Origin of the sequence: Burkholderia sp. BCC1644 (assembly GCF_902833225.1) — a bacterium.
In the GTDB taxonomy this organism is placed as follows: Bacteria; Pseudomonadota; Gammaproteobacteria; order Burkholderiales; family Burkholderiaceae; genus Burkholderia.
The window spans coordinates 57,672-112,072 of record NZ_CADFEI010000008.1; the positions used below are offsets into that span (position 1 = coordinate 57,672).

Below are 54,401 nucleotides of genomic sequence, written 5' to 3' on the forward strand. Positions count from 1 at the left end.
CTCGGCACGACCTTCGACGCACCCGATTCGCTGACGCTGCTCGAAGCCGCCGCGTTCGCGCGCGTGTCGCTGCCGCGCTCGTGCCGCAACGGCACGTGCCGAAGCTGCCTTTGCCGGATCGTCAGCGGCAGCGTACGCTACACGATCGAATGGCCGGGCCTGAGCCGCGAGGAAAAGGCCGACGGCTATACGCTGCCGTGCGTGGCCGTCGCGACGTCGGACCTCGTGCTCGACGTGCCCGACGCAGTCATGCTCGACTAGACGCGGCGTGCGGTCGCGCGCGCCGTCCTGCAACGCCCGATCCTGCATGGAGAACGTGATGACCCAGCAAACCGATCGCATCGAGAAACACGCCCAGCTCGCGGCATCGCCCGACCGCGTCTGGGAAGCCGTCAGCAATTCCGGCGAATTCGGCCAGTGGTTCGGCGTCACGTTCGACGGCCCGTTCGCAGCCGACCAGCCGCTGTTCGGCCGCATCACGCCGACACGCGTCGACGACGACGTCGCCAAGGCGCAGGAGCCCTATGCGGGCACTGTGTTCGAAATCGTCGTCGATCGCATCGAACCGAAGCAACTGTTCTCGTTTCGCTGGCATCCGTTCGCGATCGACCCGAATTTCGATTACACGTCCGAGCCGATGACGCTCGTCACGTTCGCGCTCGCCGCGCAGGCCGGCGGCACGCTGCTCACGGTCACCGAAACGGGTTTCGACCAGTTGATCGAAGCGCGTCGCGCGAAGGCTCGCGAGATGAACGACCAAGGCTGGGCCGCGCAGATGACGCTGATCACGAAATACCTGGCGAAGCACGCGTAGCGTGCCGCTTCGCCGCATGCCGCTGCCGACCTGCGGATCGACGCGCGTGGCATAATCCGCTCCATCGTCGTCCATACGCCGCCGCGCATCGCATGCTGAGTCGTCGCCTCCGGAAGATCGGCAGTCTGATCGGGATGCTCGCCATCCTGATGACGGCGCTCGCGCCGACGATCTCGCAGGCGCTGACCACGCAAGGGCGTGTCGACGCGCTGCTGGCCGGCTACTGCACGGCCGCACCGGCCGCCGGCGACCGCGCCGCCGATGCGTCGACGAAGCGCCTTCAAGCCCATCTCCAGGCATGCGGCTATTGCAGCCTGCTTGCCAACACACCCGCCCTGCCCGCGCCCGAACTGACGTTCGCGGCCAACGTGCGCGTAATCCAGCACCGCGCGGCTACCCGCTTCGAAAGCCTGCACCGCGCGCTGCCGCTCACGGCCGCGCAGCCGCGCGCCCCGCCGTTCGCGTCCTGATCCGTCGTCGTCACGCGTGATGCCGTAGCGCATCGCGCGGCCCGCGCACGCCGCCGGCGTGCGCGACATGTCACGTTTCGAAGGACGCTCACCGTCATGAACACCGCCTCATTCTTTCGCGGCGCACTCGCCGCGCTCGGCTTCGTCGTCATCCAGGCTGCCCACGCGCATGCCATTCCGAAGACGCAGGACCCGGCCGCCGACGCCACGCTGTCGGCCGCACCGCACGCAGTCACGATCAATTTCAGCGAAGCGCTCGAACCGGCCTTCAGCTCGATCGCCGTCACCGACAGCCACGGGCAATCCGTTGCCGACGGGAAGTCGGCCGTCGACGCCGGCAACCGGAAACGGATGCACGTCGCACTGGCCAACCTGACGGCCGGCACGTACACCGTCGCATGGGTCGCCGTTGCGAGCGACGGCCATCGCACGCAAGGCCGTTACACGTTCACGCTGAAGTAATGCACGCGCCGCCCCCTGCAACCACCGATAAGGAGAACAAACGATGAAACGCTCGATTCCGACCGCCCTGCTGTTTGCACTGCTGGCGCTGCAAGCCCCTGCCACGTTCGCTGCGCCGGCCGTGCAGGCCGATGCGTGCTGGATCCGCGCGATGCCGGCGACGGTGCCGTCGTCCGGCTACTTCACGCTGAAGAACGACGGCGACGCACCCGCCACGCTGACGGGCGTCGACAGCCCCGCATACGGCATGGCGATGGTGCATGAAACGCAGACAAACGGCAGCACCGCGAAGATGGTTCATGTCGACTCGGTCGTCGTCCCCGCGCACGGCTCGGTAACCTTCAAGCCGAAGAGCTATCACGTGATGCTCGAGGAACCGCGCAAGCCCGTCGCACCCGGCGCGAAGGTGCCGTTCCGGCTGCATTTCGCCGACGGCTCGACGGTGTCGGTCACCTGCGACGCGAAGCCGCCGACCTACGCCGGCCAGTAACGCGCCCCCGTACCCCGATCGAAGGAGACGCACATGAAAGACCGCCTGCCGCTGGCCGACCTGATCGTCCGTTACCGGACGCCGCTGAATCTTGCCGTGCTGATCGTCTGCGGGTTATGGGCCGCGTGGATCGCGTGGATGACGCGGCCCGCCGCGATCGACACGCCGCCGTCGATCCCCGCGTACTGCATGCGCGACGCGCGCTGACGCGCCGCGGCGGCACGATTCCGGCGGCCGCACGCGCCATTATTGGCGTGGCATCCTCGATGCATCCCGACCGCCGGAACCGCCACTCGGAGCGACGCATGTCCATTCAGACCTGGATGCTGTTTGCCGCAGCCTATCTCGCCACGACGCTGTCGCCGGGGCCGAACGTGCTGCTCGTGATCCGCAACACGGTGCGCTACGGCACGCACGGCACCGCCGCGACGATCGCGGGCAACCTCGTCGCGCAGGGTGTGGTCGTGCTGCTCGTCGCGCTCGGCGTCGGCGCGGTGCTGGCCGCGATGCCGCCGCTGTTCGTCGCGATGAAAGTTGCGGGCGCCGCGTACCTGATGGTTCTGGGCGTCCGGCAATTGCGCGGCGACCGCAAGGCCGCCGCGTCGGCCGGTGCCGCGGCAATCGCCGTGCCCGACCGCAGGAAGCTGTTCCGCGAAGCGCTGTTCGTATCGGGCAGCAATCCGAAGACGATGATCTTCCTGTCGGCGTTCATGCCGCAGTTCATCGTGCACGATCGCCCGCTCGCGCTGCAGTTCGTCGTGATGTACGCGACGATCGCCTGCACCGTCGTGGTCGTTCACAGCGTCTATTCGGCCGGCGCGCGCCGGTTCCATCGCGGTTTCGGCGCGAGCCGCGCGGTGCGCGCACTCAAGCGCGCCAGCGGGCTGCTGTTCGTCGGGCTCGGGATCAAGCTGCTGACCGCGCGGCAAGCGTAAGCGGGCGTTCGCGTCAGCGCATGTGGGAGGCGAGCGCCGCCGTGATCTCGTCGAACGACGGACGCGCGTCGACATCCTCGTTCACGCACGCCGCCGCAAGCACATCGAGGGCCGTCGTGCGCGGCTCGCATCGCTCGAGCAGTTCGCCGAGCAGATAGCCGAACGCGCGTACTTCGAGCCGTTCGAACCTGCCGCCACGCATGCGGTCGTTCACGTCGTAGAGCGACGCCGCACCGAAATCCCCGAGCAACGCGCCGCCTGCCCCGTCATGCAGGATGTTGTGCGCATACAGGTCGCCATGCATGATGCCGCGCGCATGCAGATGGCCGGCGACCGATGCGATGCCGTGCGCGATCCGCACCGCTTCGGCCGGCGCGAATCGCACGTCGGCCGCATACACGTCGCGCGTGCAGGATGCGAAGCTCGGCGGCCCGGCGAGATTCTTCAGCGCGGGATCGACCAGCTCCATCACGAGGCCGTGCGTGCCATCCGGATGCCCGCGCACCTTGCCGATCACCGGGATCAGGTCCGGGTGGCGGCCGGCGTGCAGGCACGCGGCCATTTCGCAATCGGGCAAGCCGTCGCTCGTCACCGCGCCCTTGAACAGCTTGACGGCGACCGCCCGCGACGGCTGCCCTTCCGCTTGCCATTGCGCGCGGTAGATGACGCCCGATGCGCCCTCGCCCAGCTTCTGTTCACACGAAAGCGCCGCCCAATCGATCTCGGTGACGTCCGGCCCCGCAGAAGCCGCGGCCTCCGGCGCCGCGCCGAACGGATTGCCGGCGGCGGCGAGCCACGCGAGGCGCGGCTGGCGCAGCAGCCAGTCGGGCAGCGCATCCAGCCGGTTCGCCGACAGGCGCACCAGTTCGAGCGCCCGGCATGCGGCCATTTCGGCCGGCAGCGCGCGCAGCTGATTGCCCGCGAGCATGAGCTTCTGCAAGCGCGAGCAGTCGCCGATGTCGGCAGGCAGCGCATCGATTGCGTTGTCGGTAAGGATCAGCCAGCGCAGCGCGCGCGGCAGCGCGCCGTGCGGCACCGTGCGAATCCGGTTCGCCTTGAAGCCGATCATGTCGAGTTGCCCGCACGCGCCGAGCACGTCGGGGAACGCGGTGAAGCGATTGCCGGACGCAAACAGGATGCGCAGGCGATGCAGCCGCGGCAGGTCGTCCGGCAGCGCGGACAGCGCATTGCCGGTCAGGTCGAGCACTTCGAGCGTGTCGGCAAGATCGAAGATCTCGCGCGGAAATTCGGTCAACCCGCATGCGAGCTTGAGTTGCCGTGCGCCCGACAGTTGTCCGGCCTGCAGTTGTTCGAGGGTGTGGGTCACGGGAGAAAACAGGTTGCGGTTGCGATGATCATCAGGCCGATCCGACGAATTCTACCGGGATCGCCTTCGTGCAAAACCACAACCTTGTCACGGCCCCTTCACAAACGCGCAATGTGACGTTAGAATTGCGCCCCTTGCAGTGCCGACGTGGTGAAATTGGTAGACACGCTATCTTGAGGGGGTAGTGGCGAAAGCTGTGCGAGTTCGAGTCTCGCCGTCGGCACCAGGTTAATGCAATGCGCTGCCAGCCAGCGCAGTTGCCCATCGGGCAGCAACCGGCGAAGCGCATCGCCGTCGAGCCGGCCACCGCGCCGTCCACGATATCGCCTGCCGATGTCGACTTCCGGATCACCTCGCCGCGACCGCACACGCCCAGGCACTACGACGACAACGACCTGCTCACGCACGTCATCGCCCCGTCTTGCGTCACATCTCCGTTCCCCAAGTCACGTTCCGCTCTTGAGCGGATACAGTTGCGCGTCGAAGTCGTCGAGACTCGGGAACACCAGCGGCTGCTCCGCCGCCAGCGACGGCAACCGGTTTCGCCACGCATCCAGATAGCCGCCCCGTACTTCGTTCGACACATACGGCACATGCCACGCGATGAACGGTTCGAGTACGTCGAGACCGGTGTACGCAAGCGTCCCCTGCAACAGGTGCCGCAGCATGCCGTGCAGCGAACCATGCACGCCGTCGTTGCCGAACATGTGCGCCTGCCCGCCCAGCGTCAGGCTCACGATCGCGCGCTTGCCCTTGAGACCGCCCCGATCGTAGAAGCGCATGCCGCCGTAGACGGCGCCGGACACGAGCACGCGGTCGATCCACCCTTTCAGGATCGCGGGCGTCGAGAACCAGAACAACGGGAAATTCAGCACGAGCAGGTCGCATCGCATCAGCTTGTCGAGTTCTCCCCGGATATCCGCGCTGATGGTGCCGCTGGCGACGCCATGACGCTGCTCCAGCGCATACACGCAGTAGTCGTCGTTGGCGCGCGCGCCGAAGTCGTTCGCCGATGCGACGGGGTTGAAGCCCATCGCATAGAGATCCGACACCTCGACTTCATGCCCTTCCGCGCGCAACACGTCTTCGGCGGTCGTTTTCAAAGCAGTGCAGAACGATTGAGGCTCGGGATGAGCGTGAACGATCAGGACTTTCATGGCAAGGGCTCTCGATTGAACGAATGGATCGTGATCCGGCCGGCTCGGCACGCGATCACCCGGTAGCGAAAGTGTCGCCGGTCGCCGGGTTGCTGTACATTGTCGAAATTGACTAATGTTGTGCCGAAACCGCCATGCACCGCGCCGCCATCCTTGCCTATGACGATTGCTACGCCTTCAGCCTGGGCGGGTTCGCCGACATCCTCCAGGTCGCGAATTCGCACCTGAAGAAGCAGCACGGGGAAACCGGCACGCGCTACGAGTGGCATTTCGTGTCGCAGTCGGGCGGCCCGATCCGCACCAGCAACGGTCTCGAGGTGAACACGCAACCGATCCGGCCGCGGCAGCGGTTCGACCTGGTGTTCATTCCGAGCGCGCATTACGCGGGGCACAAGGCGTTCGACAGGTTGCTGGCGAGCCAGTCGGGCGCATGCGATTGGCTGATCACGCAGTGGAATGCCGGCGCGTGCGTCGCGGCCAATTGCACGGGCACGTTTCTGCTCGCGCAAACCGGCTTGCTGGACGGACGCGCGGCGACGACGACGTGGTGGCTCGCCGATCAGTTTCGCGCCCGGTTTCCGCGCGTGAACCTTCAGGTCGAACCTGTCATCACCGAAGTCGATCGCCTGATCTGCGCCGGTGCATCGGCGTCGTATCTCCTGCAGACGATTCACATCGTCGAGCGCCTCTCCGGCCCGACGGTCGCGTCGCTTTGCGCGAAAACCATGCTCATCGACGTCAGCCAGACGCGCCAGACGCCTTACCTGCCGCTGCTCGCGGACAAGGCCCACGGCGATTCGCTGGTTCATCGCGCGCAGCACTGGCTGCAGAAGAACATGGCAAAAGAGGTGCGGATGTCGGCGCTCGCGAACGAACTCGACGTCAGCGAGCGCACGCTGATTCGCCGCTTTCAGGCCGCGCTGAACCAGACCCCGCTGCGCTATTTGCAAAGCCTGCGGATCGAGGCGGCCCGCGGGCTGTTCGAGGCCGCCGACCTCACGATCGAGGAAGTGGCCGTCAAGGTCGGCTATAGCGACGTGAGTTCGTTCTGCCGGTTGTTCAAGGAACGGGTGGGACTGAGCCCGGGTGCTTATCGCGGACGCTTTCGCACGTCGTGACGTGACCGGCGCATCGCCCCCGCCGCGCATCCGTCACGACGCCAGCACTTGCTGCATACGCGCCGCAGGCAAGCGAGTGGCGGCACGGCCCATGCAGTCGATGCACCGCTTCCCCAGCTGCCCGATCGCATGTAACGGATTGCGCACCACCGAAACACAATTCGACGCGACCTCGCGATAATTTCAATCGGCAAGCTTCAATTACATTTGCATTCCTGATCAACTTGACGATTACGCAAGAAAATGCAGCGTATTTCCCGTTCGCAGCGACTATGCTGCTGTAACGGGAATACGCGTCTGTGCCGGGCGCGCTGATACTCCCCGCTGCCGTGCGCAGCGATCTGGGTGAACGCCTATGCAGTCGCGAGACCGGATTGCCTCGGAGCAGGTCAGGATCGTCTACGACGCCGTGATGCCCTACGCGGTCGGCAGCATGTTGCTTGCCGTTTTCGCGACCCTGTCGATCGGCTGGCTCGGCCGCCCGTCCCCTGCCTCGGGCCTTGCGTGGACCCTCTACATTGCCGCGTGCTCGGTCGGCCAGATCGCGCTGTCGCGCCTGTATCGCCGATCGCCGTCGTCCGCGAGCCACTGGCGGCGCTGGGCGCTGTGGTCCTCCACCTTCAGCACGGCCACCGGCATGGGCTGGGGATGGGCCTCGATTCATCTCGCGACGCACGCGGATTTCGAAATCGCGAGCCTGGTGGTCGTCGCGACGACCGGCGTCGTTGCCGGCGCCATCCCGGTACTCGGCACGTACTTTCCGGCGTTCATCGCCTTTCTGTTGCCGGCCACCATCCCGTATATCGGCGCCGCGATCCTGTCGACGAACGCGCTCCAGCGGGCGACCGCGCCGATGATGCTGCTGATCGCGTGCGTGGTCGGCTATCTCGGGCTGCGGGCGAACCGCGCGGCCACGCAGAACATCCGCCTGCGCTTCAAGGCCGAAGGGTACGCCGTCGATCTGCGGACGCAGAACGAACGGATCGAGCGACTCGCCGTCGACCTCGACTGCCAGCGACGCATCGCCGACCAGGCCAATCTCGCCAAATCGCAATTCCTCGCGGCGGCCAGCCACGATCTGCGCCAGTCCGCGCACGCGTTGAATCTGCTGATCGGCGCGCTGCACGGCATCCCGATGCCGCCGGACGGGCGGCGGCTCGTCGAGCGCATCGAGCGCTCGTCCGACGCGCTCAGCCGGCTCTTCGGCGCGCTGCTCGATCTTTCCCGGCTCGATGCCGGCAGCGTGGACGTGCAATGCCGGCCGTTTGCCATCGACACCGTGCTCGAATACGTCTGCAACGACTGCCTGATCGATGCGCGAGCGAAAGGCGTCGCGCTGTCGCGCGTTCCGTGCCGCGCGGTGGTTCAGTCGGATCCGCTGCTGGTCGAACGCATCGTGCGCAACCTCGTCTCCAACGCGGTGCGCTATACCGAGCGCGGCAAGATCGTCGTCGGCTGCCGGCGCCGCGGCACCCGCCTTGCGATCCAGGTCTGGGATACGGGCTGCGGCATTCCCGATCACCTGCAGAAGCTCGTGTTCCACGAGTACTACCAGGTCGGCAACGCCGAACGCGATCACGAGAAAGGCTTCGGGCTCGGGCTCGCGATCGTGCGACGGCTCGCCGGCCTGCTCGACGGCCGGCTGGCCGTGCGCTCGACGCCCGGCCGCGGCTCGTGCTTCGAAGTCGCGATCGCGCTTGCCGCATGCATGCCCGACCCGCTCGACATGCCCGTCGCCGGTCACGACGACGTGCCCGGCTCGACGGGGCTGGTGGTCGTGGTCGACGGCAATCGCGCGACCCGCACCGGGTTGTCCGGGCTGCTGGCGACGTGGGGCTACGAGACGATCGCGGTTCGCTCGGGCAAGGAGGCGCTGGACCGGCTGTCGGCCGGCGAGCGGCAGCCCGATCTGCTGATCTGCGATTACCTGCCGCCTCGCGGCGAAAACGGCCTCGCGGTGATCGAGCGGCTGCGCCGGGACGTCGACGCCGCCCTGCCCGCCTTGCTGATCAGCGGCGATACGACCGACGAACAATTGGCCGCGGCGCACACACGCGGGCTGGTTCTGCTGCACCGGCCGTTGCCGAACGGCAAACTGCGCGCGGCGGTCGGTCATCTCGTCGCCGCCGGTGCGCGCCGGCGCGCGACGGCCGACGCGGACGCCCGCGGCGTCGCGATCTAGCAGCACCGCGCGTGCTCGCCGGCCGTTGCCGGGTCGAGCACGACGCATGCATTCGCGCCGGATGCGCTCCCGGCAGACGACGCCTGGTTTGCGCGGCCGGTGCGCTTGCCCGCTCGCGCGGGCGGCCGGCAGGCGACGCAGACGCGATTGGGCCGCAGGTCGTGACGATGGATCACGAATGCGGCGTGGCATCGGACACAGCGGGCCGTCGACAGCACGCCACCGTCGACGAAACGCACCAGCATCCACGCGCGCGTCAGGTCGAGCAACGGATCGCAGCGCGCCGCACCGCATCGCCCCGCATACAACCCGTAAGCCTTCACCAGCGCGTCGAGTCGCGAACACCGCGCGTCGATCCGCAGGAAGCTGTAGATGTTGTGGAACAGCGACGCGTGGATGTTGGCCATCCACGTCATGTACCAGTCGCTGGAAAACGGCAGCAGGCCTTTCGGCGGCGGCACGCCGCGCACCTCGCGATACAGGCGGACCAGACGCTCATGCGGCAGCGCCAGTTCGATCTCGAGCATCTGCGGACGCGCACCGAGCCGGATCAGCGTCACGGCATCGAGGACGAGCCGTGCGTTATCGGCAAGACTCGTCGCATGCGCGTGCTCGGCGCCGCCGTTCACGGCGTATCCTGCTCGAACGCCCCGATACTGGAGAACGCCAGCGCGACATGCAGCGGCGCGACCTCGTCCGGCGGCCCATGCCTCGCGAGCGCCTCGACCGTACCGCAGCGGCTCAGCCGCAGCACGCAGATCAATTGCCCCGACGACGCCAGGTTCAGCATCGATCGCATCGACAGGCCTTCCAGTGCGCCCGCCATTTCCGGCGTCGTGCCGAGGCGAAACATGCCGGTCGCGCGATCCGTCCGCAGCAACCGCTGCGCCAGCCACAGATAAGACATGTTCAGGTCACGAATTAAATCCTCTTCATTGATAGTTTCCATATTGCACCTTGATTGATATCGAATCAGGCTGATGGAGACACTCGTCAAATCCGTGCGAAGGAACATGTCTCGTTTTACGGCGTGAATCACCTGTTTCAGCATCAATTGCCCGATTTCCAGAAGGCAATCAATTGAAATAAACAGTGCACTCCGTATTGGCACGTTCGGTTCTTTTTATCGTATAGTCTGCACCCGGGATCGATCGCTCCCCGAAAAATCTCGGCTTCCGCAGCTTGCCCGGCCCTTGCCATCTCGATCTTCGTTACGCTCGTTGTGCGTCCCAGCGCACCGAAAACCGCGACGATTCAGTGTCAACCACGCTTTACCGGATGTAAATCCGACGTTAGCCCATGGAAAGACGGCGTCGAATACGACCAAAGTATTAAGACTTTTCGAAAACCCGGATTCCACATTAGCGAAAGATATCTGCCTCCGGCTTTATTTTTATTTTCATGAAAATACTCATTGTCGATGATCATCCGGTTCTGCGAGACGGCGTGGCGACATTGTTGCGTCAGGATGATGGCGGGATGGTCGACATTCAGGCGAGCAACGCCGACGACGCGATGCGGCTGCTCGAGCTGCACGCGGACCTCGACGTCATCGTCCTGGATCTGAAAATGAGCGGCATGGACGGGTTCGCCGCGATTGCCGGAATCACGCAGCTTCGGCCCGAACTGCCGATCATCGTGCTGTCTTCGTCCGAGGACCCGCATGACGTACGCGCCGCCTTCACGCATGGCGCGCTCGGCTACATCCCCAAGTCCGCCACCGCGCACACGCTGCTGTCGGCCATCAAGATGGTGATGAACGGCGAGCGGTACGTGCCGCCGCTGCTGCTCGACGTGCAATCGACGCATCGCGACCCGCCGCCCGCGCACGAATCCGACAGCCCGCGCCTGACATTGCGCCAGCTGGACGTGCTGCGCCTGATCGCGCAAGGCGTGCCGAACAAGCTGATCGCCGACCGGCTCGGCCTGTCCGAGAAAACCGTGAAAGCCCATATCACCGCCATCTTCAAGGCATTGCACGTGCGCAATCGCACCCAGGCGGCGGCCGCGGGCCAGCGCCTGGGGCTCCTCTGATCGCCGTCGCGGCATCATCGCGCCGCGCCGGTCGCCGGCGCCGCACTGCCCGACGACTGCATCAGGCCGGTACGCACCTGCGGCATCGCCGTCGTCGCCGCACCGGCAGCCGCGATCGTGCCTGACGACGATGCGCCGACCGGCTGGACCAGTGCGATGCCGTCCAGCGTGTTGCCGCTGGCGACGATCTGGCTGGCCGTGCAGCCGCTCGACAGCAACGACACCGCGGTACCCGCAATCGACGCGAACGTGTTGCCCTCGACCGCGAACTCGCATACGTTGCCCAGGGCCCGGAAACCCGAATAGCCCGATCCCGTCACGCGATTGCGCGTGACCTTCACGGTCGACACCGTGCCCGACCACGTGTCCAGTTCGAGCGCGCCCTGCTGTGTCGGCTGCAGCCCGTTGTTCACGTTCGAATTCTGGATGTTGGTCACCACGTTGCTGTCGATCACGACGTTCGATGCGCCGTAGGTACGCCAGCTGTCCTCCTGGGCAACGAGGATTCCCGCCGCCTTCTGCACGCCGGCGACCGTGTTGTTCGAGATCGTCACGGCCTGGCCGCCGACCACCGAAATGCCGCGCCCCCAATAATTTCCCGACACGGCATTGCGATCGATCAACACGTTGTGGCTGATGCGGCCGTCCGCCAGATAGCTGACGACGGAGATCAGGTCGTCGCCGGTGCCCGTCACCGTATTGCCCTGCACGAGCACGTTGGTCGAACCGTAGGTCGTATGGATGCCGTCAGCCAGCGTGGCGTTCACCGTATTGCCGACGATCGCGACGTTGCTGCCGCCGTACACGAAGATGCCGGCGCTGGCGCCGCCCTGGATCGTCACGCCGAGCACCTGGACGCCCGTGCCCGTCACCTCGACCTTGGTCGATGCCGGCGTCGTGAGCCGCGTCGTGCCGGTGCCGGCCAACGTCACGCCCACCAGCGTCGAGCCGGTGCCGCTCATCACGATCGTCTGGTCGGATGGATTGGTCGCGACGAGCGTGGCGCCGTAGCCCGATACCACGACGCCCGAGATCGCCACCGACAACGAGCGGCTGACCGTGTAGCGCCCCGGCGCGAGTATCAGCGTCTGCCCGGCCTGCAACGCATTGAGCGCAGCCTGCAACGCATCGGTCTGGTCGCTGCCGTCGCTTGCCGGCCGGATTGTCGCGGCCGCCGGTACGGTTGGCGCCGGTGCCGCCGGTCGCATCCGCGTGCCATGTCGCGGTGCGTTGTACTCCGTGAGCGTCGCTGCGCAAACCTGGACCGGGAAGCTGGCAACGGCGCACGCCCATGCGACAACCCCGGCGCCGACGATACGAAATGACCTGGTCATGATGACCCCCTCGATAGGCATTCGCCCGACGCAGCGCACGATGCGACGGCATCCGGTCGCATGGCGTCGACGGTCGGCCGGCGTACCGGCGCGACACGTGTCGAACATCAGGGCGTAACGATTTCGTCCGGAAACAGTCGGGCAACGCCCGTGCCAGGCCATTGCCCGCTCGCCTGCCGATACCTGGCGGGCCGCTCCCCCAAGAGCGGTCGATGTCGACGGTGCCGGCAGCGTGCGACCGTCGGGCGACATGCCGAAGCGCTTGCGCGAGCGACGTGGGGCGGCCGGCTTCGGGTCCCGTCCCGTACGATCATTTCGCTCGATTGGAAGTCTATTTCGCCATCCGCGCGCGTAAATCGGACAGAAGCCGCGCGACCGTCGTAGGACGGGTCCCGAGCCTGTATGGCGGCGCAGAACGAGACGGCGTACGACTCGTCAGGCCGGCACGCGTGTGTTGCGAAGCAACGGAGGGAACCTCAGGAGAGAGACAGCAGGCCGCAACCGGGATCGATTCCCGATCGGGTAGACGAAGTCATCGGACGGACAAGATTCCGGTAATACTCAGGAGTACGTTCGAATGTGGATGTGTCGGTCGTTCACGAGAACGGAGACATGCGAATCGCGCAGACGCACGATTCGGCGTCTGCGCGGGAGGAAGGTGGCGCGGCCGGTCAGGCGCCGGCGGTCTGCTTGACCGATGCGGCCAGTTCCGCGTCCATGAGTGCGGCGTTCGCCTCCGCGTCGCTCTCCGACAGCAGCTCGCCCTCCCATTTCGCCACCACCGCACTGGCGATCGAGTTGCCGACCGCATTGGTGGCCGAGCGCCCCATGTCGAGGAACGTGTCGACGCCGAGGATCAGCAGCAGGCCGGCTTCCGGGATGTTGAACTGGTGCAGCGTCGCCGCGATGACGACGAGCGAGGCGCGCGGCACGCCGGCCATGCCCTTCGACGTCAGCATCAGCACGAGCAGCATCGACACCTGCGTGCCGAGCGACAGATGAATGCCGTAGGCCTGCGCGATGAACAGCGACGCGAACGTGCAGTACATCATCGAGCCGTCGAGATTGAACGAGTAGCCCAGCGGCATCACGAAGCTCGAGATCTTGCGCTTCACGCCGAAGCGGTCGAGCGCATCGAGGATCTTCGGGTACGCCGCCTCGGAACTCGCCGTCGCGAACGACAGCATGAACGCTTCCTTGATCAGCACCAGCAGCTTGAATACGCGCGGGCCGATGAACAGCAGCCCGGCCAGCACGAGCAAGGTCCAGAGCAATGTCAGGCTCAGGTAGAAGTCGGCCATGAACACGGCGAACTTGTACAGGATCGACAGCCCGTTGACCGCGACCGTCGCCGCCATGGCGGCCATCACGGCCAGCGGCGCGAGCTTCATCACGTAGCCGGTGATCTTCAGCATCATGTGCGACGTCTGTTCGATCACGGCCACGAGCGTCGCGGCCCGTTCGCCGAGCGAAGCCAGCGCCACCCCGCAGAACATCGAGAACACGACGATCTGCAGGATCTCGTTGTTGGCCATCGATTCCGCGAAGGATTTCGGCACCATGTGCCCGATGAAATCCTTCAGCGTGAACTTCGACGTCGCGAGATTGGCCGTCGCGCCGATATCGGGCAGCGGCAGGCCGAGGTTCTCGCCGGGCCGCAGGATGTTGGACATCAGCAACCCGAGCAGCAGCGACAGCAGCGAAGCCGTCACGAACCAGCCGAGCGCCTTTGTAAACACGCGCCCGACCGACGCCGCGTCGCCCATGTGCGCGATGCCGACCACCAGCGTCGAGAACACCAGCGGGCCGATCACCATCTTGATCAGCCGCAGGAACACGTCGGATACCAGCGAGATATAGCCGGCGATCTCCGTCGCGGCCTGCTTCTCCGGAAAATTGGTGTAAATCATGTAGCCGATGATGATCCCCATCACCATCGCGGCCAGGATCCATACGGCCGCGCCTCCCCTTCTCTTCATGATAAGGATTCCTTTTAATTATGAACGAGTGAGCCTCGTCGAAATCGATTGACCGGCCATCCGGGATCAATCGCCACGTGGTCGCTTCGATCCGCCTCCACCGGATCGATCCGGTCGCGCCGACGCCTTACAGATCGCTTCCTTGCTTGCCTGTAAGGCGCCACGCGCTTCGCCGGAAACCCGATCCTCCCGTTTCATATTCCGGCGCACAAGGCGCGCTGACATTCATTGACAATCCATCGGCAGACCTGACGATGCGATCCGGAAATCCATTGTCGAAAACCCGATGGCAGCGCCCAACGTCACGCGTCACAACAACGGCAACGCATTCCGGATGTGCTCGGCAAATGCCGCCGTCAGATGCGACGGCCGTTTCCGGTCGAATTTCAGCGTAATGCCGACAGCCGGCAACGGCGGCAGCCGCGGATCGCCGGTGACGATCGCGAGGTCGGCCGGCACGGCCGTCTGCGTCATTACCGCGAACGCCTGCCCCGAGCGCACCAGCGCGATCAGCCCCGCGAGGCTGCTGCTTGCATACGCGACGCGGTAATCGCGGCCGACGCGATCCAGTGCTTCACAGGCGGCGATGTGATCGAGCGTGTCGCGATCGGACAGCGCGAGCGGCAGCGGATCGAAATGTTCGGGCTCCAGCCCTGGATAACCGATCCACACGAGCTGCTCGCGGCGAATGATGTCGTCGTTCGCGCCGTCGTCCGGCAATGAAATCATGGCGAGATCGACCGCACGTTTGTCCAGCTGTTCGATCAGCCGCGGTGTCGGCCCGCACACGACCTCGACGATCGCCTGCGGATGCTGGCTCGAGAACTGCCGCAGCAGCGACGGCAACCAGACCTCCGCGTAATCGTCCGGGCACCCGAACCGGATCGTCCCCGACAACCCCGTGCCGCACAGGTCGGCCATCGCCTCGTCGTGCAGCCGCAGGATGCGTTGCGCATGCACGAGCAGCCGCTCACCCGGATGCGTCAGCACCACGCCGCGGCCGGTGCGCTGGAACAGCGGCTGGTCGACAATTTCCTCGAGCCGCTTCATCTGCTGGCTGAGCGCCGATTGCGTCCGGCCGACGCGCGCAGCCGCGCGGCTGAGCGCGCGCACCTCGGCGATCACGACGAACGAACGCAGCAGGTCGATTTCAAGCGGGCGTCCCAAGGTATTAGCTCCTTTTCTACCTTGCATTAGAACTATTCGTTTCCATCAAACCAGACGCGCGCCTAGACTGCAAGCGATCCCTGCCCCCTTTGCCCGGAGACGCGCGATGTCCCTGAACGACGATGCAACCTTCTGGCGCAACGCCAGGCAGCACCTGGTCCGCTACGGCGGCACGTTCGAGCCGATGATCATCGAGCGCGCGAAAGGCAGCTTCGTCTACGACGCCGACGGCCGTGCGATCCTCGATTTCACGTCGGGCCAGATGAGTGCGGTGCTCGGCCACAGCCATCCGGAGATCGTGTCCGTGATCGGCGAATACGCGGGCAAGCTCGACCATCTGTTCAGCGGCATGCTGTCGCGGCCGGTCGTCGATCTCGCGACGCGCCTCGCCGACGTCACGCCGCCCGGGCTCGATCGCGCGCTGTTGCTCAGCACCGGCGCGGAATCGAACGAGGCGGCGATCCGGATGGCGAAGCTCGTCACCGGCAAGTACGAAATCGTCGGCTTCGCGCAGTCGTGGCACGGCATGACGGGCGCGGCCGCGTCGGCCACGTACAGCGCGGGACGCAAGGGTGTCGGCCCGGCCGCCGTCGGCTCGTTCGCGATTCCGGCACCGTTCACGTACCGGCCGCGCTTCGAGCGCAACGGCGCCTACGACCCTTTCGCCGAACTCGACTACGCGTTCGACCTGATCGACCGCCAGTCGAGCGGCAACCTCGCCGCGTTCATCGCGGAGCCGATCCTCAGTTCGGGCGGGATCATCGAGCTGCCGGAAGGCTATATGGCGGCGCTCAAGCGCAAGTGCGAGGAACGCGGGATGCTGTTGATCCTCGACGAAGCGCAGACGGGCGTCGGCCGTACCGGCACGCTGTTTGCATGCCAGCGCGACGGCGTGACGCCCGACATCCTGACGCTGTCGAAAACGCTCGGCGCCGGGCTGCCGCTCGCGGCCATCGTCACGTCCGCGGCCATCGAGGAACGGGCGCACGAACTCGGCTACCTGTTCTACACGACGCACGTCTCCGACCCGCTGCCGGCCGCGGTTGGCCTGCGCGTGCTCGACGTGGTGCAGCGCGACGGGCTCGTCGCACGCGCCAACGTGATGGGCGACCGGCTCCGGCGCGGCCTGCTCGGCCTGATGGAGCGGTTCGACTGCATCGGCGACGTGCGCGGGCGCGGGCTGCTGCTCGGTGTCGAGATCGTCAAGGATCGCCGGACGAAGGAGCCGGCGGACGGGCTCGGCGCGAAGATCACGCGCGAGTGCATGAAGCTCGGGCTCAGCATGAACATCGTGCAGTTGCCCGGCATGGGCGGCGTGTTCCGGATCGCGCCGCCGCTGACCGTCAGCGAGGAAGAGATCGACCTCGGGCTGTTGCTGCTGGAGCAGGCGATCGCACGCGCGCTGTAACGCCCGTCTCCGCGTCACGCGATCCGTCGCGACGGTTCGACCGGCCGGCGCGACGGATCGCGCAGCAATCAGCCGGCTTCCGCCGCCCACGCTTGCGCATCGGCACCGGCCGGCATGCGCATCGGGCTCGACGGATCGGTCGCCGCACGCCATACGGCCTCGGCGACATCCTCCGCATGGGTAATCGGCGCGGACGCATCGAGCATCCGCGCAATCGCCTTCCCGACGAAGTCCGCATACGCTTCGTGCTCGAAGCCGTGCATGTTCGCGCGCGCGTTGTCGCCGAAACGCGTATCGGGCGCGCGGCCCGGCAGCACGAGATGCGTACGCACGCCGAACGGTGCGAGTTCGACCGCCATCGATTCGGTGAACGCGTTGACCGCCGCCTTGCTCGCGCGGTACGCGCTGACCAGCGGCAGCACCTTCAGCGTGACGCTCGACGTGACGTTCACGACCACGCCGGCGCCGCGCTCGCGAAACTGCGGCAACACGGCCTGCGTGAGCGCGATCGTGCCGATCGTGTTGGTCTCGAACAACGCGCGTACCGTGTCGAGCGGCGTCAGCTCGGCCGGTGCGGCCGCGCCGAAGCCTGCGTTGTTGACGAGCACGTCGATCGGGCCGGCCGCCTCGATCGCGGCGCGGATGCTGTCCGCGTTCGTCACGTCGAGCGGCAGCACGCGCAGGTTCGCAGACGGCGGCAGCACGTCCTCGCGCGGCGTGCGCATCGTCGCGACGACCCGCCAGTCGCGGGCCAGGAAATGGCGGGCGATCTCGAGGCCGAAGCCGGAAGAACAGCCGGTGATCAGTACGGTCTTCATGCGAACTCCTGTGAGGTGTGTGGGGCAGGTGTTCGTACGATAGATGGCGGGATCCGTATTCGCTACAATCGAAAATCCGCTTTTCTTTTGCGAGAGTCCGGCGATGATCGACCCGCTGACCGAAGTCGTGACGCTGTTGCAACCGGGCGCGCGGTACTCGAAGTACGTGCGCGGCGCGAGTCCGTGGGCGATCAACCGCACGGTCGCCGGCGAGCCGTTCTACTGCGCGATCCTCGACGGCGGGTGCCGGATCGCGATCGACGGGCACGCACCGATCGAACTGCTGCCCGGCGACTTCATGCTGATTCCGGCCGCGTACGGCGTCGCGATGTCCAGCCTCGAACCGCCCGCGCCGGGCGTCGAAACCGCGCCGCCAGTCGCACTCGACCACGGCGAATACCGGATCGGCGACGCCGCCAACCCGGTCGACACGCGGATGATGGCCGGCAACTGCACATTCGGTTCGCCCGACGCGTCGCTGCTGGTGTCACTGCTGCCGCGATTCGTGCACGTGCGCGGCGAACCGCGGCTGACCACCCTCGTGCAACTGGTACGCGACGAATCGCGTGCGCAGCGGCCTGCCCGCGAGATCGTGCTCGCGCGCCTGCTGGAAGTGCTGCTGATCGAGGCGCTGCGCTTCACGTCCGGCACGAACGCGTCGCCCGGCCTCGTGCGCGGGCTTGCCGACAGCCGCCTCGCGGCCGCGATCCGGCGGATGCACGAACGTCCCGCGCATCCCTGGACGATCGTCGAACTGGCGAAGGAAACCGCGTTGTCGCGCTCGACGTTCTTCGAACGCTTCAGCCGCGCGGTCGGCGTCGCACCGATGGAGTATCTGCTGACGTGGCGCATGGCGCTCGCGAAGGACCTGCTCCGCCGCAACGAGGGCCGCATCGCGGAGATCGCGGGGCGTGTCGGCTATAGCTCGGCCAGCACGTTCAGCGTCGCGTTCACGCGGCACGTCGGCCGGCCGCCCGCGCAATATGCGCGCGACCAACAGGCGACGGCGAACGACGCGTGAATGGCCGGGCCCGGCCGGCCCTGCGCCGGCTCACGCATCGCGCGGCCGGTCGACCAGCGCGCGCTCGACGTCGGTTGCCCATTTCCTGTCGCCGGTCGCACGAGCCAGCAGGTTCGCGCCGACCATCGCGGCGAACGCGACACGCAGTTCGTCGTCGGACATCGCGCACGATGGATCGTCGCGCGCCGCAGCCACGAAAGTCGCATACAACTCGCGGACGCCATCCCGATACGCGTCGTTGAACGCATCGCTCGCATGATGGGGGGCGGCATCCTGCCCGAGCGCCACCATCGGGCAGCTCCGCTCCGGCGCCTTCTTGCCCAGGTAATACGCGACCAGCCGCCGCCAGCCGCCCGCGACCGGCCGGCCGGCGGCTTGCACCTTCGCCTTCCAGTTCTGCGCGGCACGTGCGAACCCGGCCGCGCAGGCTTCCGTGACGAGCGCGTCCTTCGACGCGAAGTGGTTGTAGAACCCGCCTTGCGTCAAGCCGACGCGCGCCATGATCTCGGCGATGCTGACGGCAGCCACGCCGCCGCTACGCACCACCGCATCGGCTTCCTCGACGATGCGCTCCCGGTTCCGGTCCGCCTGCTCGCGATTCGAACGTCCCACGAAATATCCGCTCCTGCCTGAAAAAACACCTTCGATTCCCGGCGCGACACCGACGCCCGTGGCCGTCGCCGCGCGCGCCGGATCGGCCGCCACCCGCGAGTCTAGCGCGTCGTGGCGTCGCGCCGGAACACGACCAGCCGCGCGATGGAGCGCTGGCAGCACTCGCCGTCCTGGTTCAGCGTGTCGCTCTGCACCGTCACCACGCCGCGCTCCGGCCGCGAGCGCGACGGCGCGATCGCCATCACTTCGCTGACGACATGCAGGACGTCGCCGGGCCGCGTCGGCCGTGGCCACGTGACGTCGCTGCCCGCACCGATGATCCCGTTCGCGATCGGCACGCTCTCGACGATCAGCTTCATCGTGATCGCGGCCGTCTGCCACCCGCTGGCGGCCAGCCCGCCGAAGAACGTGTGCCGCGCCGCATCGTCGTCCAGATGGAAGACCTGCGGGTCGTACGCGCGCGCGAATGCGTGGATCTGGTCCGCATCGATCCGATATTCGGCGCTCGTATACCGATCGCCCACTTTCATGTCTTCCAGATAGATCTTCGTCATGCTCATCGGATTCCTCAGTCGATTGGGTTCCAGCGGGCCGGAGATCGCGCACGATGTCGCGCCGCTTGCGTGCGACTCGCGCCCGAACGTAGAATAAATTACGACCAACCTTTATTATTTGCAAGCGGTCAATCGCGGCGACCGGTGCGAACCTTCAAGGAGCATTTCGATGACGACGTATGAACCGGCAGTCACGGCCCTGCTGTGCGTGGATCTGTACAACGATTTCCTCAGCGAAGGCGGCAAGCTGTTCCCGTGGATCAAGGACATCGCGCGCGAGAACAACATGATGGACAACCTGCGCACCGTCGTGCAAACGGCGCGCGACGCGGGCATCACGGTCTGTCACGTGCCGCATCACCGCTGGGAGCCGGGCGACTACGTTCGCTGGAAGTATCCGACGCCGTACCAGCTCGGCGGCGCGCAGCATCAGGTGTTCGCGAAAGGCACATGGGGCGGCACGTTCCACGACGACTTCCAGGTGCAGCCCGGCGATATCGTCGCGACCGAGCACTGGGCGTCCAGCGGCTTCCCGAATACCGATCTGGAACATCAGCTGAAACGCCATGGCAAGGAGAAGATCATCCTCGTCGGGCTACTCGCGAATACCTGCATCGAGGCGACGGCGCGCATCGGGATGGAACTCGGCTTCCACGTCACGCTCGTGCGCGATGCGACGTCGGCCCGCTCGCACGACGCACTGCGTGCCGCGCACGACATCAACGGGCCGACCTTCGCGCACGAGATCCTGTCGACCGATGCGCTCGTCGCGGCAATCCGGGCCGGGGCCGGGGCATCCGGCAGCGCGTGAGCAGGCGGCATCGGCGTACACTGCCGGACACGTCACGACGCGGCACGCAACGAGCAATGGAGATGGACACGGCGACGAACGGCAGCAACGCGCGCGACCACTGGCTCGTCGCGCGGCGCGATGCGGAAACCGGCATCGAAAGCCTGCATGCGCATTTCAGCGGCCATGCATACGATGCGCACGATCACGACGACATGCTGGTCGGCTTCACCGAGCAGGGTGTGCAGCAATTCCAGTGCCACCGGTCGGTGCATACGAGCGTGCCGGGACGTGCGATCCTGATCGAGCCGGGCGCGCTGCACGACGGCCATGCGCCCGAAGCGGGCGGTTTCACGTACGGCATGCTGTACCTGCCGCAGGCATGGGTCGAACGCGCGGCGCGCCGGCTGGATCTGCCGGGCCTCGGCGGCGTCGAAGCCGCGTTCGGCCATACGCTGGTCGACGATCGCGGCCTCGTCGACACGATCCGGCAGGCGTTCATCGCGCTCCACGGCGACGAGGGCAAGCTCGCACGCGACCAGGCGCTCGACCGCCTGCTGACGCGGCTTGGCGGCGAGTTGCGCGCGCCGCTCGCAACCACCGGCGGCAATGCCGTCGCGCCCGCGATTGCCCGCGCGCGCGATCTGCTGCATGCGCGCATGAGCGACGATATCGGCCTCGACGCACTCGTCGATCTCACCGGGATCGACCGGTTCCGGCTGACGCGGCTGTTCCAGCGCGCGTACGGCACGTCGCCGCACGCGTACCTGGTGCGCTTGCGGCTGCGCGCCGCGCGCCGCCTGCTGGCCGCCGGCCGCACGCCGGCACAGGTCGCGGCCGACGTCGGCTTCGCCGACCAGAGCCACCTCGGCCGCTGGTTTCGCCGCGCATACCGGATCACGCCGGCCGCGTACCGGCAAATGTGCACAAACGTTCCAGACTGATTGCACGCGGCATTCGATCATGTGCGCTTCAACGAGGAGCAATCATGTTCGATACCAAGGTGGCGCTGATCGTGCGAGACGATCTCGCGGCGTGGCAGAAACTCAATGTCGTCGCGTTTCTCGCGACGGGCGTCGCGGCTGAAGCGCCCGAAGCGCTCGGCGAGCCTTACGAGGATGCGGCGGGACGCCGCTACGGCCGCATGCTGGGCCAGCCGATGCTGGTGTTCGCGGCCGATTTGCATGGATTGCAGGCGGCGCACCGGCAGGCGCTGTCGCGCGAACTCACGATCGTGCCCTACGTGCACGCGATGTTTTCGACCGGGCACGACGCGGCCAACCGTGAGGTGTTTCGCGCCGGCGATGCGGCGCATCCCGACCTCGTCGGGCTCGCGTTGCGCGGGCCGAAGAAGGCGGTCGACAAAGCGGTGAAGGGGTTGGCGTTGCATGCGTGACGCATCGGCGTTTCGAGTGGGCGATTCGACACGGTAGCGGCTACGGTGTGCCCGACAACTCCGGCTTGTTCCCGTCCAACCACGCCTTTACGTCCATCAGGAGCGCCGTCGCACTATCGAAACACTCGCGAACCGCGGACGCCTGAACCACATCCCCGGAGTAATCGGACAGGTTGCGCTGCTTGCGCAGCGCGTCCAGTACGATCATGCGCTCGACCGGCAAACCGATTGTCTGTGGAAGCGTCTGGATCGCCGTCTGGTGGTGCCCCGGCCGGCTCGTCAACGTACGATAACCGTTCGCGTGCAACGCCAGCATGGCGAGTTGCATGATCGCCTTGTACGCCGCATCGAAGCGATTTTCGTTGCTCAGTGCCGCGATTTGCGCATCCGCCAGATTTCGTTCCGCCGCGGCCAGCAGGCGCGTCGCCTGCACCCGGTCCGGCCGGACTGAATCAAGACTGACGCCGAGCAAGTTCTCCAAGGTCATGGTCGCGACCAATCAAGAAAATCTTGGGCTTTCCAAGCACGTCCCGCAAAAATGCGTCCTGCCCGGCAACGCCGTCACGAAACTCGTCCTCCGACAGCACCTTCGGATTGATGTCCCGCCCCAACGTAGCCTGTGCGTCGTAGAACAGCCGGACCACCGTTGCGAAGCCAACCGAGCCAATCACCATCACATCGACGTCACTGTCCGCCGTTTCCTGGCCGCGCGCGACAGAACCGAACACGAACGCCACACGGATTTCCTCGGCGCACGGCAACAGCGCTTCGGACAGTACGTCCCCCATACCCGAGGTCTTTCGCATGATCGAAGCCAGTTCCTCGTAGACCGGACAACTTCGATTGGCTTGATAGCGCACCTGATTGCCTTGCCGATCCCGGCTCAGGATGCCGGCTTCGGCCAGCTTGCTCAGTTCCTTGTGCAGCGTACCGGGCGTCGTGCCCGTCAAACGGGCGATTTCGCGAACGTGCAACGCCTGATCGGGCCGCAACAGGAGCAAGCCCAGCGCGCGGCGCCGATAGTCACCAAACAGGGTCGAGGCAATGGATCGTAGCATGATTGGCTTCGATTGTAGCTCAATTGGCTACAAGACATAGTCCGAGTCGCCGATTTTGCACCGATTCGGGCCGATCACCGAAATGTAGCCAATTTGACTACGATCAGAGCAGAATTTGCTACATGCATGCCGCGATCAGCATGCAGCCTGTCACGTCATGGCGATGCCGGGCACGACGCGGCCAACCGCGAGGTGTTTCGCGCCGGCGATGCGGCGCATCCCGACCTCGTCGGGCTCGCGTTGCGCGGGCCGAAGAAGGCGGTCGACAAAGCGGTGAGGGGGTTGACGCTGCATGCGTGAACGCCGCGCCCGGCCCGGCATGCCGGCTCAGCGATGCGCGAGCACGTTGACGAGTTTGCCGAACGGATCGCGCACGTAGAAGCGTCGCACGCCCCACGGCTCGTCGGCGGGACCGTATTCGACGGGAATGCCGGCCGCACGGACCCGCGCGAGCGCTTCATCGACATCGTCGACCTCGATCGACAGATCGGGCGTCGGCGTGCCCGATCCGCCCTGCGACGCGAAACTGATCTGCACGTCCATCTGCTCGGCATTGCCGTAGGTCGCGATCCAGCCATGATCCATCAGCAGGTCGAGACCGAAGAGGTGCCGGTAGAAACGCTTTGCGTCGTCGACCGATCGTGTGTCGATGTTGGCGACGATCCGTTTGACTTTCATCGGGTTCCTTCGCGAGTCGGGTCGTCTCGCGACGCTACACCGGAATCGCCCGCGCGACCAGCGCGTCAGCGGCCGGCCGCTTCCATCTCCGCGCGCCGCGCCCGCGCGGGCCGCTCGACGTGCTTGCCGGCCAGCCACACGCCGATCGCGACGACGACGATGCCGAGATAGGTCGTCACCTCGATCCGGTCGCCGAACATCCATGCGGCCCACATCAGCGTCACCGGCGGTTCGAGATAGACGAGGGTCGCCACGCGCGTCGCGGGCATCCGCTTGAGCAGCGCCCACAGCGACAGGTAGGCGATGAAGGTCGAGAACACCGTCAGCCACACGACCGACACCCATACGTTCGGCTGCGTCGGCACATGCAGGTTGCCCGTGACGATCCCGCACGCCGCGAACAGCACGAGGCTCACGCATCCTTGCACGAATAGCGGCAGGAACAGCCCGTCCTCGTTGCTGCGCGCGGCCGTCAGCGCGCGCCGGCGCTGATAGATCGTCGCGATCGACAGCCCCAGCGCGGACACCAGCGGCAGCAGGTACATGACGATCCCGACCGACCCTGCCGGCAGCGCATACTGCCCGCCAATCACGATGCCCACGCCGACGAACCCGACGACGAGCCCGGCCCACTGGCGCGCCCCGCTGCGCTCGCTGCCTTCGAGCGACGTCATCGCGGCGGTGATGAGCGGCTGCAGCGCCGCGACGATCGCGGCGATGCCCGGCGGCAGGCCATGCTGAATCGCGATATACACGCAGGTCAGATAGAGAAACTGCGACAGGAAGCCGATCACCGCGTGATAGCGGATTTTTTCGAGCGTCAGCCGCCCGAGCTGCCGGTTGAGGACGATCGCCAGGCACAGCGTGACGAGCAGGAACCGCCAGAACAGCAGGTTGAATGCGCCGGCCGTTTCCGCGCCGAGCTTCGCGCCGATGAAACCGGAACTCCACGAAAACACGAAAACGAGCTGAAGCAGGAATAGCTGCATGGAGCGACGGTTCTCAGAAGGTGGCCGGGAACAGGCGCTGGTCGGCCAGATCCTCGGGCCGGATCGGTTCGAGCCCGAGACGGTGATACTGCAGTTCGGCGTCGTCCCTGAGCGCGCGCTGCAGCGCCAGCCAGTTGACGATCGTGCGCGGAATGCCGTCGTCCGACGCGAGATGCCAGAACCCGTTGTCGTCCTCGCGCGTGTACGGGCAATGAAACGACAGCACCAGCGACATGCGGCGCCCGGCCTCGACCGGCTCGACACCATGGAACAGCTTGCTGCCGTAGATGAGCAGCGCGTCGCCCGCGGTGTCGAGATTCGCCGTCTTCACATGGCGCCGTTCCTTGTCGTGACGATCGAACGTCTCCGCAGTCGATTCGTAGAACAGAAAGTTGCCGCCCTCGTAATCGGCGCGATCCGACAGCACGATGTTCAGCACGAAACTCGTGCCGTCGGTATGCCACATACCGAGCTGTTCCTTGCCGTGGTCGCGCGAGTCCGTCGGATAGTAGTAGTTGAACTGCGAGCGCGCATTGACCATCGGATACGGGATCAGCGGCGCACCGGCAAGACGCGACACCCTCATCAGGAATGCGCGGTCGTGCATCATGTCGTCGATGAACCGCGAGCGGTTCGTCACCGCACGCACGCGCTTCGAGATGATCCAGTTGCTGCTCGACGCGCTGCGCTCCAGCGCGCGGCCGATCTCGCGCAGCGCGCTCACCGCTTCGCTGGAGAACAGCCCGCGCAGGTGGCACACCGCATTCAGCGAATCCGAGCGCGTGCCGCGCATCGGCACGTCGCGGTAGCCGAGATCGTCGAGGTTGCGGCGATATCGCACCTGGTAACCGTCGCGCAGGCAGGCGCTCGTCCAGCGCATCGGTTCCTTCGACGCATCGATCGCGCCTTCGACGTTCACGCCTGCGGACAGCGACGTCTGCAACGCGAGCCGCACGCGATCGAACCCTCGCGCAAACACCGGCAATGCATTTCCCTTGTTCATCGCGCGCCTCGCTGTCGACGTATCGGCATTCAGCCCTTGAACTGCGCAATCTGGTACACGACGCTGCCGTCGCCGCTACGCAGCTCGTCGATCACGCGGCAATTGCCGTGGCTCAGGCGTACGTGGCGGAATTGCTCCGGCGTGTATTTCAGGCAGACGTTGGTGATCAGATGCCCGTCGGCCCCCGCTTTCGACACCGGTTGCAGCGTGACCGCGACATGAAACTGGTCGCCGAGCAGATTGAGCCGCACGATCGACACATGATGCTCGCCCTGCGGCTCGAAGCCCTGCTGCCGGCTGACGATCTCGGAGAACCTCACCATGTTCTCGTTCCGGTAGAAGTTGTAGATGGGCTCTTCGCGCCCCTCCACGAGCAACTGCATCTCCGACACGACGTAGGTCGACTTGCCGCCGAGATTGCGGATGAGCCGGCCGATCGTCACCGGCAATTCGTTGCCTTCCTGGAACCCGAGCATCGTGATGAACGTCACGTCCTGCCCCAGGTCGATATGGTTCCACTGCACGTTGCGGTAATCGTCGGCGATGTAGTTGAAGCAGCCGGGCGTTTTCAGGAACGGCATGATCGCGTGCCGCATCGCGTCTTCCGACGACTCGTTGATGTCGACGGCCGTGTAACGCAGATGGTCCGGCCCGCCGCCGCTGACGGCCTTCATCAGCTCGGTCGTCTTGACCGGCTCGGGCCCGAGCTCGATGTAATGGACATCGCGGCCGCGCGACAAGGTGGCCAGCCGCTCGCTCAGATCGCCGATCGCTTCGCGCAACGAACCGTTGCCGTCGCGATCCGCGCACAGCGCCGGGCTTCGTACGCCCAGCTCGTTCAGGTTGCGCATCAGCGAGAAGACTTCGCGCCCCGCTTCCCTGCGCCGCGCGTCATCGTCAGCGCGATTCAGCGTCGAATACTTTTCGTGATTCTCGACCGTCCATACCGACTCCGCCTTCAGCTTCCTGTCCCGCACCAATGCATCTACGACAAAATCATTGATCGACATGAATCGTTCCCCGGATGCGTGCAACGCCCGACCGGCTGCCTGCCGTTGTCTGCCTGTTGACCCGAGAATATGGGATGCTCAATAATTCCGTCAATCGACATTACCTGAATCACTGATTCGGAAAAACCAAATCATGCCGCGCACCCTGGACGTCGACCTGCTGCGAACCTTCCACGCCGTCGCGAAGCTCGGCCGCTTCAAGGATGCGGCCGCCCATGTGAACCGCAGCCCGTCGTCGGTCACCGCGCAGATTCAGAAGCTCGAGGAAATGGTCGCGCAGCGCCTGTTTACGCGAAACAACCAGGCGGTCGAACTCACGCAGTACGGCCACAAGCTGCTGAGCGACACCACCGAGTTCCTGTTGAGCCACGACCGGCTCGTCGAGTCGCTGTCGCCGCAAATGCTGACCGGCAAGCTGCGGCTCGGCATCCCCGATTCCTACGCGGCGCACTTCATGGCGGAATTCCTGCCGCGTTTCGCCGCCGATCGCCCATTGCTCGAACTGACCGTCGAAGCACGCTCCAGCGAGGAACTGCAGCTGCTGTTCTCGCGCGGGCAGCTCGACATCACGATCGCCGTCGTGCCGAAGGCGCCGCCGCACGCCGAGCTGCTCAGCAAGACCCATCCGGTGTGGGTCGCCGCGCGCACGTTCAAGTTCAATCCCGACGCGCCGCTGCCGATCGCGGTGCAGCTGCAGGGCTGCCCGTACCGCGACACCGCGCTGAACGCGCTGAAGAAAGCGAAGATCGCGCACCGGATGCTGCTCGAAAGCGCCAGCTCGCCAGCGGTCGAAGCCTGCATCGCGAACGGCCTCGCGGTCGGCCTGATCGAGCACGATCGCGTGTCGGGCAACCTGACGAGCCACGTCGCCGGGATCGTGCTGCCCGATCTCCCGCCGCACCTCATCACCATCCTGACGGACGACAGCAATCGCGCCGCGCTGCATCTGCGCGACGTACTGAAAAGCACGTTCAGGATCGGATAGGAAAGACCAGGCCGGGAACCGGCCTTGCATGCGAAAACGTACCGACAAGCAAAGCGCCGCCGGCCCGTTGCAGGCCGGCGGCTGTCGGCATCAACCGCCGAGATACGCCTGCTTGATCCGGTCGTTCGCGAGCAGGTTCGCGCCGGTATCGGCGAGCACCACTCGCCCCGTTTCGAGCACGTAGCCGCGATCGGCCACGCCGAGCGCCTTGTTCGCGTTCTGCTCGACGAGGAACACCGTGACGCCTTCGTCGCGGATCGTGCGGATGATGTCGAAGATCTGCGCGATCACGAGCGGCGCGAGGCCGAGCGTCGGTTCGTCGAGCAGCAGCAAACGCGGCTTGCTCATCAGCGCGCGGCCGATCGCGAGCATCTGCTGCTCGCCGCCCGACATCGTGCCGGCCCGCTGCGCCGCGCGTTCCTTCAGGCGCGGAAACAGCTTGAACACGTGCTCGATGCCGTCGTCGATCTCGTGACGGCTCGCGAAGAAGCCGCCCATCTTCAGGTTTTCGAGCACCGTCAGGCTCGGGAACACGCGCCGCCCTTCCGGCGAGATCGCCATCCCCTGTCGCATAATCTGGTGCGTCGACATCGCGGTGATGTCCTTGCCCTCGAACGTCACGCGGCCCGACGATGCACGCGGCGTGCCGCATACGGTCATCATCAGCGTCGTCTTGCCGGCGCCGTTGCTGCCGATCAGCGTGACGATCTCGCCCTTGTTCACCTCGATCGACACGCCCGCGAGCGCCTCGACCGCGCCGTAGTGCGTATGGACCTGTTCCAGCTTCAGCATCACTCTTCCCCCAGATACGCCTTGATCACGCGCGGGTCGTTGCGGACCGCTTCCGGCGTGCCGATCACGATCGGCCGGCCGTGCTCCATCACGAGGATGCGGTCGGACACGCCCATCACGAGGCTCATGTCGTGTTCGATCAGCAGCACCGATACGCCGAACTCGCGGCGCAGCTTGTCGATCAGGTGCTGCAGTTCGATCTTTTCCTGCGGGTTGAGGCCGGCCGCCGGCTCGTCGAGCATCAGGAGGCGCGGCTCGGTGATCATGCAGCGCGCGATCTCCAGACGCCGCTGGTGCCCGTACGACAGCGTGCCGGCCTGACGGTTGGCGACCGACGTCAGCCCCATCCGGTCGAGCCACACGGCCGCGCGTTCGAGCGCCTCCTTCTCCGCGTGACGATACGCGGGCGTCGCGAACAGGCCGTGCAGCAGCCCGGCCTTCACCTTGCGATGCTGCGCGACGAGCAGGTTCTCGACCACCGTCAGCGACTTGAACAGGCGGATGTTCTGGAACGTCCGCACGAGGCCCTTCAATGCGATCTTGTGGCTCGGCAGCCCGGCGATCTGGTGACCGTCGAGCTCGACCGCGCCGCCGGTCGGCTTGTAGAAGCCGCCGACACAGTTGAACACCGTGGTCTTGCCCGCGCCGTTCGGCCCGATGATCGCGAACACTTCATCGCGGCGCACGTCGAAATCGATGCCGTCCACCGCGAGCAACCCGCCGAAGCGCATCTGCAGCCCGGCGACCTTCAACAGTTCAGCATTCGCGCTCATTGGGGCAGCTCCACGTGGGGACGGCTCGCGGGCAGCAGGCCCTGCGGACGCCACATCATCATCAACACCATCACGAGACCGAAGATCAGCATCCGGTACTCGGCGAAGCCGCGCGCGACTTCCGGCAGCACGGTCAGCAGGATCGCCGCGAGAATCACGCCGAGCTGCGAGCCCATCCCGCCGAGCACGACGATCGCGAGGATCAGCGCCGACTCGATGAAGGTGAACGATTCAGGATTCACGAGGCCCTGACGCGCCGCGAAGAACGCGCCGCCGATACCGGCGAACGCCGCGCCGAGCGTGAACGCCGACAGCTTGATGCGCGTCGGGTTCAGGCCGAGCGAACGGCATGCGATCTCGTCGTCGCGCAGCGCTTCCCACGCGCGGCCCATCGGCATGCGGATCAGGCGGCTCGTCACGAACAGCGTGAAGCCGACCAGCACCAGCGCGATCAGGTACAGGAAGATCACCATGTGCTCGCCGCTGTATTCCAGCCCGATCAGTTCATGGAAGGTCTTCGCGCCTTCGACGCTCGCCGAGCGCGCCATCTCGAAGCCGAACACCGTCGGCTTCGGAATGCTCGAGATGCCGTCCGGGCCGCCGGTGAGGCTCGTCAGGTTGTTCGCGAGCAGGCGGATGATTTCGCCGAAGCCGAGCGTGACGATCGCGAGATAGTCGCCGCGCAGGCGCAGCACCGGGAAGCCGAGCAGGAAGCCGAACGTCGCCGCGGCGATCGCCGCGATCGGCAGGCATTCCCAGAACGACAGTCCGAAATACTGGTTCAGCATCGCGTACGTATAGCCGCCGACCGCGTAGAACCCGACATAGCCGAGATCGAGCAGGCCCGCGAAACCGACCACGATGTTCAGCCCGAGGCCGAGGATCACGTAGATCAGCGCGAGCGTCGCGACGTCCACCGCGCCGCGCGAGCCGAAGAACGGCCACACGAACCCGACCGCGAGCATCACCCAGATGATCACGCGCTGCTGCTGCGCGCCCATCGCGGGCACCGCCGGCAGCTTCACAGCCGCTTTCGCGCGCACGAGCCAGGGCTTGAACAACTGGAACAGGAACACGGCCGCGACCGCGATCCACACCGGCCGCCAGTGCGGCGTCAGCACGACCTGATAACCGTCGAGCTTCAACTGCAGGCCGAGCACCGGAATCGTGAGGATCGCCGTCAGGAACGCGGCGGCCACGGCATTTTTCAGCGCCTGGCCGATCGAAGCGTCGGCGGCCGGGCGGCGAACGGAAATGACTTGACTCATCTGCGTCTCCCTCAGACCTTTTCGATGTCCGACTTGCCGAGCAGGCCGGTCGGGCGGAAGAGCAGGATCAGCACGAGCAGGCCGAACGCGACGACGTCCTTGTACTCGGCCGGCATGTAGCCTGCGGCGAAGGTTTCGGCGAGGCCGAGCAGCACGCCGCCGAGCATCGCGCCCGGGATGCTGCCGATCCCGCCGAGCACCGCGGCAGTGAACGCCTTGATGCCCGCGACGAAGCCGATGTACGGGTTCAGCTTGCCGATCGTCAGCCCGATCAGCACGCCGCCGACGGCCGCCAGCATCGCGCCGAGCACGAACGTGAACGAGATCACGCGGTTCGTGTCGATGCCGAGCAGGTTCGCCATCTTCATGTCCTCGGCGCAGGCGCGGCACGCGCGGCCCATCCGCGAATGCGAGATGAACAGCGTGAGCGCGATCATCAGCACGAGCGTCACGCAGACGATCATCAGGCGCGAATACGGGATGGTCACGTCGAAGTCGCCGCCGAGATGGATGTCGAACGCGCCGGAGATCAGCACGGGCACGGACACGTCGCGCGCGCCCTGGCCGATCTGCACGTAGTTCTGCAGGAAGATCGACATGCCGATCGCGGAGATCAGCGGCACGAGGCGCGGGCCGCCGCGCAGCGGGCGATACGCGACGCGCTCGACCGCGAAGCCGTACAGGCCGGTGACGATCACCGACACGATCAGCGCGGCGCCGAGCACGAGCGGCAGCGGATAGCCGGCGGAGATGCCGATTGCAGTCAGGGTCACGAGGCCCACGTACGCGCCGATCATGTAGATCTCGCCGTGGGCGAAGTTGATCATGCCGATGATGCCGTAGACCATCGAATAGCCGATGGCGATCAGCGCATAGATCGCACCCAGCGTCAGGCCGTTGACCAGCTGCTGGGCGAATTGCGGAAAGAAGTCAGTCATGTGCGGGAAGCTCCCGTTGGCGCTGGGTCGCGTGCCGTCGCCGGATCACGGCGTTCGGCCGCGCGCAACGCACGGTGTCGTCTCGGGCCGCCCCTTGGTCGCGCAATGGGCCGATGCGCGACCAATACGCGCCCGCCCCGTCCGGGTCTCGGACAGGGCGGGCGCGCGGGCGGGTACTCCGTATTACTTGGCGGCGGTCTTCGTCGCGTCCTTGTGCCACGTGTAGACGACGAACTTGAACGCCTTCAGGTCGCCCTGTGCGTCATACGCGACCTTGCCGATCGGCGTGTCGAACGTCGTCTTGTGCATGTACGCGGCGACCTTCGTCGGGTCGGTCGTCTTCGCGCCCGCGATCGCGTCGGCGATGATCTTCACCGCTGCGTACGACGGCATCTGGAACGGGCCGTTCGGGTCGCGCTTCTTGTCCGCGAACGCCTTCACGAGCGCCGCGTTGGCCGGATCGGCCGAGAAGTCGGCCGGCAGCGTGACGAGCATGCCTTCCGAAGCCGGGCCGGCGATCGCCGTCACGTCCTTGTTGCCCACGCCTTCAGGCCCCATGAACGTGGCCTTCACGCCCTGCTCGCGCGCCTGGCGCATCAGCAGGCCCATTTCCGGGTGGTAGCCGCCGAAGTAGACGAAATCGACACCTTGCGACTTCAGCTTCGTGATGATCGCCGAGTAGTCCGAATCGCCGGCGTTGATGCCTTCGAACAGCACGACCGGGATCTTCGCGGCTTCGAGGTCCTTCTTCACCGACGACGCGATGCCCTGGCCGTACGACTGCTTGTCGTGCAGGACGGCGACCTTCTTCGGCTTCACGTTGTTGATGATGTAGTGCGCGGCGGCCGGGCCTTGCTGGTCGTCGCGGCCGATCGTGCGGAAGATGAAGTGGCGCTTCTTGCCTTCGGTCAGCTGCGGCGCGGTGGCCGACGGCGTGACCATCACGATGCCTTCGTTCTCGTAGATGTCGGAAGCCGGGATCGTCGAACCCGAGCACACGTGACCGATCACGTACTTGATCTTCTGGCTGACGATCTTGTTGGCGACGGCGACGGCCTGCTTCGGTTCGCACGCGTCGTCCATCATCACGACTTCAAACTTGTTGCCGCCCGCACCGCCAGCTGCGTTGATCTGTTCGATCGCGGTCAGCGCGCCGGCCTTCACCATGTCGCCATATTGGGCGACCGAGCCGCTCATCGGACCAGCGATGGCGATCTTCACGGTTTCCGCTTGCGCGGCGGCGGCGCCGGCGGCGAACAGCACGGCGGCGACGGAAATGGACGTAAGACGGGACAGCGTCATCTGGGAGCTCCTCGATGTTGTTTAGTCATACGGGCAAAGGCGGCATGACTTGCGCAATCGAACAGCACCCGGGGCGAGGACATGGGACACGCCCGAGACACATAGAAGACGGAACTCCAGCGGAATGTTGCGTAGCGGGGCCCGGCTCTTGCAGTCCCCGAAGGGGACGTCTGGTTCGGAAAGACATCGTGATGCGTCTTGCATTGCGCAAGCGTTTCGCCTGCCCCGCTTGCCAAATCGCGTGTTCGGAGGGATGGTCCGACAGCCATTGGCAAGGCAGTCGAAATTATATGGGCGTTTTTAAATCGTCTGTCAAAAATGCCGGTCGACCAAGGGAAAACACGTAGGTTTATGTGACGCCCGGGTGGCGATCGCGGCGCAACCCCGGGAGCGCGAGAACGTTTGCTTCGAGTGCAATTGGGTTGCGATTCGGTGCGGCGATCGGACGAAGTTCCTTGCTGCGTCTGGGGTTCGGCGATTGAAAATTCCGAGTCACGCGCTTTCGGGCCGCCAAGGGTCCGATCGTTGAAAATCAATCGACTGATGATTATGCGGGCAGGCACCAACACGGGGCGCTCCGGCGAGGCGGTAAATCCTTCTGTTTACCAACAGACCTAAACATTCTGAAAGCTGATTGATATTTTCATGAAATAATGCGAACTCGCTTCTGCAATCCAGCCAGCCTTCCTGCAAGTCGCGCCCGCCGCGCCTCGCAGTCGCTTCAGGCCCGCTTCGACGCCCCTCCGTCGCCCAGCCGCCAGCCAGTGATCTGCCGTTTTGTTCAATGCACATCACCTGCTTCGGATCGCCCATGAATCACCCCATCCGCTTCTCTTCCGCCGCCGCGCTTGCGTGCGCGCTTTCTGTTTCTACGGTCCATGCTTCAGGTCGCGATACGCTGATCGATCGGTCGGCCGGCGCCAATGTGTTCCGCTCGGAGCGGCGGGCTGCTGCTCGGGATGACGGGCATGCGGCGCGAATGAGTCGCCGCCGCGTGCAGTACGCCGCGCCCGTCGAGCGGAGTCCGTTCGATACGCAGGACGAGCGGCCGCTGCGTGCGACAAGCGATGCGCTTGTGGCATCGCCGCCTTCGTTCAAACACGAACCCGATTTTGCATTGCCGTCGAATCGCGTCGCGCTTGGCGCGGGCGGAAGCGATAGTCTGGGTCGCGCTGTCCCCGGGTATGAGCAGCGCGAGCAGAACTGGAATGAATACCTGCGCGCGAATGGCTCGCGGCCGGCTGGTAGCGGTGGCTCGTATGCGCCACAGCGGCCGTATGATGCGCCGCGTGGTCCGCATGCGGCGCCGAATCCGTTCGATCCTTCGGTGCCTCAGCCGGAGACGCGAACGTTCTATGACAACGGCTCGGGGACGAAGTGCACGGCGACCGGCGGCGCGGGGACATCGCGGTCGTCTTGCAATATCGGCTGGTGACGTGAGGCGTTGGGTGGCCGCGGTTGCGGCTGCCCTGCTCGCGATACGCCCTCAGGCCGAGTCGATTGACGAAGGCGCTACGAGGTTCTCGCAGGACGGCACAAATCTACTCGATGTCATCCGGTTCGCCATGACGAATCACGACCGGCTGCGAAGGCGTTCCCGTCGCCGTCATCGGCTCCCGCCGCCCGACGCGCTCGTCTTCTGCAATCCGGTCCAGTACATCACTGACAAAGCCGAAATAGCGACAAACGTCATTCCGGTCGCCATCGAAATCGATGGTTGGACAGGCGCCTAGCTCAGGGCCGCCGCTCCAGGTGAGATGAATGATCGAGTAACGCCCCGACTCGTCAGCGTGAGCGCACAGAACGTCGTCGTTACCGAGGGCATGCGCCATCACCATCAGCCTGCGTCCATGAAACGGGTGGTCAGGGTGAAGCTCCACGTCAAGTTCTGCCTGGATTCGCGCATGGTCGAGATCACACGCCGAGTGGGGGTGCGCAACTTCGCACCAATCCTCGGGCAACGTAAAGCCGTTCTGCTGCTCCATCGAACCAACCCCTGTCAACAACGCTGAATAACTCTGTTCCACGAGCCGCTTTCCACCTTCTCCGGCTCCATGAATGCCCAAGTCGAACGACACCGAGTGCAGCGACAGTACATTGCAGGCCCTGCTGACCCGGCCCGTTCGGAATCAAAAGGAGGGAAGTAATTTCCGCGAGGACTCGGCCGGTAACGGCAGCATCCCGGCATTGCGAGTATTGCTGAGATTCCCGACGCGATACGAACTGTCTGCGATCAAGCCTGGAACGGTAACCGAAGATAGCGCCAGATCCGGTTCCGGTGTTTTTGCTCGGCGCGCAACGCGCACTCCGCGATACGACGCCGGTCGACTGAGCGTCATCACGGTGTACCCGGCATGACGCACTGCCCTCACCTCGGCGAAACCACGATCGCCGCCCGCCGATTCTGCGCCCGCCCCGCCGGCGTCTTGTTATCCCCTACCGGATCGAGTTTCCCTCTCCCGACAATCGCGACCTGCTTCGCATCCATTCCGACATCGACAAGCTCGATCGCCACCACCTCCGCCCGCCGCCTCGACAACTCGAGATCGTATTTGTCCTTCCCGTCATCATCCGAGTACCCATAAACCCGCACGCCGTTGATCCCCGCCGACCTCAACGTCCGCCCGATCCGTTCGACGATCCGCCGCACATCCGGCTTGAGGTTGTACCGGTCGAAATCGAACAGAATCGGCCCGGTCGACCCGAACTCGAACCCCTGTCCAGTCTCCTGGAATCCGGCCGACTTCAGCGCCGTGACCTGCGTCTGCGTCAGCCCGCGATGAAGCGGCGGCGGCGTCTTGCAGCCCCCCAGCAGCATGCACAGCAGCAATGCGCTACCCACGCACAGCCGCCCCATGCTCACAGGAAACGAGTGGTTCATTTCGCATCCCCTTCGAGTGCGCCCTTGTTGGGCGCACTTCTTGTAAATCGCTGCTGCAGCCTCGCCCGCAGCACGAAACGTTAAACCTCAAGCCGACCGGGCCACGCTCTCCGCCAATTGCCACGAGCCCGGCCGCGCGCGCTTCGCGCGGTACATCGCGGCATCCGCCGCGCGCAGCAAGCCGCTCGCGTCCGATGCGTGATCGGGATACAGCGCAACGCCGGCACTCATCATGGTGGCCACCACGCGGCCGTCGGACAGCTCGATCGACGGCGCCATGCCGGACAAAATCTCGTCGGCGATCCGGCACACGCTGCCCGCCTCAGGCACCGCCGCCAGCATCACCGCAAATTCGTCGCCGCCGAGGCGCGCGACGAGATCGGCCTCGCGCACCTGCGTGCGCAGCCGCGACGCGATGCCGATCAGCACCGCGTCGCCGGCGTCGTGGCCGAGACAATCGTTGATCTCCTTGAAACGGTCGCAGTCGAGATACAGGACGCCGACCCGCTGCCCCGTCAAGGTGGCGTCGCACAGCGCAAGCGCCAGGCGCGACTCGAACTGCACACGGTTGGGCAACCCCGTGAGCGCATCGTGCGTCGCCTTGTGTTCGAGCGACGCGTTCTCGTCGCGCAACGTGTTCTGCCAGTCTTCGAATTCGTCGAGCAACGCATTGAAGTCGTCGCCGAGCTGGTTCAGTTCGGCGATCGCCACCGGCTCGACGCGCCGCGCGAACGCACGCTCGCGCCGCACCGCATGCGCCACGCCCGCCAGCGCGCGCAGCGGCGAAACGATGTTGCGCAACAGACGCTTGGAGCTCACATACGCGCCGAGCACGCTGACGGCCAGGCAGCCGAGAATGCCGCCGACGCCGCCCAGCAGGAAGCCGAAGAACTGATGTCCGCGCCCCCGCACGACGACGTGTCCGACGACGATGCCGTCGTGCATCACCGGGACGGTCACGGGCCCGGGCAGCGCCACGTCGGCGACGGCGCGTTCGAGCCGCGCGATCCCGTTTCCGGCGGGCAGCTGCCACGTCGCGAACAGTTGCCCCTTGCTGTCCGTGACGACCACCTGAGCAACATCCTCGTCGCCGGCGATCAACCCGATCGCCTCGTTCGCCGCGACGCGATCGCCGAACACGAGCGCCGCCTCGACCGTATAACCGAGCGAGCGCGCCAGCAGGTTCAGGTTGTTGCCCGCATACGCACGCAACGCGATCACGGCGACGACGATCAGCGACACGGCCGCCATCGCCACCGCGACGAACGCAAGGCGCAGGTGCGCGCGACGCAACACGCTTTGCAGCGTCGGGCGCGGCATGCGCGAGGCGGAAACGGGGAGCGCGGACCGTGTCATGGCGTCACCGGCCGTCGGGCGAGGTTGAGCACGTTCGGGTGCACGCGCACGCCGCTGCGCGCGACGGCATCGAGATTGATGTCGAACGACACGCGATCGCCGTCGACATTCAGGCAGAACATGCCGCCGGCCGTGCAGGACGGATCGTGTTCCGAAATCGTCAGCACCGGATGACCGGCCACCACGGCTCTCACTCGCGCGCGTTCATCGTTGCTCAGCGTGCCGAGGTAGACGGCGTCGCACGCCATGCCGAGCGCGGGATCGTCAGGGCTCACGCGCTGCACGTCGACCAGCGTCGAGCCGGCCTCCAGCGTGTCGGTCAGGCCGCGCGCATAGTCGGGCCGGCCCGTGACGCACAGATGCAGGCGAACGGGCGTGGTCGGCCAGCGCGTGAAGCTGATGATGCCGAGCACGACCTGGCGCACGGTCGTGTCGTGTGACGAAACGGAAGGATTCGCCGGGCTCGCAGCGGCGGCGATCTGCACGGTGCCGACCGGATCGTCGGGATTGGCGGGCGCACCGGCGAGCACGGCGGGAGCCGCACCCAGAGCGCAAACGATTGCGAACAACACGTGGCGCAGCGAAGCGGTTCGGCCAAGACGGCCGCACACCGTGCGCGCGGCGATGGCCGCCGCGGCCGCTGGCGTCGCTGCAGTCGCGAGACTGACAGTCGACGCGCACACTTTCGCATCCATGATGGCAACATCCGCTGGCGTCGCTCTGGCGCTGCCTCCCGCCTCCCTCCATGCGCGTGCAGGCACCGAATTACGCGCACGATTTCTTCATCTTAGGTAAAAATTCGGATGACCAAGCAGTGGGAAACACCCGATAAAACGTCGGAAGGCATGCGGAATCGGTGTTGATTCACGACGATGCGGGCGCGCGTGCCGGCCGGCGTCGATGCGGTGTCGACGCCGGCAAATTGATCAGCGGATTGGATGCCCGTGCGCGGCAAACTTCATACGTTCCCGCGCGCTACGCGATCGCCGACAAATCGAACGGCGTCTCCCGCAACCGCTTCCCCGTCAGCCTGAACACCGCATTCGCAATCGCGGGCGTCACCGCCGGGCTCGACAGTTCGCCGACGCCGCCCGGCTTCGCCGGATCGCCCTGCACGATATGAATGTCGGTGGCGGGCATGTCGCTCATCCGCATCACGCGATACGTATCGAAGTTCGACTGCTGCACGCGGCCATGCTTGAAATCGACGCGATCGGACGTTGCATGGCCGAGCCCCCACATCAGCCCGCCGTACAGTTGCTCGTCGACACCGGCCGGCGAGACCGCGATCCCGCAATCGGCCACGCACGTGAGCTTCTCCACCGTCACCGCGCCGTCCTTGCGCACGACCCGCGCGACCACCGCGACATAGCTGTCGTACGCCTGGTTCGTCGCCACGCCGAGCGCGACGCCATCCGGCAGCGGCTGTCCCCAGCCCGCACGCTGCGCGGCTTCGCGCAGCACGGCCGCGTGGCGCGGGCGGTCGCGCATGTGCGCGAGCCGGAACTCGACCGGATCGCGCTTCGCTGCGTGTGCGGCTTCGTCCATCATCGATTCAACGGCGAACACGTTCGGGATGTAGCTCACCGCGCGAAACCAGCCGGTCGGCACACCTGTCTCCATCCGGATCCAGCCGATGTCGCGATGCGGCGCCGAATACGCGAACTCCCACTGGGTCATCGCTTCGGTCGTGCTGAAATCCATCCGGTCGGTGCGCTCCAGATAGCCGGGCTCCCACTGCTGCGGCGACGCGGGCATCACGCCGCGCAGCCACAGCGACGCCAGATTGCCCTGCGCATCGAGCACCGCACGCGCGCGGTGGTAGCTCGCCGCGTGATAGAACAGCGCACGCATCTCGTCCTCGCGGCTGTTCATCAGCTTCACGGGCTTGCCTGTCTTCACCGCGAGCCACGTCGCCTCGAACAGCCAGTACTTCGATTCGCGCGCACCGAAGCTGCCGCCCGACACGAGTTCGTGCAGCGTCACGCGATGCGCGGGAATGCCGCCGATCACGTCGGCCGCCTCCATCGCGGTGGACGGCACCTGCAGCCCGCCCCAGTACTCGATGCCGCCGTTGCGCGCCCACACGGTGAGGTTGATCGGCTCCAGCGGATTCGCGGCCTTGTGCGGCATCGAATACGCCGCCTCGATCGTGCGTGCGCCGTCCGCTTTCGCCTTCGCGGGATCGCCGTCGGCAATGGTCGGCACGACGCGCGCGGCCGGATCGTCGACCCACGCAGCCTGACGTGCGGCAAGCGTACTGCTGTCGAATGTCGCGAACAGGCTGTCCTCCCATTCGATCGTCAGCGCGGCCTGCCCGCGATGCGCGGACCAGTAGTCGTCCGCGAGCACCGCGACGCCGGCCTGGTTGCCGCCGAGCACGTCGGGGCGCGGCGGAATCTGCAACACCTCGCGCACGCCGGGAATCGCGAGTGCGGCCTTCGCATCGACGCTGCGCACACGACCGTCGATCATCGGGGCGCGCGTGACGACCGCGACCAGCATCCCCGGCAGCGACACGTCGATACTGTACGGAAACGACCCGTCGGCCTTCTGCGCGGCGCCGCGCTTCTTGCGCAGCTTGCCGATGTAGCGGAACTGCGCGGGATCCTTCAGCACGACATCCTTCGGCGCCGGCAACTGCGCAGCGGCCTGCGCGAGCGAGCCGTATGTCGCGCGGCGCCCGCTCGCCGCGTGCAGCACGGCGCAGTCTGCCGTCGTACACGCCGATACGGGCACGCTCCATTGCCGCGCCGCCGCTTCGACGAGCATCGCACGCGCAGTCGCGCCCGCCCGCCGCAGCCGGTCGTACTCCATCGCGACGCTCGTGCTGCCGCCGGTCGAGAACACTTTCCACAGCGGGTGAATGTAGTCGGCGAAGAACGGATCTTCCGGCGTGATCACGTCGACGCGGAACGGATCGACGTCAAGCTCCTCGGCCACGACCGCCGCTAGCGCGGTGCGCGTACCGGTGCCCGAATCGTGCTTGTGCACGACGAGCTTGATCGTGTCGTCGGGCAGCACGCGCACCCATGCGTTCGGTTCGAATTCACCTGCGGACGGGTGCGGATCGCCGCTCACGTTCTTGCCCGCGGCCATCGCATCGGGCATCCGGAAGCCGATCGCGATACCGGCGGCGATCAATGCGGAACCTTGTTTGAGAAAACGCCGGCGCGGCGTGTCGTCGGCGAGCGGCGTATCCGGTGCATGATCGTTACGCATGTCACGCCTCCTTCGCCGGTTCGACGGCGGCCTTCAACGCCGGATCGCCTGACGCCGCGCGCTTGATCGCACGATGAATGCGCGCATAGGTGCCGCAGCGACAGATGTTGCCCGACATCGCCGACACGATCGCTTCGTCGTCCACCGGTTGCCCGCCCTTCAGCAGCGCGGCGGCCTGCATCAGTTGCCCCGGCTGGCAATAGCCGCATTGCGGCACGTCCTCGGCCACCCACGCGAGCTGCAGCGGATGTCGCCCGTCCGGCGACAGTCCTTCGATCGTCGTCACGTGCCGCCCGTTCGCGGCGACGGCCGGGATCAGGCACGCGCGCACGGCCTGCCCCTCGAGATGCACGGTGCATGCGCCGCACAGGCCCTTGCCGCAGCCGAACTTGGTGCCGGTCAGCTTGAGCCGGTCGCGCAGCACCCACAGCAACGGCATATCCTCCGGTACATTCTCGAGCGAATGGCGTGTATCGTTCACGACGATGTCGATCATGTGCGGTCTCCTGATTCGCATTCATGGGGCGGCCGCGTCCATTGCGCGGTTTCGGAGCATTATCGAAACGCGATGCACGGGTGCGCCAGCGATCATTTCGTCGAATCCCTGTCAGTCGGACTAACAGATGCTCAAGCGATACCCTTCGATCCAGTCGATGCAGGCGTTTCTGCAGGCCGCCCGGGTCGGCAGCTTTTCCAGCGCCGCGCGCCAGCTGGCGCTCACGCACAGCGCGATCAGCCAGCAGATCCGCTCGCTCGAGGAATTCATCGGCCAGCCGCTGTTTGCCCGCGCCGGCGGCCGCGTGATCCTCACCGATGCGGGCACGCTGTTCGCGAACCAGTTGTCGGACGGGCTCGAACAGATCGATCGCGCGCTGTCGTCGGTGAAGGGCCGCACGACCGGACCGTCGATCCGGCTCGACGTCGATCCGGAACTGATGCAGGGCTGGCTGCCCGCGCGGCTGCCCGACCTGATGCGCACGCTCGACGGCGCGACGCTGACGGTACTGTCCGCGCCGCGCCTCGACCGCGATGCATTCGATCGTGTCGACGTTGCGCTGCGTTATGGCTACGGGGAATGGGAAGGCGTGGACAGCGCGCTGGTCTGCCCCGACCGGCTGACCGCCATGGCCGCGCCCGCCTTGCTCGAACGCTACGGGCTCGCCGCACCGCTCACGCCGGAACAGGTGCTGGCGCTGCCGCTGCTCGGCTATACGAAGCGCTCGTGGATTCCGTGGCTCGAAGCGGCCGGGCTCGAACCGGTCGAACCCGAGACGATCGCGGTGTTCGACAACGCGGCGGGACTCGTCGCGACGCTCGCGTCAGGGCTCGGCGCGGGGCTGGTGCGTGGGCTGCTCGCCGCCGACGCGCGCCGCGACGGCCGGCTCGTCGAACTCTGCACGATCGCAATTCCGACGCACTACAACCTCCATGCGATCTGGCCGCGCGAGCGGCATGCACGCGTGAAGCCGCTGATCGACGCGATCGGCACGCTGGTCGCGCAATCGCTCGCGCCCTGACCCGCACGGCTACACCGTGAATTCCGCCGCGACCTCGCGCACGGTTTCAAGAAACGCGCCGAGCACGGCCGACGTATCGTCCGCGCGGTAACGCGCCTGCAGCGACACTTCCAGCGCCGGCGGCAACAGCGGCACGAACGCGACACCGCCCGTCGAGATCTGCCGTGACGACGCCGGCAGCAGCGCGACGCCCAGCCCTTCACGCACCAGCGACAGCAGCGTGTGCACTTCGACGACCTCGTGCGCGATCTGCGGCGTGAAACGCGCATCGACGCAACTCTGCTGCAGGAAGCGCGCCAGTTGCGAATGCCGCAAGCCGAATGACACGAACTGCTCGCCGGCCAGCTCGCCGAGCGCGATCGCCTCGCGCGATGCAAGCGGATGGCCGGGCGGCAGCACGGCCACGGCCGTTTCGCGCACAACGATCTCGCTGCGGATCGACGCATCGTCCTGGAACAGCCGGAAGAAGCACACGTCGAGCCGCTTCTCCTTCAGCGCGTCGATCTGCGCGGCCGGCGTCATTTCGTGCAGCGACCAGTGCACGTGCGGATGGCGTTCGGCGAACACGCGCAACGCGTGCGGGATCGGCGCGACCATCGCCGAGCTGATGATGCCGACCGCCAGCCGCCCCACTTCGCCGCGCCCCGCGCAACGCGTGAGATCGATCGCGCGATCGAACTGCGCGACGATCAGCGGCACCTGCTCCTTCAGTGTTTTCCCTGCCTCGGTCAACTCGACGCGATGCTGCGAGCGCACGAACAACGCGGTGCCGAGCTGCTCCTCGAGCAGCCGGATCTGCTGGCTCAGCGGCGGCTGCGAGATATGGAGCCGCGCGGCTGCGCGCCCGAAATGCAGTTCGTCGGCCAGTACCGCGAAGTAACGCAACACACGCATGTCCATATCGCAAACGTATCAAGAACGTCAGTAAAAAATATTGTACAGAGCGCATTCGGCTTGTGACACTCGGTCCCAAGCAGCAGTGCACGTCGCAGTGTGTCACTCGATGCCGGCGAGGGGAAGGCGCGAAAAAAATGCGCCTTGCAAAGGGCCGCATGAATCCGACCGACCGGGTCGCTTCATCGACGTGCCTGCCCGCGATCCGGCAACCGGCTTTTCCGGTTCCTCTCAAGGAGATCGAGTAGATGATCATCGACACCAGCTGTTACCCGACGAATCTCGTCGACCTCGCGTGGCGTCACGACGGCCCGCCGTTCACCGGCGAGCGCCTGATCGAGACGATGAACGGCCCGTTCCTCATCAACGGCAAGCCGCGCCGCGTCGACAAGGCGTTCATCCAGCCGCCGCAAGGCAACACCATCTATACCTATACCGACGGCGAAAAGTCGGGCACCGAATCGATCGACGCCTACATGGCATACACGGTCGAGATGGTGCGCAGGCACCCCGACCGCTTCATCGGCTGCTTCGTCTACAACCCGCGCTGCGGCGTGGAGAACGGCGTCAATGCGATCGATCACTACGTGCGCAAGCTCGGCTTCAAGATGGTGCAGCTCCAGGCCAACATGCACGCGTACCGCCCCGATCGCGCGCTCGACTGGCTGCGCCCCGCGCTGAAGAAATGCGCGGAACTCGGCGTGCTCGTGAAGCTGCACACCGGCGACGGCCCGTACAGCATCCCGACCGAGTGGGTGCCGATGATCAAGGAATTCCCGACCGTCAATTTCATCATGGCGCACTTCGGTGTGCAGACGGGCGGCGTCTACTGCTTCGAGCCGTTCCAGCTCGCGATGGATCTGCCGAACGTGTACTGCGAATCGGGCTGGTGCCTGCAGTCGCGCATCGTCGAGTTCGCGAAGGTGCTGCCGAAGCACAAGATCCTGTTCGGCTCCGACACGCCGCCGAACGAACCGGGCATGTGGCTGCGCCTGCTCGAAGTGCTCTGCTTCGATCCGCCGCAAGGGATGAATCTCGACGAGGACACGCTCGAGGATTACCTCGGCAACAACACGGCCCGGATGATCGGTCTCGAACCGACGCCCGCGCCGCGCACCGTCGACGAAGCGAAAGCGTTGCTCGCCGCGTGACGCGCGCCCCTCTCTCCCGATTCCGGAGCATTGCATGATCATCGATACGCACCTGCACCCGACCAACCTCGTCGACGAGGCGTGGCGCCACACCGGCGAACCGTTTACCGGCGAACGCCTGCTGAAGATGATGGACGGCCCGTACATCATCAACGGCAAGCCGCGCCGCATCGACATGGGCTTCATCCAGCCGCCGCCCGGCAACACCGGCTATCGCGACGGCAACCGCCGCGGCCGCGACGGCATCCGCGACTACATGGCGTACATCGCCGAACTCACGCAGAAGTACCCGGACCGCTTCATCGGCAACTTCACGTACAACCCGCGCTGGGGCCCGGAAAACGGCGCGGCGGAGCTCGAATTCCACATCAGGGAGTACGGCTTCAAGATGGTGAAGCTGCACGCGAACATGCACGGCTACCGGCCCGATCGCGCGCTCGACTGGCTGCGCCCGGCGATGAAGGTCTGCGCGAAGTACAACATCGTCGTGCTGATTCACACCGGCGACGGGCCGTACACGATCCCGACGCAGTTCTACCCGATCATCCGCGAGTTTCCGATGGTGAACTTCATCATCGGCCACTTCGGCATCCAGACGGGCGGCAACTACTCGTTCGAAGCATTCTGGATGGCGATGGACACGCCGAACGTGTACTGCGAATCGGGCTGGTGCTACCAGTCGCGGATCGTCGAGTTCGCGCGCGAGCTGCCGCGCAACAAGATCGTGTTCGGCACCGATTCGCCGCCGAACGAGCCCGGAATGTGGCTGCGCGAGCTGGAGATGCTGTGCGGGCCCGCGCCGCAGGGGATGGATCTCGACGAGGATGGCCTCGAGGATTACATGGGCAACAACATCGCCCGCCTCGTCGGCATCGAGCCGACCAAGCCGCCGAAAGATCTCGACGAAGCGCACCGGCGACTGACGGCGACCTACGCGTAACGCGCCGCTTGCCGGATCGCGTGCCGCTGCGGTCATGCGCGCGATCCGGCCTTTCCTCTTCCGCATCCGACGGAGTGCATCATGGCGTCCAGCTTTTTCGCCGAGCAGCAGGATTTCCACCACTTCGCGAACGCGTATCGCGAACGCTTTCCGGACGACGTGCTGACGATCGCGCAGCCGCTGTCCGCCGACCAGGACGTCACGGCCGTCGTCGCGTCGCTCGCCGCGCGCGGCCGGCACGACATGCTCGTCTGCGAACGCGTCGACGGGCTGTCGACGCCGCTCGTCACCAACGTATTTGCTTCCCGCACGCGCATCGGCCGGCTGTTCGGCGTCGACGCGAACGGGCTGTTCGACGCGTGGCAGCAGCGCGCGAACGCACCGGTCGCGCCGGTCGTCGTCCCGCACGGCCCCGTGCTCGATCAGGTGACCGAAGGCGACGCGGTGGATCTCGCGCAACTGCCGATGATCCGCCACTTCGAGACCGATCGCGGGCCGTATGTGACCAACGCGGTGATCGTCGCCGAAGATCCGGTGACGGGCGTCGCGAACCTCAGTTACCACCGCTCGATGCCGCATGCTCGCAATGCGCTGGCGACGAGCCTGCATTCGCGCGGCCATCTGTGGCGAATGCTGCAGACCGCGAAGGCACGCGGCGACACGCTGAAAGTCGCGATGGTGATCGGCGCGCATCCGCTGTTCATGCTCGCGGCCGCCGCGCGCGTGCCGTTCGGTGCGGACGAGCGTGCGATCGCCGGCGGGTTGTTCGGCGCGCCGCTGCAGCTCGTGCGCACACCGCGTCACGGCATCGGCGTGCCCGCCGCCGCCGAGTTCGTGCTCGAAGGCACGATCGATCCCGACGCCCGTGCCGACGAAGGCCCGTTCGGCGAATTCACCGGCTACTCGTCGGACCGCTCGACCAACAACGTGCTGCGCATCGACGCGATGATGCGGCGCGACGACGCGTGGCTCGTCGACGTGGTCGGCGGCCCGTACGCGGAACACCTGACGCTCGCCCGGCTGCCGCGCGAAGCCGAGATGAGCGAGAAGCTGAAGGCGCGCTTTCCTTCGGTCACCGCCATTCACTACCCGAACTCCGGCACGCACTTCCACTGCTACGTCGCGCTGAAACAGTCGCGCGACGGCGAGGCGCGCCAGATCATGCTCGCGCTGCTCGGCTGGGATCCGTACCTGAAGAACGTCGTCGCGGTCGACGCCGACGTCGACATCACCGACGACGCGCAGGTGCTGTGGGCGATCGCGACGCACTTCCAGCCGCACCGCGACCTGTTCGTCGTCGACGGCCTGCCCGGCAGCCCGCTCGATCCGTCGTCGTCGGCCGACGGCACGACGTCGCGGATGGGCATCGATGCGACGCGCGGCTCGCGCTTCGACGGCGTGCGCGCGCGGGTCGGCGACGCCGCGATGCAGCGTGCCGCGCACGTCATCGCGCAACCCGGCGGAGCATCGCGATGAGCACGCGGCGGCTCGTGGTCGGCATCAGCGGCGCATCCGGCTTCGTGTACGGGATGCGGCTGCTCGCGCTGCTGCGCGAGCTCGACATCGAGACGCACGTGGTCGTGTCGCGCGCCGCCGCGCTGACGATGGCGCACGAGACCGATTTCAAGCTATCGGACATCGCCGCACGCGCAAGCGTGCTGTACCGGAGCGACGACATCGCCGCGTCGATTTCGAGCGGCTCGTTCCGCACGCTCGGGATGATCGTCGCGCCGTGCTCGATGAAGACGCTTGCCGAGATCGCCAGCGGCCTGTCGTCCGGCCTGATCTCGCGCGCGGCCGACGTCGTGCTGAAGGAGCGCCGCCGGCTCGTGCTGCTCGCCCGCGAGACGCCGTACACGCTCACGCACCTGCGCAACATGGCCACCGTCACGGAGATGGGCGCGATCGTCGCGCCACCCGTGCCGGCGTTCTATGCGCGCCCCGCCTCGCTCGACCAGATGATCGACCACACGCTCGGCCGCGTGCTCGACCTGTTCGACCTCGATTCACGCACCGTCCATCGCTGGAAAGAAAGCGAATCTCAGCCCAACCGACTCAACGGAGACGCATCATGACCCACATCCACACCACCCACAGCGACGTCGAGAAGATTCCGGTCACCGTGCTCACGGGCTTTCTCGGCGCGGGCAAGACCACGCTGCTGAACTACATCCTGCGCGAGAAGCACGGCCGCAAGATCGCGGTGATCGAGAACGAGTTCGGCGAGATCGGCATCGACGGCGGGCTCGTGCTCGAATCGACCGAGGAAATCTACGAGATGACGAACGGCTGCGTGTGCTGCGTCGGCGCGGTGCGCGAGGATCTCGTGCGGATCGTGCGGATGCTCGTCGCGCGCCCCGACCGGCTCGATCACATCATCGTCGAGACGAGCGGGCTTGCCGATCCCTATCCGGTCGCGCAGACCTTCTTCCTCGACGATCCGATCGCGAAGGAAGTCGCGCTCGACGCGGTCGTCACGATGGTCGATGCGAAACATATTCGCGCGCACCTCGACGATCTCGTGCTCGACGGCCGCGACAACCAGGCCGTCGACCAGATCGTCTGCGCGGACCGGATCGTCATAAACAAGGTCGATCTCGTCGACACACCGGACGTCGATGCGCTGACCACACGGCTGCGCACGCTGAACACGACGGCCGAGATCGTCACGTCGAGCTATGCGCAGGTCGATCTCGACCGCATCCTCGGGATCGGCGCGAACGAATTCGCGCAGATCCTCGTCGAGAGCGACGGGCTGCACGCCGATGAACCGCATGCGGACGAGCACGCGCACGGCCACGACGAACACGAAGACCACGGCGACCATGCGCACGACGGTCACGCCGCGCACGCGCACGACGAGGACCACGACCATCACGAGCACGACGAAAGCGTGTCGTCGGTCGGCATCGAAGTCGACTCGGACGTCGATCTCGACGCGCTCGAAGCATGGCTCGGCGAGCTGCGCCGTGCCGACACCGCGAACCTGTTCCGGATGAAGGGCATTCTCGCCGTGCAGGGCCGCGCGCAGCGCTACGTGTTGCAGGGCGTGCATGGCGTGATCGAACTGCGCGCCGCGCAGGCGTGGGGGTGCGAGCCGCGCTCGTCGCGCATCGTTTTCATCGGCCGCGATCTCGATCGCGCCGCGCTGACCGACCGTTTCCATGCCTGTCTCGCCACGCCGGTCGCGGCCTGACGGGCACACCAGGCGGGCGCGCCACGCGCCCGCCCGATAACGAACCTCAGGAGACACGCCCATGAACTCTGCTTCACATCCCGTCGATCGGGTCCTGCCGCGCCGCCAGATGCTGACGCTCGGCCTGCAGCACATGCTCGTCGCCTATATCGGCGCGATCGCGGTGCCGCTGATCGTCGCATCGGCGTTGAAGATGTCGCCCGCCGACACGACCGTGCTGATCAGCACCGCGCTGTTCTGTTCCGGCATCTCGACGATCCTGCAGACGGTCGGCATCTGGAAGCTCGGCGTGCGCCTGCCGATCCTGCAGGGCGTCGCGTTCAGCAGCGTCGGCCCGGTGATCGCGATCGGGCTGACGCCGGGCGTGGGGTTCGCCGGCGTGTGCGGCGCGGTGATCGGCGCGGGCATCATCACGACCTTCGCCGCGCCCTTGATCGGCCGGCTGCGCCGCCTGTTCCCGCCGGTCGTGACGGGCTGCATCGTCACCGTGATCGGGCTGCAGCTGTTTCCGGTCGCATACCAGTGGGCCGGCGGCGGCGACGCGGCGAAGCTGCAGTTCGGCGAGCTGTCGTTCCTCGCGGTCGCGCTCGTTGTCGCGGTCGTGATCCTCGCGGTCAACCGTTTCGCGAACGCGTTCCTGCGCAACCTGTCGGTGCTGATCGGGCTCGTCGCCGGCAGCCTGCTCGCGATCGCGCTCGGAATGGGCAACTTCACGAACGTGGCGGCCGCGCCGTGGTTCACCGTGCCCTACCCGTTCCACTTCGGCACGCCGGTGTTCGCGATCGTGCCGGTGCTGACGATGGTCGTCGTGATGATCGTGCAGATGGTCGAATCGATGGGCCTGTTCGTCGCGATCGGCGACATCGTCGAGAAGCAGGTCAGCGAGGAAGATGTCGTGCGCGGGCTCCGTGCGAACGGTGTCGCGAGCGCGATCGCCGGCACGTTCGCCGCGTTCCCGTTCATCGCGTTCATGGAGAACGTCGGGCTCGTGATCCTGACCGGCGTGCGCAGCCGCTGGATCGTCGCGGTCAGCGGCGCGCTGATGTGCATCGTCGCACTCGTGCCGAAGATCGGCGCGATCGTCGCGTCGACGCCGTCGGCCGCGCTCGGCGGCGCGGGCATTGCGATGTTCGGCGTGGTCGTCGCGGCCGGTGTGCAAACGCTCGCGAAAGTCGATTTCGAGAACAACCGCTACAACGTGCTGATCGTCGGCTTCACGATCGCCACCGCGCTGATTCCGGTGATGGCGCCGAAGGTGTTCGCGCACATGCCCGACTGGACGCAGCCGTTCCTGCATAGCGGCGTCGTGCTCGCGTGCCTCGTGTCGGTCCTGCTCAATGCGCTGCTCAATGGCGTGCCGGCGGCGGAACCCGTCGAATCGCACGTCCATGCCGACGCCGCGCACCGCAGCGGGATGGCGCGCGAGTGCGACTGACCGGCTTCCTGCCGCGCGCGGCATCGAGCCTGCGCGCGGCGCCTGACGAACAACGACCCGACAATCCGAATCCGAGGAGACCCGACCATGAGCGTTCCTTCTTCTTCGCTGCTGATCCGCAACCCGATCGCGGTCATGAGCGGCCGCGCCGGCGATGCCGCGCGGCTCGGCCAGGCCGACCTGCGCATCCGCGACGGCCGGATCGAGACGATCGCGCCCGGTCTCGCGCCGCTGCCCGGCGAACGCGTGATCGATGCGAGCAACTGCGTCGTCTATCCGGGGTGGGTCAACACGCACCATCACCTGTTCCAGAACCTGCTGAAAGGCGTGCCGGCCGGCATCAACGCCGACCTGCAGGAATGGCTCGCCGCCGTGCCGTATCCGCGCGTCGCGCGCTTCACGCCGGAACTCGCGCGCATCGCGGCACGGCTCGGCTTCGCGGAACTGCTGCTGTCCGGCGTGACGACCTGCGCGGACCATCACTACCTGTATCACGCAGGCGGCACGACCGAAACCGGCGACCTGCTGTTCGACGAAGCGGCCAGCTTCGGGATGCGCTTCGTGCTGTGCCGCGGCGGCGCACTGCAGGCGGCCGGCGATCATCCGGGCTTCGCCGGCACCGCGCTGCAGCCTGAAACGCTCGACCAGATGCTCGCGGATATCGAGCGGCTGAAGGCGCGCCATCACGATGCGGGCCCGGCATCGATGCGCCGCGTGGTCGTCGCGCCGACGACGCCGACCTTCTCGCTGCCGCCCGGCCTGCTGCCCGAAGTTGCGCGTGCGGCGCGCGGCATGGGCCTGCGGCTGCATTCGCATTTGTCGGAAACGACACGTTATGTCGATTTCTGCCGCGAGCGATTCGGCAAGCTGCCCGTCGAATTCGTCGCCGAGCACGAATGGCTCGGCAACGACGTGTGGTTCGCGCACCTGGTTCACCTCGAAGCGAGCGAGATCGCGATGCTCGCGGAAACGGGCACCGGCTGCTCGCACTGCCCCGTCAGCAACGCACGGCTCGGCAGCGGCATCGCGCCCGCACCGCGCATGGCGGCGGCCGGCGTGCCGGTGTCGCTCGGCGTCGACGGCGTCGCGTCGAACGAATCGGGCAGCATGACGCACGAAGCGAATTTCGCGTGGCTCGTCCATCGCGCCGCGCAGGGCGCGTCGGCCACCACGGTCGAGGAGGTGCTGCACTGGGGCACGCAAGGCGGCGCGCGCGTGCTCGGGCTCGATGCGGTCGGCACACTCGCCGTCGGACAGGCCGCCGATCTCGTGCTGTACGACGTAAGCGGCCCGCGCTTCAACGGCTTCCACGACTACGCAATCGCACCCGTCACGGCCGGCGAACCGGCGCCGGTGAAGTACAACATCGTGAATGGCCGCGTCGTCGTGGACAACGGCGAGATTCCCGGCCTCGATCTGGCTGCGCTGCGCCGCGCCGCGGTCGATGCGGTGCGGCAGTTGCTCGACTGAACGGAGATCATGCGATGAATCCACGCATCCGCATCGGTATTCTCACGCCGTCGTCGAACACCGCGCTCGAACCGCTGACGACGGAGATCGTCGCCGGCCTGCCGAACGTCAGCGTCCATTTCGCGCGCTTCACCGTGACCGAGATCGCGTTGAGCGCGGCCGCGCTCGACCAGTTCGACGCGGAACGCATCCTCGTCGCGGCGCGGCAGCTTGCCGATGCACGTGTCGACGTGATCGGCTGGAGCGGCACGTCGGCCGGCTGGCTCGGTTTCGAACGCGACGCCGCGCTGTGCCGGAGCATCGCGAAGGCGACCGGCATCCCGGCGACGACATCGGTGCTCGCGCTGAACGAGCTGCTCGAACGCACCGGCGTGCGGCGGCTCGGCCTCGTCACGCCGTATCTCGACGACGTGCAGCAGCGGATCGTGCGCCAGTACGCGCAGCTCGGCATCGATTGCGTGGCCGAGCAGCATCTCGGGCTGCGCGACAACTACAGCTTCGCGGAAGTGCCCGATACGCAGTTGGCGGCATTGATGCGCAAGACGGCGCAGGCACGGCCGGATGCGGTCGTCACGTTCTGCACGAACCTGCATGCCGCGCATCTGGTCGGGCCGTTCGAGCAGGCGACGGGAATCGCGGCTTACGACACCGTGTCGACCGTCGTGTGGAAGGCGTTGACGATGGCCGGTGTCGATACGCGCGTGCTGGCGCGGTGGGGGAAGCTGTTCGCGATGCGTTGAGCGGGCTGCGAACGACGCCCGGCGCCATCCGCGCACCGGGCGTATTCGATCATCGCTTGTCGGCTTCCTCGACGAAGATCTCGAACCACGCGTTCATGACGGCCCAGAAGTCCACCGGCTCGAGGTCGGTCGGATTCTCGTGCCACCAGATCCGCCCTGCATCGCTGCCGTCGCCGGCGCTGTCGCGCAGGTCGAGGCACAGATAGTCGCCGCCGCCGTTCTGGAACACCGTCCACACCAGGTCCGGGTTCACGCCCAGCTTGCGCGTCTCGTCGGGCGTCAGGTCGAGCTTGTCGGTCAGCGCGGCCTGATCGCCGACCGGCAGCGGGCCCATCGAGTTGGCGGGGAAAAAGGTCCAGCCGTTATGCGTGAACTGGAAGAAGCTGCGCAGATCGTCGGGCAACGCGCGCCAAAGCGGCATGTCGTCCGATACGAGATCGCCGAGCGGCGGATGCCCGACGAAGAAGTTCAGATCGTCCTGTTCGACCGTGTACGGATAAAGCAGGCAGAGATCGCCGTTTTCCTTCTGGAATACCGCCGGGCGCCGCAGCTTCTCGTCGAAGAACTTCTCGACCGCCGGCAAGCGGCCGGTGACGCCGGCCCACATCTTCGCGAGCCAGTTGCCCAGCGCGGCATCGGGCGTATCCAGCAGCACGCGCCATGCGGTCGGCACCGTCACGTCGGCGGGAATCTCGTTCGACGCGAGCCAGGCCCGGCCCTGCCACTTGAAACGCTTCAGTTCGGCCGCGTAAGCCGCTGCGGATAGATCAATCATTGCGATTCACCATTGAATTCGTCATCGGAGCATTCTACTTCGGCTGATTGCCGAGCAAATCGTTGATCTGGTTCTGCAGCATCGTCCGGTTGTCGGCTTCGCGCTGCATCATCTGCTGCCGGAATCCTTCATCGACCTTGATGCCGCCTTTCTTGTATTCGGTCCAGTCGGCATAGGACTTCGAGCCCTTCGACGTGTTCGCCGTCTCGCTCAGGCCCGTGAAGTTGTCGGGATTGTTGAGGACCTTGACCTGGTCGTCGAACGGCAGGTCCTTGAATCCCGGCATCTCCGTGATCTCCTTCATCGACACGATGTGGTCCGCATGCAGCGGCTTGTCGATCGTCAGGCCCGGCAGCGCGGGATCGTCCATGCCCGGTTCGTAGTTTTCGTTGACCATCTTCTGGATCTTCGAGCTTGGCGTCTTGGCCCGAAGCTGGTCGTACAGCGTGCGCGGCACGCCCTTGGTCGTGACCCGGACGTTGCCGCCGTTGGCGCCGAGCGTGTTCGGCTCGATTTCGACCTTGGTCCGGTTCAGCACGTCGACGGCGTTCTTCGCGGCTTCCGTGTCGGCGCCCTTTGCACCCAGCCCGAGCAGCGCGAATCCCGCGACGCCGACCATGATGTCGCCGTAACCGGGGCCGAGTGATTCGCCCCACGAATGCAGCGCATTGAGGCCGACGTTGGCACCGATCACGGTTCCCGCGAACAGCGCGGTGGCACCCAGCCCGGCCGCCAGCGCACCCAGCCCCGCCGCGCCGAGCGCCACGAAGCCGAGCACTTCGAGCGCCGTCTCGACCATCGCCTCGGTATCGTGGATCTCGACGACGGTGACGGTCTCGCCGCCGACCGTCACGTTGTCGCTCGCGGTCTTGATGAGCGCGCCACACTCCATCTTCATCGACAGGCGCGCCATCGGCTTGCCGTTGACGGTCACGGTTCGCGAGCCCTGCGCGATCAGGAGCAGCGGCTTCGGGAAATGATTGAACGGCAGGCCGTTGCATTCGTCGGCACAGTCGATCCCGGCGCGCAGCGCGGTACGACTGTTGACCGTCACGTTCGACGATCCCCGCTGCAGCATGCCGGTGGTTGGACCGGGCAGGTTGGCCGCCTTCTGGATGCCGCGCACCAGCGCGCCGCCGGCGAGGCCGCCGCCGGCCACGCAGCCGCCGATGATCGCGACCAGCGCGAGACCGCCGGTGGCCGCGGTCGCCGTCACGATCGCCGCCGCGACGACCGCGCCGACCACCGCGCCCGCGATCATCCCGAGCAGGCCGAAACCGTGCCCGATCTCGTCGCCCATGCGGGCGGCGCGCAGGGCCGCCTCGGCACCGCTCATGACGACGCGCCGTCCGTGCGCGCGGCGGACTGCCGACGCAGATGCGCTTCGATGTCCCGCAGCGATTCCAGCGGCGGCACGCCCTCGACGGCCGTGACCGCATCGAGACGGCGCCGCAGCTCGAGCCCCGAGTAGCCGGGACTGGGGCGCAGCTCGTAGCGCCCGTCCGACTTGAACAATCCCTGGCGGCTGCGCTGGACGACGGTCGGCTCGAGCGGCGAGCCGTCGCTCGCGAAGAACACCCAATCGTGATGTTCGACTTCGCGCGCGCTGATCCGCTCGCACGCCGTGCGAAGGTCCGGATAGACGCGCAGCACGCGCGTCTTCGCGGACAGCGCGAACACGTGCGGCAGGCTTTCGTGCGTGACCGCCGGCGCGTCGGCTTCATCCGGCACGGAAGGCATCACGGCGAACGACGACAGGATCGACGTCCATGCGGGAATGTGCCGCTCGAAATCCTCCACGCGCGCATTGAGCGTGAACACCAGCATCGCCTCGTCGAGCCGGACCATCGCCTGCCGCTGTCGCAGCACCGTCTTGTCGCTGCGCCACTGATAGTCGAGCATCAGGCCCGGCCGCCCGTCGATCGTGACGGGTTCGCGCGCGAGCGGCTTGTAGCCGGGA

Annotated in this window: 58 protein-coding genes, 1 tRNA gene and 1 pseudogene (2 of these 60 cut by a window edge); 28 read left to right on the top strand and 32 right to left on the bottom strand. The window is 66.2% G+C overall.

The annotated features are described in order from the left end of the window. From HWX87_RS17445 to HWX87_RS17475, 7 genes are all read left to right on the top strand, one after another. Positions 1 to 261, top strand: the 3' portion of a protein-coding gene (locus HWX87_RS17445; protein ID WP_077220533.1) for a 2Fe-2S iron-sulfur cluster-binding protein. Its footprint begins 42 nt before the window's first position; the window shows 261 of its 303 coding nt (coding positions 43–303); its start codon lies off the left edge, out of view; its stop codon occupies positions 259 to 261. Positions 262 to 319: 58 nt separating this feature from the next. Then, positions 320 to 814, top strand: coding sequence for an SRPBCC family protein (locus HWX87_RS17450; protein WP_176048275.1), 495 nt, complete (start codon positions 320 to 322; stop codon positions 812 to 814). A 92-nt stretch (positions 815 to 906) separates the two neighbouring features. After that, positions 907 to 1,284 carry a DUF2946 domain-containing protein gene (locus HWX87_RS17455; protein ID WP_176048276.1) on the top strand — a complete coding sequence of 126 codons (378 nt, stop codon included), beginning with the start codon at positions 907 to 909 and terminating at the stop codon, positions 1,282 to 1,284. Positions 1,285 to 1,380: 96 nt separating this feature from the next. Continuing rightward, entirely contained in the window at positions 1,381 to 1,746 is a 366-nt protein-coding gene (gene copC, locus HWX87_RS17460) for a copper homeostasis periplasmic binding protein CopC (RefSeq protein ID WP_176048277.1), read from the top strand. A 43-nt stretch (positions 1,747 to 1,789) separates the two neighbouring features. Next, the gene (locus tag HWX87_RS17465; protein ID WP_176048278.1) at positions 1,790 to 2,236 is read left to right on the top strand and encodes a copper chaperone PCu(A)C; all 447 of its coding nucleotides are present in this window, start codon (positions 1,790 to 1,792) and stop codon (positions 2,234 to 2,236) included. A gap of 33 nt (positions 2,237 to 2,269) precedes the next feature. Further along, positions 2,270 to 2,443, top strand: a complete 174-nt coding sequence (locus tag HWX87_RS17470) for a hypothetical protein (protein WP_176048279.1) — start codon at positions 2,270 to 2,272, stop codon at positions 2,441 to 2,443. Between the two features lie 98 nt (positions 2,444 to 2,541). Further along, positions 2,542 to 3,171 carry a LysE family translocator gene (locus tag HWX87_RS17475; protein WP_176048280.1) on the top strand — a complete coding sequence of 210 codons (630 nt, stop codon included), beginning with the start codon at positions 2,542 to 2,544 and terminating at the stop codon, positions 3,169 to 3,171. A 13-nt stretch (positions 3,172 to 3,184) separates the two neighbouring features. On the opposite strand, the gene HWX87_RS17480 is transcribed toward HWX87_RS17475, so the two are convergent. Then, positions 3,185 to 4,498 (bottom strand): leucine-rich repeat-containing protein kinase family protein, encoded by a 1,314-nt coding sequence (locus tag HWX87_RS17480; RefSeq protein ID WP_176048281.1) that lies wholly within the window; start codon positions 4,496 to 4,498, stop codon positions 3,185 to 3,187. 141 nt (positions 4,499 to 4,639) lie between these two features. Between HWX87_RS17480 and HWX87_RS17485 the strand changes: the two genes are divergently transcribed. Further along, a tRNA-Leu gene (locus tag HWX87_RS17485) sits at positions 4,640 to 4,724 on the top strand. Between the two features lie 220 nt (positions 4,725 to 4,944). On the opposite strand, the gene HWX87_RS17490 is transcribed toward HWX87_RS17485, so the two are convergent. Beyond that, positions 4,945 to 5,655: an NAD(P)H-dependent oxidoreductase gene (locus HWX87_RS17490; RefSeq protein WP_176048282.1), complete on the bottom strand. Its 711-nt coding sequence runs from the start codon at positions 5,653 to 5,655 to the stop codon at positions 4,945 to 4,947. 134 nt (positions 5,656 to 5,789) lie between these two features. On the opposite strand from HWX87_RS17490, the gene HWX87_RS17495 reads away from it, so the two are divergent. Continuing rightward, positions 5,790 to 6,773, top strand: coding sequence for a helix-turn-helix domain-containing protein (locus HWX87_RS17495; protein WP_176048283.1), 984 nt, complete (start codon positions 5,790 to 5,792; stop codon positions 6,771 to 6,773). Positions 6,774 to 7,128: 355 nt separating this feature from the next. After that, positions 7,129 to 8,955 carry a hybrid sensor histidine kinase/response regulator gene (locus HWX87_RS17500; RefSeq protein ID WP_176048284.1) on the top strand — a complete coding sequence of 609 codons (1,827 nt, stop codon included), beginning with the start codon at positions 7,129 to 7,131 and terminating at the stop codon, positions 8,953 to 8,955. On the opposite strand, the gene flhC is transcribed toward HWX87_RS17500, so the two are convergent. Further along, the gene (gene flhC / locus HWX87_RS17505; RefSeq protein ID WP_176048285.1) at positions 8,952 to 9,584 is read right to left on the bottom strand and encodes a flagellar transcriptional regulator FlhC; all 633 of its coding nucleotides are present in this window, start codon (positions 9,582 to 9,584) and stop codon (positions 8,952 to 8,954) included. The two genes, HWX87_RS17500 and flhC, sit on opposite strands and share 4 nt — an antisense overlap. Next, positions 9,581 to 10,006, bottom strand: coding sequence for a flagellar transcriptional regulator FlhD (locus HWX87_RS17510; protein ID WP_244137704.1), 426 nt, complete (start codon positions 10,004 to 10,006; stop codon positions 9,581 to 9,583). The genes flhC and HWX87_RS17510 overlap by 4 nt, the downstream gene beginning before the upstream one ends. Positions 10,007 to 10,356: 350 nt before the next feature. Between HWX87_RS17510 and HWX87_RS17515 the strand changes: the two genes are divergently transcribed. Continuing rightward, positions 10,357 to 10,989, top strand: coding sequence for a response regulator transcription factor (locus tag HWX87_RS17515; RefSeq protein WP_176048287.1), 633 nt, complete (start codon positions 10,357 to 10,359; stop codon positions 10,987 to 10,989). Positions 10,990 to 11,003: 14 nt separating this feature from the next. Here the strand turns inward: HWX87_RS17515 and HWX87_RS17520 are convergent, their stop codons facing one another. The 3 genes from HWX87_RS17520 to HWX87_RS17530 all read right to left on the bottom strand — a co-directional run bounded on the left by HWX87_RS17520 (position 11,004) and on the right by HWX87_RS17530 (position 15,496). Continuing rightward, complete coding sequence (locus HWX87_RS17520) at positions 11,004 to 12,197, bottom strand: right-handed parallel beta-helix repeat-containing protein (protein ID WP_347880177.1); 1,194 nt, start codon at positions 12,195 to 12,197, stop codon at positions 11,004 to 11,006. Positions 12,198 to 12,994: 797 nt separating this feature from the next. Continuing rightward, positions 12,995 to 14,302, bottom strand: a complete 1,308-nt coding sequence (locus HWX87_RS17525; protein ID WP_176048289.1) for a dicarboxylate/amino acid:cation symporter — start codon at positions 14,300 to 14,302, stop codon at positions 12,995 to 12,997. A 309-nt stretch (positions 14,303 to 14,611) separates the two neighbouring features. Then, positions 14,612 to 15,496 carry a LysR family transcriptional regulator gene (locus tag HWX87_RS17530; protein ID WP_176048290.1) on the bottom strand — a complete coding sequence of 295 codons (885 nt, stop codon included), beginning with the start codon at positions 15,494 to 15,496 and terminating at the stop codon, positions 14,612 to 14,614. Between the two features lie 79 nt (positions 15,497 to 15,575). Between HWX87_RS17530 and HWX87_RS17535 the strand changes: the two genes are divergently transcribed. Then, positions 15,576 to 16,877, top strand: a complete 1,302-nt coding sequence (locus HWX87_RS17535) for an aspartate aminotransferase family protein (RefSeq protein WP_176048291.1) — start codon at positions 15,576 to 15,578, stop codon at positions 16,875 to 16,877. A gap of 68 nt (positions 16,878 to 16,945) precedes the next feature. On the opposite strand, the gene HWX87_RS17540 is transcribed toward HWX87_RS17535, so the two are convergent. Continuing rightward, a complete protein-coding gene (locus tag HWX87_RS17540; protein ID WP_176048292.1) occupies positions 16,946 to 17,695 on the bottom strand; it encodes an SDR family oxidoreductase in 750 nt (249 codons plus the stop codon). A 43-nt stretch (positions 17,696 to 17,738) separates the two neighbouring features. On the opposite strand from HWX87_RS17540, the gene HWX87_RS17545 reads away from it, so the two are divergent. Further along, positions 17,739 to 18,716, top strand: a complete 978-nt coding sequence (locus tag HWX87_RS17545; protein WP_176048293.1) for an AraC family transcriptional regulator — start codon at positions 17,739 to 17,741, stop codon at positions 18,714 to 18,716. 30 nt (positions 18,717 to 18,746) lie between these two features. On the opposite strand, the gene HWX87_RS17550 is transcribed toward HWX87_RS17545, so the two are convergent. Together HWX87_RS17550 and HWX87_RS17555 are read right to left on the bottom strand one after the other, a co-directional pair. After that, a complete protein-coding gene (locus tag HWX87_RS17550) occupies positions 18,747 to 19,328 on the bottom strand; it encodes a TetR/AcrR family transcriptional regulator (RefSeq protein ID WP_176048294.1) in 582 nt (193 codons plus the stop codon). 101 nt (positions 19,329 to 19,429) lie between these two features. Beyond that, entirely contained in the window at positions 19,430 to 19,882 is a 453-nt protein-coding gene (locus HWX87_RS17555) for a MaoC family dehydratase (protein ID WP_176048295.1), read from the bottom strand. A gap of 169 nt (positions 19,883 to 20,051) precedes the next feature. Here HWX87_RS17555 and HWX87_RS17560 point away from each other — a divergent pair, with 169 nt between their 5' ends. The 3 genes from HWX87_RS17560 to HWX87_RS17570 all read left to right on the top strand — a co-directional run bounded on the left by HWX87_RS17560 (position 20,052) and on the right by HWX87_RS17570 (position 22,068). Then, on the top strand, positions 20,052 to 20,693 hold the full coding sequence (locus HWX87_RS17560; protein ID WP_176048296.1) for an isochorismatase family cysteine hydrolase: 642 nt from the start codon (positions 20,052 to 20,054) through the stop codon (positions 20,691 to 20,693). 62 nt (positions 20,694 to 20,755) lie between these two features. Beyond that, positions 20,756 to 21,616 carry an AraC family transcriptional regulator gene (locus HWX87_RS17565; RefSeq protein ID WP_176048297.1) on the top strand — a complete coding sequence of 287 codons (861 nt, stop codon included), beginning with the start codon at positions 20,756 to 20,758 and terminating at the stop codon, positions 21,614 to 21,616. Between the two features lie 44 nt (positions 21,617 to 21,660). Continuing rightward, the gene (locus HWX87_RS17570; RefSeq protein ID WP_176048298.1) at positions 21,661 to 22,068 is read left to right on the top strand and encodes a DUF2000 family protein; all 408 of its coding nucleotides are present in this window, start codon (positions 21,661 to 21,663) and stop codon (positions 22,066 to 22,068) included. 40 nt (positions 22,069 to 22,108) lie between these two features. Here HWX87_RS17570 and HWX87_RS17575 read toward each other — a convergent pair whose 3' ends face one another. After that, a complete protein-coding gene (locus HWX87_RS17575; protein WP_176048299.1) occupies positions 22,109 to 22,555 on the bottom strand; it encodes a DNA-binding protein in 447 nt (148 codons plus the stop codon). Beyond that, positions 22,521 to 23,126 carry a nucleotidyltransferase domain-containing protein gene (locus HWX87_RS17580; RefSeq protein WP_176048300.1) on the bottom strand — a complete coding sequence of 202 codons (606 nt, stop codon included), beginning with the start codon at positions 23,124 to 23,126 and terminating at the stop codon, positions 22,521 to 22,523. The genes HWX87_RS17575 and HWX87_RS17580 overlap by 35 nt, the downstream gene beginning before the upstream one ends. Positions 23,127 to 23,294: 168 nt before the next feature. On the opposite strand from HWX87_RS17580, the pseudogene HWX87_RS17585 reads away from it, so the two are divergent. After that, a pseudogene (locus HWX87_RS17585) lies at positions 23,295 to 23,426 on the top strand (DUF2000 family protein); the annotation flags it as partial. Between the two features lie 27 nt (positions 23,427 to 23,453). Here HWX87_RS17585 and HWX87_RS17590 read toward each other — a convergent pair. The 4 genes from HWX87_RS17590 to HWX87_RS17605 form a co-directional block, all read right to left on the bottom strand. Beyond that, on the bottom strand, positions 23,454 to 23,804 hold the full coding sequence (locus HWX87_RS17590) for a VOC family protein (RefSeq protein WP_176048301.1): 351 nt from the start codon (positions 23,802 to 23,804) through the stop codon (positions 23,454 to 23,456). A gap of 65 nt (positions 23,805 to 23,869) precedes the next feature. Beyond that, positions 23,870 to 24,793 (bottom strand): DMT family transporter, encoded by a 924-nt coding sequence (locus HWX87_RS17595; RefSeq protein WP_176048302.1) that lies wholly within the window; start codon positions 24,791 to 24,793, stop codon positions 23,870 to 23,872. Between the two features lie 13 nt (positions 24,794 to 24,806). Continuing rightward, positions 24,807 to 25,796, bottom strand: coding sequence for a 2OG-Fe(II) oxygenase (locus tag HWX87_RS17600; protein WP_176048303.1), 990 nt, complete (start codon positions 25,794 to 25,796; stop codon positions 24,807 to 24,809). Between the two features lie 29 nt (positions 25,797 to 25,825). Next, positions 25,826 to 26,806, bottom strand: coding sequence for a hypothetical protein (locus tag HWX87_RS17605; protein ID WP_176048304.1), 981 nt, complete (start codon positions 26,804 to 26,806; stop codon positions 25,826 to 25,828). 133 nt (positions 26,807 to 26,939) lie between these two features. On the opposite strand from HWX87_RS17605, the gene HWX87_RS17610 reads away from it, so the two are divergent. Next, on the top strand, positions 26,940 to 27,791 hold the full coding sequence (locus tag HWX87_RS17610) for a LysR substrate-binding domain-containing protein (RefSeq protein WP_175840895.1): 852 nt from the start codon (positions 26,940 to 26,942) through the stop codon (positions 27,789 to 27,791). A 90-nt stretch (positions 27,792 to 27,881) separates the two neighbouring features. Here HWX87_RS17610 and HWX87_RS17615 read toward each other — a convergent pair whose 3' ends face one another. From HWX87_RS17615 to HWX87_RS17640, 6 genes are all read right to left on the bottom strand, one after another. Beyond that, complete coding sequence (locus HWX87_RS17615; protein WP_176048305.1) at positions 27,882 to 28,583, bottom strand: ABC transporter ATP-binding protein; 702 nt, start codon at positions 28,581 to 28,583, stop codon at positions 27,882 to 27,884. Next, complete coding sequence (livG, locus tag HWX87_RS17620; RefSeq protein ID WP_176048306.1) at positions 28,583 to 29,356, bottom strand: high-affinity branched-chain amino acid ABC transporter ATP-binding protein LivG; 774 nt, start codon at positions 29,354 to 29,356, stop codon at positions 28,583 to 28,585. Before livG ends, HWX87_RS17615 begins: the two co-directional genes overlap by 1 nt. Next, the gene (locus HWX87_RS17625; RefSeq protein ID WP_176048307.1) at positions 29,353 to 30,624 is read right to left on the bottom strand and encodes a high-affinity branched-chain amino acid ABC transporter permease LivM; all 1,272 of its coding nucleotides are present in this window, start codon (positions 30,622 to 30,624) and stop codon (positions 29,353 to 29,355) included. Before HWX87_RS17625 ends, livG begins: the two co-directional genes overlap by 4 nt. Before the next feature lie 11 nt (positions 30,625 to 30,635). After that, positions 30,636 to 31,562: a high-affinity branched-chain amino acid ABC transporter permease LivH gene (gene livH / locus HWX87_RS17630; protein WP_041493199.1), complete on the bottom strand. Its 927-nt coding sequence runs from the start codon at positions 31,560 to 31,562 to the stop codon at positions 30,636 to 30,638. A gap of 183 nt (positions 31,563 to 31,745) precedes the next feature. Next, positions 31,746 to 32,864: a branched-chain amino acid ABC transporter substrate-binding protein gene (locus tag HWX87_RS17635; RefSeq protein ID WP_059584440.1), complete on the bottom strand. Its 1,119-nt coding sequence runs from the start codon at positions 32,862 to 32,864 to the stop codon at positions 31,746 to 31,748. A gap of 492 nt (positions 32,865 to 33,356) precedes the next feature. Then, complete coding sequence (locus HWX87_RS17640) at positions 33,357 to 33,677, bottom strand: hypothetical protein (RefSeq protein WP_176048308.1); 321 nt, start codon at positions 33,675 to 33,677, stop codon at positions 33,357 to 33,359. On the opposite strand from HWX87_RS17640, the gene HWX87_RS17645 reads away from it, so the two are divergent. Continuing rightward, positions 33,649 to 34,299: a hypothetical protein gene (locus HWX87_RS17645; RefSeq protein WP_176048309.1), complete on the top strand. Its 651-nt coding sequence runs from the start codon at positions 33,649 to 33,651 to the stop codon at positions 34,297 to 34,299. The genes HWX87_RS17640 and HWX87_RS17645 overlap by 29 nt on opposite strands. A 106-nt stretch (positions 34,300 to 34,405) precedes the next feature. Here the strand turns inward: HWX87_RS17645 and HWX87_RS17650 are convergent, their stop codons facing one another. The 6 genes from HWX87_RS17650 to HWX87_RS17675 all read right to left on the bottom strand — a co-directional run bounded on the left by HWX87_RS17650 (position 34,406) and on the right by HWX87_RS17675 (position 40,819). Continuing rightward, on the bottom strand, positions 34,406 to 34,891 hold the full coding sequence (locus HWX87_RS17650) for a hypothetical protein (RefSeq protein ID WP_176048310.1): 486 nt from the start codon (positions 34,889 to 34,891) through the stop codon (positions 34,406 to 34,408). Positions 34,892 to 35,232: 341 nt separating this feature from the next. Next, the gene (locus HWX87_RS17655) at positions 35,233 to 35,745 is read right to left on the bottom strand and encodes an OmpA family protein (protein WP_176048311.1); all 513 of its coding nucleotides are present in this window, start codon (positions 35,743 to 35,745) and stop codon (positions 35,233 to 35,235) included. A gap of 87 nt (positions 35,746 to 35,832) precedes the next feature. Beyond that, positions 35,833 to 37,101 (bottom strand): diguanylate cyclase, encoded by a 1,269-nt coding sequence (locus HWX87_RS17660; RefSeq protein WP_176048312.1) that lies wholly within the window; start codon positions 37,099 to 37,101, stop codon positions 35,833 to 35,835. Then, the gene (locus tag HWX87_RS17665; RefSeq protein ID WP_176048313.1) at positions 37,098 to 37,796 is read right to left on the bottom strand and encodes a YfiR family protein; all 699 of its coding nucleotides are present in this window, start codon (positions 37,794 to 37,796) and stop codon (positions 37,098 to 37,100) included. The genes HWX87_RS17660 and HWX87_RS17665 overlap by 4 nt, the downstream gene beginning before the upstream one ends. Positions 37,797 to 38,076: 280 nt before the next feature. Beyond that, positions 38,077 to 40,323, bottom strand: a complete 2,247-nt coding sequence (locus HWX87_RS17670; protein WP_176048314.1) for a molybdopterin cofactor-binding domain-containing protein — start codon at positions 40,321 to 40,323, stop codon at positions 38,077 to 38,079. A 1-nt stretch (position 40,324) separates the two neighbouring features. Further along, a complete protein-coding gene (locus tag HWX87_RS17675) occupies positions 40,325 to 40,819 on the bottom strand; it encodes a (2Fe-2S)-binding protein (protein ID WP_176048315.1) in 495 nt (164 codons plus the stop codon). Positions 40,820 to 40,946: 127 nt separating this feature from the next. On the opposite strand from HWX87_RS17675, the gene HWX87_RS17680 reads away from it, so the two are divergent. Further along, positions 40,947 to 41,840 (top strand): LysR substrate-binding domain-containing protein, encoded by an 894-nt coding sequence (locus tag HWX87_RS17680; RefSeq protein ID WP_176048316.1) that lies wholly within the window; start codon positions 40,947 to 40,949, stop codon positions 41,838 to 41,840. Positions 41,841 to 41,849: 9 nt separating this feature from the next. On the opposite strand, the gene HWX87_RS17685 is transcribed toward HWX87_RS17680, so the two are convergent. Next, a complete protein-coding gene (locus HWX87_RS17685) occupies positions 41,850 to 42,740 on the bottom strand; it encodes a LysR substrate-binding domain-containing protein (protein WP_176048317.1) in 891 nt (296 codons plus the stop codon). 242 nt (positions 42,741 to 42,982) lie between these two features. On the opposite strand from HWX87_RS17685, the gene HWX87_RS17690 reads away from it, so the two are divergent. The 8 genes from HWX87_RS17690 (at position 42,983) to HWX87_RS17725 (ending at position 51,666) form a co-directional block, all read left to right on the top strand. After that, positions 42,983 to 43,885 carry an amidohydrolase family protein gene (locus HWX87_RS17690; RefSeq protein WP_176048318.1) on the top strand — a complete coding sequence of 301 codons (903 nt, stop codon included), beginning with the start codon at positions 42,983 to 42,985 and terminating at the stop codon, positions 43,883 to 43,885. A 34-nt stretch (positions 43,886 to 43,919) separates the two neighbouring features. Beyond that, positions 43,920 to 44,825, top strand: a complete 906-nt coding sequence (locus tag HWX87_RS17695) for an amidohydrolase family protein (RefSeq protein ID WP_176048319.1) — start codon at positions 43,920 to 43,922, stop codon at positions 44,823 to 44,825. Positions 44,826 to 44,906: 81 nt separating this feature from the next. Then, positions 44,907 to 46,301: a UbiD family decarboxylase gene (locus HWX87_RS17700; RefSeq protein ID WP_176048320.1), complete on the top strand. Its 1,395-nt coding sequence runs from the start codon at positions 44,907 to 44,909 to the stop codon at positions 46,299 to 46,301. Next, entirely contained in the window at positions 46,298 to 46,900 is a 603-nt protein-coding gene (locus tag HWX87_RS17705; protein WP_176048321.1) for a UbiX family flavin prenyltransferase, read from the top strand. Before HWX87_RS17700 ends, HWX87_RS17705 begins: the two co-directional genes overlap by 4 nt. Further along, positions 46,897 to 48,021: a GTP-binding protein gene (locus HWX87_RS17710; RefSeq protein ID WP_176048322.1), complete on the top strand. Its 1,125-nt coding sequence runs from the start codon at positions 46,897 to 46,899 to the stop codon at positions 48,019 to 48,021. Before HWX87_RS17705 ends, HWX87_RS17710 begins: the two co-directional genes overlap by 4 nt. Positions 48,022 to 48,082: 61 nt before the next feature. Further along, the gene (locus tag HWX87_RS17715; protein WP_176048323.1) at positions 48,083 to 49,456 is read left to right on the top strand and encodes a nucleobase:cation symporter-2 family protein; all 1,374 of its coding nucleotides are present in this window, start codon (positions 48,083 to 48,085) and stop codon (positions 49,454 to 49,456) included. An 87-nt stretch (positions 49,457 to 49,543) separates the two neighbouring features. Then, entirely contained in the window at positions 49,544 to 50,926 is a 1,383-nt protein-coding gene (locus tag HWX87_RS17720; RefSeq protein ID WP_176048324.1) for an amidohydrolase family protein, read from the top strand. A gap of 14 nt (positions 50,927 to 50,940) precedes the next feature. Beyond that, complete coding sequence (locus HWX87_RS17725; RefSeq protein WP_176048325.1) at positions 50,941 to 51,666, top strand: aspartate/glutamate racemase family protein; 726 nt, start codon at positions 50,941 to 50,943, stop codon at positions 51,664 to 51,666. Between the two features lie 49 nt (positions 51,667 to 51,715). Here the strand turns inward: HWX87_RS17725 and HWX87_RS17730 are convergent, their stop codons facing one another. The 3 genes in view from HWX87_RS17730 to HWX87_RS17740 are tightly spaced (at most 34 nt apart) and all read right to left on the bottom strand, a layout consistent with a single transcriptional unit that may run on beyond the window. Continuing rightward, a complete protein-coding gene (locus tag HWX87_RS17730; protein ID WP_176048326.1) occupies positions 51,716 to 52,441 on the bottom strand; it encodes an SMI1/KNR4 family protein in 726 nt (241 codons plus the stop codon). Positions 52,442 to 52,475: 34 nt separating this feature from the next. Further along, complete coding sequence (locus tag HWX87_RS17735; protein WP_176048327.1) at positions 52,476 to 53,777, bottom strand: PAAR domain-containing protein; 1,302 nt, start codon at positions 53,775 to 53,777, stop codon at positions 52,476 to 52,478. Then, positions 53,774 to 54,401 carry the 3' portion of a DUF1795 domain-containing protein gene (locus tag HWX87_RS17740; RefSeq protein WP_176048328.1) on the bottom strand. Its footprint extends 197 nt past the window's final position, so the window shows 628 of its 825 coding nt (coding positions 198–825); its start codon lies beyond the right edge, outside the window; it ends in the stop codon at positions 53,774 to 53,776. The genes HWX87_RS17735 and HWX87_RS17740 overlap by 4 nt, the downstream gene beginning before the upstream one ends.

What these genes read in the sequence shown, in the direction of transcription:
- HWX87_RS17450 (WP_176048275.1), top strand. Translation starts at nt 320, where the DNA reads ATGACCCAGCAAACCGATCGCATCGAGAAACACGCCCAGCTCGCGGCA.
- HWX87_RS17455 (WP_176048276.1), top strand. Translation starts at nt 907, where the DNA reads ATGCTGAGTCGTCGCCTCCGGAAGATCGGCAGTCTGATCGGGATGCTC.
- copC (WP_176048277.1), top strand. Translation starts at nt 1,381, where the DNA reads ATGAACACCGCCTCATTCTTTCGCGGCGCACTCGCCGCGCTCGGCTTC.
- HWX87_RS17465 (WP_176048278.1), top strand. Translation starts at nt 1,790, where the DNA reads ATGAAACGCTCGATTCCGACCGCCCTGCTGTTTGCACTGCTGGCGCTG.
- HWX87_RS17470 (WP_176048279.1), top strand. Translation starts at nt 2,270, where the DNA reads ATGAAAGACCGCCTGCCGCTGGCCGACCTGATCGTCCGTTACCGGACG.
- HWX87_RS17475 (WP_176048280.1), top strand. Translation starts at nt 2,542, where the DNA reads ATGTCCATTCAGACCTGGATGCTGTTTGCCGCAGCCTATCTCGCCACG.
- HWX87_RS17490 (WP_176048282.1), bottom strand. Translation starts at nt 5,655, where the DNA reads ATGAAAGTCCTGATCGTTCACGCTCATCCCGAGCCTCAATCGTTCTGC.
- HWX87_RS17495 (WP_176048283.1), top strand. Translation starts at nt 5,790, where the DNA reads ATGCACCGCGCCGCCATCCTTGCCTATGACGATTGCTACGCCTTCAGC.
- HWX87_RS17500 (WP_176048284.1), top strand. Translation starts at nt 7,129, where the DNA reads ATGCAGTCGCGAGACCGGATTGCCTCGGAGCAGGTCAGGATCGTCTAC.
- HWX87_RS17510 (WP_244137704.1), bottom strand. Translation starts at nt 10,006, where the DNA reads ATGCTGAAACAGGTGATTCACGCCGTAAAACGAGACATGTTCCTTCGC.
- HWX87_RS17515 (WP_176048287.1), top strand. Translation starts at nt 10,357, where the DNA reads ATGAAAATACTCATTGTCGATGATCATCCGGTTCTGCGAGACGGCGTG.
- HWX87_RS17520 (WP_347880177.1), bottom strand. Translation starts at nt 12,197, where the DNA reads ATGCGACCGGCGGCACCGGCGCCAACCGTACCGGCGGCCGCGACAATC.
- HWX87_RS17525 (WP_176048289.1), bottom strand. Translation starts at nt 14,302, where the DNA reads ATGAAGAGAAGGGGAGGCGCGGCCGTATGGATCCTGGCCGCGATGGTG.
- HWX87_RS17530 (WP_176048290.1), bottom strand. Translation starts at nt 15,496, where the DNA reads ATGCAAGGTAGAAAAGGAGCTAATACCTTGGGACGCCCGCTTGAAATC.
- HWX87_RS17535 (WP_176048291.1), top strand. Translation starts at nt 15,576, where the DNA reads ATGTCCCTGAACGACGATGCAACCTTCTGGCGCAACGCCAGGCAGCAC.
- HWX87_RS17540 (WP_176048292.1), bottom strand. Translation starts at nt 17,695, where the DNA reads ATGAAGACCGTACTGATCACCGGCTGTTCTTCCGGCTTCGGCCTCGAG.
- HWX87_RS17545 (WP_176048293.1), top strand. Translation starts at nt 17,739, where the DNA reads ATGGCGGGATCCGTATTCGCTACAATCGAAAATCCGCTTTTCTTTTGC.
- HWX87_RS17555 (WP_176048295.1), bottom strand. Translation starts at nt 19,882, where the DNA reads ATGACGAAGATCTATCTGGAAGACATGAAAGTGGGCGATCGGTATACG.
- HWX87_RS17560 (WP_176048296.1), top strand. Translation starts at nt 20,052, where the DNA reads ATGACGACGTATGAACCGGCAGTCACGGCCCTGCTGTGCGTGGATCTG.
- HWX87_RS17565 (WP_176048297.1), top strand. Translation starts at nt 20,756, where the DNA reads ATGGACACGGCGACGAACGGCAGCAACGCGCGCGACCACTGGCTCGTC.
- HWX87_RS17570 (WP_176048298.1), top strand. Translation starts at nt 21,661, where the DNA reads ATGTTCGATACCAAGGTGGCGCTGATCGTGCGAGACGATCTCGCGGCG.
- HWX87_RS17575 (WP_176048299.1), bottom strand. Translation starts at nt 22,555, where the DNA reads ATGACCTTGGAGAACTTGCTCGGCGTCAGTCTTGATTCAGTCCGGCCG.
- HWX87_RS17580 (WP_176048300.1), bottom strand. Translation starts at nt 23,126, where the DNA reads ATGCTACGATCCATTGCCTCGACCCTGTTTGGTGACTATCGGCGCCGC.
- HWX87_RS17590 (WP_176048301.1), bottom strand. Translation starts at nt 23,804, where the DNA reads ATGAAAGTCAAACGGATCGTCGCCAACATCGACACACGATCGGTCGAC.
- HWX87_RS17595 (WP_176048302.1), bottom strand. Translation starts at nt 24,793, where the DNA reads ATGCAGCTATTCCTGCTTCAGCTCGTTTTCGTGTTTTCGTGGAGTTCC.
- HWX87_RS17600 (WP_176048303.1), bottom strand. Translation starts at nt 25,796, where the DNA reads ATGAACAAGGGAAATGCATTGCCGGTGTTTGCGCGAGGGTTCGATCGC.
- HWX87_RS17605 (WP_176048304.1), bottom strand. Translation starts at nt 26,806, where the DNA reads ATGTCGATCAATGATTTTGTCGTAGATGCATTGGTGCGGGACAGGAAG.
- HWX87_RS17610 (WP_175840895.1), top strand. Translation starts at nt 26,940, where the DNA reads ATGCCGCGCACCCTGGACGTCGACCTGCTGCGAACCTTCCACGCCGTC.
- HWX87_RS17615 (WP_176048305.1), bottom strand. Translation starts at nt 28,583, where the DNA reads ATGCTGAAGCTGGAACAGGTCCATACGCACTACGGCGCGGTCGAGGCG.
- livG (WP_176048306.1), bottom strand. Translation starts at nt 29,356, where the DNA reads ATGAGCGCGAATGCTGAACTGTTGAAGGTCGCCGGGCTGCAGATGCGC.
- HWX87_RS17625 (WP_176048307.1), bottom strand. Translation starts at nt 30,624, where the DNA reads ATGAGTCAAGTCATTTCCGTTCGCCGCCCGGCCGCCGACGCTTCGATC.
- livH (WP_041493199.1), bottom strand. Translation starts at nt 31,562, where the DNA reads ATGACTGACTTCTTTCCGCAATTCGCCCAGCAGCTGGTCAACGGCCTG.
- HWX87_RS17635 (WP_059584440.1), bottom strand. Translation starts at nt 32,864, where the DNA reads ATGACGCTGTCCCGTCTTACGTCCATTTCCGTCGCCGCCGTGCTGTTC.
- HWX87_RS17645 (WP_176048309.1), top strand. Translation starts at nt 33,649, where the DNA reads ATGCACATCACCTGCTTCGGATCGCCCATGAATCACCCCATCCGCTTC.
- HWX87_RS17640 (WP_176048308.1), bottom strand. Translation starts at nt 33,677, where the DNA reads ATGGGCGATCCGAAGCAGGTGATGTGCATTGAACAAAACGGCAGATCA.
- HWX87_RS17655 (WP_176048311.1), bottom strand. Translation starts at nt 35,745, where the DNA reads ATGAACCACTCGTTTCCTGTGAGCATGGGGCGGCTGTGCGTGGGTAGC.
- HWX87_RS17660 (WP_176048312.1), bottom strand. Translation starts at nt 37,101, where the DNA reads ATGACACGGTCCGCGCTCCCCGTTTCCGCCTCGCGCATGCCGCGCCCG.
- HWX87_RS17665 (WP_176048313.1), bottom strand. Translation starts at nt 37,796, where the DNA reads ATGGATGCGAAAGTGTGCGCGTCGACTGTCAGTCTCGCGACTGCAGCG.
- HWX87_RS17670 (WP_176048314.1), bottom strand. Translation starts at nt 40,323, where the DNA reads ATGCGTAACGATCATGCACCGGATACGCCGCTCGCCGACGACACGCCG.
- HWX87_RS17675 (WP_176048315.1), bottom strand. Translation starts at nt 40,819, where the DNA reads ATGATCGACATCGTCGTGAACGATACACGCCATTCGCTCGAGAATGTA.
- HWX87_RS17680 (WP_176048316.1), top strand. Translation starts at nt 40,947, where the DNA reads ATGCTCAAGCGATACCCTTCGATCCAGTCGATGCAGGCGTTTCTGCAG.
- HWX87_RS17685 (WP_176048317.1), bottom strand. Translation starts at nt 42,740, where the DNA reads ATGGACATGCGTGTGTTGCGTTACTTCGCGGTACTGGCCGACGAACTG.
- HWX87_RS17690 (WP_176048318.1), top strand. Translation starts at nt 42,983, where the DNA reads ATGATCATCGACACCAGCTGTTACCCGACGAATCTCGTCGACCTCGCG.
- HWX87_RS17695 (WP_176048319.1), top strand. Translation starts at nt 43,920, where the DNA reads ATGATCATCGATACGCACCTGCACCCGACCAACCTCGTCGACGAGGCG.
- HWX87_RS17700 (WP_176048320.1), top strand. Translation starts at nt 44,907, where the DNA reads ATGGCGTCCAGCTTTTTCGCCGAGCAGCAGGATTTCCACCACTTCGCG.
- HWX87_RS17705 (WP_176048321.1), top strand. Translation starts at nt 46,298, where the DNA reads ATGAGCACGCGGCGGCTCGTGGTCGGCATCAGCGGCGCATCCGGCTTC.
- HWX87_RS17710 (WP_176048322.1), top strand. Translation starts at nt 46,897, where the DNA reads ATGACCCACATCCACACCACCCACAGCGACGTCGAGAAGATTCCGGTC.
- HWX87_RS17715 (WP_176048323.1), top strand. Translation starts at nt 48,083, where the DNA reads ATGAACTCTGCTTCACATCCCGTCGATCGGGTCCTGCCGCGCCGCCAG.
- HWX87_RS17720 (WP_176048324.1), top strand. Translation starts at nt 49,544, where the DNA reads ATGAGCGTTCCTTCTTCTTCGCTGCTGATCCGCAACCCGATCGCGGTC.
- HWX87_RS17725 (WP_176048325.1), top strand. Translation starts at nt 50,941, where the DNA reads ATGAATCCACGCATCCGCATCGGTATTCTCACGCCGTCGTCGAACACC.
- HWX87_RS17730 (WP_176048326.1), bottom strand. Translation starts at nt 52,441, where the DNA reads ATGATTGATCTATCCGCAGCGGCTTACGCGGCCGAACTGAAGCGTTTC.
- HWX87_RS17735 (WP_176048327.1), bottom strand. Translation starts at nt 53,777, where the DNA reads ATGAGCGGTGCCGAGGCGGCCCTGCGCGCCGCCCGCATGGGCGACGAG.